Origin of the sequence: Cytobacillus sp. IB215665, assembly GCF_033963835.1 — a bacterium.
GTDB lineage: Bacteria > Bacillota > Bacilli > Bacillales > SM2101 > Nanhaiella.
Map to the genome: position 1 here is coordinate 57,672 of NZ_JAXBME010000013.1, position 57,671 is coordinate 115,342.

General features: G+C 33.4%; 46 protein-coding genes (3 of these 46 running past the window's edge). 36 read left to right on the forward strand and 10 right to left on the reverse strand.

The genetic code is table 11. From position 1 onward, the window contains the following. On the forward strand, window positions 1-3 hold the 3' portion of the coding sequence (locus tag SLH52_RS15580; RefSeq protein WP_320210197.1) for a GntR family transcriptional regulator. 405 nt of this gene lie to the left of the window's left edge; only the last 3 of its 408 coding nucleotides appear in the window; its start codon lies off the left edge, out of view; it ends in the stop codon at window positions 1-3. Further along, window positions 1-920, forward strand: the 3' portion of a protein-coding gene (locus tag SLH52_RS15585; RefSeq protein ID WP_320210198.1) for an ABC transporter ATP-binding protein. 1 nt of this gene lie to the left of the window's left edge; the window shows 920 of its 921 coding nt (coding positions 2-921); only part of the start codon is in view: it crosses the left edge, with 2 bases visible at window positions 1-2; the stop codon is at window positions 918-920. Before SLH52_RS15580 ends, SLH52_RS15585 begins: the two co-directional genes overlap by 4 nt. After that, window positions 883-1,641, forward strand: a complete 759-nt coding sequence (locus tag SLH52_RS15590) for a hypothetical protein (RefSeq protein ID WP_320210199.1) — start codon at window positions 883-885, stop codon at window positions 1,639-1,641. The genes SLH52_RS15585 and SLH52_RS15590 overlap by 38 nt, the downstream gene beginning before the upstream one ends. Continuing rightward, window positions 1,638-2,321 carry a hypothetical protein gene (locus SLH52_RS15595; RefSeq protein WP_320210200.1) on the forward strand — a complete coding sequence of 228 codons (684 nt, stop codon included), beginning with the start codon at window positions 1,638-1,640 and terminating at the stop codon, window positions 2,319-2,321. The genes SLH52_RS15590 and SLH52_RS15595 overlap by 4 nt, the downstream gene beginning before the upstream one ends. An 81-nt stretch (window positions 2,322-2,402) precedes the next feature. Here SLH52_RS15595 and SLH52_RS15600 read toward each other — a convergent pair whose 3' ends face one another. Next, on the reverse strand, window positions 2,403-2,939 hold the full coding sequence (locus tag SLH52_RS15600; RefSeq protein WP_320210201.1) for a CGNR zinc finger domain-containing protein: 537 nt from the start codon (window positions 2,937-2,939) through the stop codon (window positions 2,403-2,405). 106 nt (window positions 2,940-3,045) lie between these two features. Between SLH52_RS15600 and SLH52_RS15605 the strand changes: the two genes are divergently transcribed. Then, on the forward strand, window positions 3,046-4,224 hold the full coding sequence (locus tag SLH52_RS15605; RefSeq protein WP_320210202.1) for an MFS transporter: 1,179 nt from the start codon (window positions 3,046-3,048) through the stop codon (window positions 4,222-4,224). A gap of 226 nt (window positions 4,225-4,450) precedes the next feature. Next, entirely contained in the window at window positions 4,451-4,897 is a 447-nt protein-coding gene (locus SLH52_RS15610; protein ID WP_320210203.1) for a flavodoxin, read from the forward strand. A gap of 165 nt (window positions 4,898-5,062) precedes the next feature. On the opposite strand, the gene SLH52_RS23445 is transcribed toward SLH52_RS15610, so the two are convergent. Continuing rightward, entirely contained in the window at window positions 5,063-6,448 is a 1,386-nt protein-coding gene (locus tag SLH52_RS23445) for a L,D-transpeptidase family protein (protein ID WP_413785547.1), read from the reverse strand. 901 nt (window positions 6,449-7,349) lie between these two features. Here SLH52_RS23445 and SLH52_RS15625 point away from each other — a divergent pair. Further along, a complete protein-coding gene (locus tag SLH52_RS15625) occupies window positions 7,350-7,784 on the forward strand; it encodes a DUF6526 family protein (protein WP_320210204.1) in 435 nt (144 codons plus the stop codon). Window positions 7,785-8,177: 393 nt separating this feature from the next. On the opposite strand, the gene SLH52_RS15630 is transcribed toward SLH52_RS15625, so the two are convergent. The 3 genes from SLH52_RS15630 to SLH52_RS15640 form a co-directional block, all read right to left on the reverse strand. After that, entirely contained in the window at window positions 8,178-9,191 is a 1,014-nt protein-coding gene (locus tag SLH52_RS15630; RefSeq protein WP_320210205.1) for an S-layer homology domain-containing protein, read from the reverse strand. Between the two features lie 441 nt (window positions 9,192-9,632). Next, window positions 9,633-11,012: an MATE family efflux transporter gene (locus SLH52_RS15635; protein ID WP_320210206.1), complete on the reverse strand. Its 1,380-nt coding sequence runs from the start codon at window positions 11,010-11,012 to the stop codon at window positions 9,633-9,635. 584 nt (window positions 11,013-11,596) lie between these two features. Then, on the reverse strand, window positions 11,597-12,592 hold the full coding sequence (locus SLH52_RS15640) for a metal ABC transporter solute-binding protein, Zn/Mn family (RefSeq protein ID WP_320210207.1): 996 nt from the start codon (window positions 12,590-12,592) through the stop codon (window positions 11,597-11,599). A 253-nt stretch (window positions 12,593-12,845) separates the two neighbouring features. Here SLH52_RS15640 and SLH52_RS15645 point away from each other — a divergent pair, with 253 nt between their 5' ends. Then, window positions 12,846-12,998, forward strand: a complete 153-nt coding sequence (locus SLH52_RS15645; protein ID WP_214481847.1) for a YjcZ family sporulation protein — start codon at window positions 12,846-12,848, stop codon at window positions 12,996-12,998. A gap of 883 nt (window positions 12,999-13,881) precedes the next feature. On the opposite strand, the gene SLH52_RS15650 is transcribed toward SLH52_RS15645, so the two are convergent. After that, on the reverse strand, window positions 13,882-15,345 hold the full coding sequence (locus SLH52_RS15650) for a phosphatidylinositol-specific phospholipase C domain-containing protein (RefSeq protein ID WP_320210208.1): 1,464 nt from the start codon (window positions 15,343-15,345) through the stop codon (window positions 13,882-13,884). A 292-nt stretch (window positions 15,346-15,637) separates the two neighbouring features. Here SLH52_RS15650 and SLH52_RS15655 point away from each other — a divergent pair, with 292 nt between their 5' ends. The 12 genes from SLH52_RS15655 (at window position 15,638) to SLH52_RS15710 (ending at window position 29,361) form a co-directional block, all read left to right on the forward strand. Then, window positions 15,638-17,707, forward strand: coding sequence for a sigma 54-interacting transcriptional regulator (locus tag SLH52_RS15655; RefSeq protein WP_320210209.1), 2,070 nt, complete (start codon window positions 15,638-15,640; stop codon window positions 17,705-17,707). 493 nt (window positions 17,708-18,200) lie between these two features. Next, on the forward strand, window positions 18,201-19,730 hold the full coding sequence (locus SLH52_RS15660) for a long-chain fatty acid--CoA ligase (protein WP_320210210.1): 1,530 nt from the start codon (window positions 18,201-18,203) through the stop codon (window positions 19,728-19,730). Between the two features lie 6 nt (window positions 19,731-19,736). Then, complete coding sequence (locus SLH52_RS15665; protein ID WP_320210211.1) at window positions 19,737-20,915, forward strand: CaiB/BaiF CoA-transferase family protein; 1,179 nt, start codon at window positions 19,737-19,739, stop codon at window positions 20,913-20,915. A gap of 39 nt (window positions 20,916-20,954) precedes the next feature. Then, on the forward strand, window positions 20,955-22,133 hold the full coding sequence (locus tag SLH52_RS15670) for a lipid-transfer protein (protein ID WP_320210212.1): 1,179 nt from the start codon (window positions 20,955-20,957) through the stop codon (window positions 22,131-22,133). A 98-nt stretch (window positions 22,134-22,231) separates the two neighbouring features. Further along, entirely contained in the window at window positions 22,232-22,675 is a 444-nt protein-coding gene (locus tag SLH52_RS15675) for a MaoC family dehydratase N-terminal domain-containing protein (RefSeq protein ID WP_320210213.1), read from the forward strand. Between the two features lie 112 nt (window positions 22,676-22,787). After that, window positions 22,788-23,174 carry a MaoC/PaaZ C-terminal domain-containing protein gene (locus SLH52_RS15680; protein WP_320210214.1) on the forward strand — a complete coding sequence of 129 codons (387 nt, stop codon included), beginning with the start codon at window positions 22,788-22,790 and terminating at the stop codon, window positions 23,172-23,174. Window positions 23,175-23,340: 166 nt separating this feature from the next. Beyond that, window positions 23,341-24,153 (forward strand): SDR family NAD(P)-dependent oxidoreductase, encoded by an 813-nt coding sequence (locus SLH52_RS15685; RefSeq protein ID WP_320210215.1) that lies wholly within the window; start codon window positions 23,341-23,343, stop codon window positions 24,151-24,153. A 210-nt stretch (window positions 24,154-24,363) separates the two neighbouring features. Further along, the gene (gene hppD, locus SLH52_RS15690) at window positions 24,364-25,479 is read left to right on the forward strand and encodes a 4-hydroxyphenylpyruvate dioxygenase (RefSeq protein ID WP_320210216.1); all 1,116 of its coding nucleotides are present in this window, start codon (window positions 24,364-24,366) and stop codon (window positions 25,477-25,479) included. 199 nt (window positions 25,480-25,678) lie between these two features. Next, complete coding sequence (locus SLH52_RS15695) at window positions 25,679-26,305, forward strand: flavin reductase family protein (RefSeq protein WP_320210217.1); 627 nt, start codon at window positions 25,679-25,681, stop codon at window positions 26,303-26,305. A gap of 79 nt (window positions 26,306-26,384) precedes the next feature. Continuing rightward, a complete protein-coding gene (locus tag SLH52_RS15700) occupies window positions 26,385-27,293 on the forward strand; it encodes a fumarylacetoacetate hydrolase family protein (RefSeq protein ID WP_413785548.1) in 909 nt (302 codons plus the stop codon). Between the two features lie 12 nt (window positions 27,294-27,305). Continuing rightward, window positions 27,306-28,460 (forward strand): homogentisate 1,2-dioxygenase, encoded by a 1,155-nt coding sequence (locus tag SLH52_RS15705; protein WP_320210218.1) that lies wholly within the window; start codon window positions 27,306-27,308, stop codon window positions 28,458-28,460. A 550-nt stretch (window positions 28,461-29,010) separates the two neighbouring features. After that, the gene (locus SLH52_RS15710; protein WP_320210219.1) at window positions 29,011-29,361 is read left to right on the forward strand and encodes a hypothetical protein; all 351 of its coding nucleotides are present in this window, start codon (window positions 29,011-29,013) and stop codon (window positions 29,359-29,361) included. A 37-nt stretch (window positions 29,362-29,398) separates the two neighbouring features. Here the strand turns inward: SLH52_RS15710 and SLH52_RS15715 are convergent, their stop codons facing one another. Beyond that, entirely contained in the window at window positions 29,399-29,995 is a 597-nt protein-coding gene (locus SLH52_RS15715; RefSeq protein WP_320210220.1) for a TetR/AcrR family transcriptional regulator, read from the reverse strand. Between the two features lie 147 nt (window positions 29,996-30,142). On the opposite strand from SLH52_RS15715, the gene SLH52_RS15720 reads away from it, so the two are divergent. Together SLH52_RS15720 and SLH52_RS15725 are read left to right on the forward strand one after the other, a co-directional pair. Further along, window positions 30,143-31,030, forward strand: a complete 888-nt coding sequence (locus SLH52_RS15720) for an ABC transporter ATP-binding protein (protein WP_320210221.1) — start codon at window positions 30,143-30,145, stop codon at window positions 31,028-31,030. Next, a complete protein-coding gene (locus tag SLH52_RS15725; protein ID WP_320210222.1) occupies window positions 31,027-31,836 on the forward strand; it encodes an ABC transporter permease subunit in 810 nt (269 codons plus the stop codon). The genes SLH52_RS15720 and SLH52_RS15725 overlap by 4 nt, the downstream gene beginning before the upstream one ends. Before the next feature lie 266 nt (window positions 31,837-32,102). Here SLH52_RS15725 and SLH52_RS15730 read toward each other — a convergent pair whose 3' ends face one another. Beyond that, complete coding sequence (locus tag SLH52_RS15730) at window positions 32,103-32,498, reverse strand: hypothetical protein (RefSeq protein WP_320210223.1); 396 nt, start codon at window positions 32,496-32,498, stop codon at window positions 32,103-32,105. A 581-nt stretch (window positions 32,499-33,079) separates the two neighbouring features. Between SLH52_RS15730 and SLH52_RS15735 the strand changes: the two genes are divergently transcribed. The 11 genes from SLH52_RS15735 to SLH52_RS15785 all read left to right on the forward strand — a co-directional run bounded on the left by SLH52_RS15735 (window position 33,080) and on the right by SLH52_RS15785 (window position 48,932). Next, window positions 33,080-33,970 carry a MoxR family ATPase gene (locus SLH52_RS15735; protein ID WP_320210224.1) on the forward strand — a complete coding sequence of 297 codons (891 nt, stop codon included), beginning with the start codon at window positions 33,080-33,082 and terminating at the stop codon, window positions 33,968-33,970. Between the two features lie 10 nt (window positions 33,971-33,980). After that, complete coding sequence (locus tag SLH52_RS15740) at window positions 33,981-35,903, forward strand: hypothetical protein (protein ID WP_320210225.1); 1,923 nt, start codon at window positions 33,981-33,983, stop codon at window positions 35,901-35,903. Window positions 35,904-36,152: 249 nt separating this feature from the next. Continuing rightward, complete coding sequence (locus SLH52_RS15745; RefSeq protein WP_320210226.1) at window positions 36,153-36,383, forward strand: excisionase family DNA-binding protein; 231 nt, start codon at window positions 36,153-36,155, stop codon at window positions 36,381-36,383. Between the two features lie 679 nt (window positions 36,384-37,062). Then, window positions 37,063-37,635, forward strand: coding sequence for a TetR/AcrR family transcriptional regulator (locus SLH52_RS15750; protein WP_320210227.1), 573 nt, complete (start codon window positions 37,063-37,065; stop codon window positions 37,633-37,635). A 299-nt stretch (window positions 37,636-37,934) separates the two neighbouring features. Continuing rightward, window positions 37,935-40,955 carry an efflux RND transporter permease subunit gene (locus SLH52_RS15755; protein ID WP_320210228.1) on the forward strand — a complete coding sequence of 1,007 codons (3,021 nt, stop codon included), beginning with the start codon at window positions 37,935-37,937 and terminating at the stop codon, window positions 40,953-40,955. A 1,227-nt stretch (window positions 40,956-42,182) separates the two neighbouring features. Beyond that, window positions 42,183-42,728: a GNAT family N-acetyltransferase gene (locus SLH52_RS15760; RefSeq protein WP_320210229.1), complete on the forward strand. Its 546-nt coding sequence runs from the start codon at window positions 42,183-42,185 to the stop codon at window positions 42,726-42,728. Between the two features lie 59 nt (window positions 42,729-42,787). Then, window positions 42,788-43,180 (forward strand): RidA family protein, encoded by a 393-nt coding sequence (locus SLH52_RS15765; protein ID WP_320210230.1) that lies wholly within the window; start codon window positions 42,788-42,790, stop codon window positions 43,178-43,180. Window positions 43,181-43,967: 787 nt separating this feature from the next. After that, window positions 43,968-45,479: a right-handed parallel beta-helix repeat-containing protein gene (locus tag SLH52_RS15770; protein ID WP_320210231.1), complete on the forward strand. Its 1,512-nt coding sequence runs from the start codon at window positions 43,968-43,970 to the stop codon at window positions 45,477-45,479. Window positions 45,480-46,211: 732 nt separating this feature from the next. Beyond that, entirely contained in the window at window positions 46,212-46,619 is a 408-nt protein-coding gene (locus SLH52_RS15775) for a VOC family protein (protein ID WP_320210232.1), read from the forward strand. Between the two features lie 94 nt (window positions 46,620-46,713). Further along, window positions 46,714-47,106: a VOC family protein gene (locus tag SLH52_RS15780; protein ID WP_320210233.1), complete on the forward strand. Its 393-nt coding sequence runs from the start codon at window positions 46,714-46,716 to the stop codon at window positions 47,104-47,106. Window positions 47,107-47,285: 179 nt separating this feature from the next. After that, complete coding sequence (locus SLH52_RS15785; RefSeq protein ID WP_320210234.1) at window positions 47,286-48,932, forward strand: glycosyl hydrolase family 18 protein; 1,647 nt, start codon at window positions 47,286-47,288, stop codon at window positions 48,930-48,932. Window positions 48,933-49,401: 469 nt separating this feature from the next. Here the strand turns inward: SLH52_RS15785 and SLH52_RS15790 are convergent, their stop codons facing one another. Continuing rightward, a complete protein-coding gene (locus tag SLH52_RS15790) occupies window positions 49,402-50,205 on the reverse strand; it encodes a S16 family serine protease (protein WP_320210235.1) in 804 nt (267 codons plus the stop codon). Between the two features lie 720 nt (window positions 50,206-50,925). Then, window positions 50,926-51,495, reverse strand: coding sequence for a hypothetical protein (locus SLH52_RS15795; RefSeq protein WP_320210236.1), 570 nt, complete (start codon window positions 51,493-51,495; stop codon window positions 50,926-50,928). A gap of 428 nt (window positions 51,496-51,923) precedes the next feature. Here SLH52_RS15795 and SLH52_RS15800 point away from each other — a divergent pair, with 428 nt between their 5' ends. The 3 genes from SLH52_RS15800 to SLH52_RS15810 all read left to right on the forward strand — a co-directional run. Further along, window positions 51,924-52,361 carry a MarR family transcriptional regulator gene (locus SLH52_RS15800; RefSeq protein WP_320210237.1) on the forward strand — a complete coding sequence of 146 codons (438 nt, stop codon included), beginning with the start codon at window positions 51,924-51,926 and terminating at the stop codon, window positions 52,359-52,361. A 16-nt stretch (window positions 52,362-52,377) separates the two neighbouring features. Further along, complete coding sequence (locus tag SLH52_RS15805; protein ID WP_320210238.1) at window positions 52,378-55,491, forward strand: MMPL family transporter; 3,114 nt, start codon at window positions 52,378-52,380, stop codon at window positions 55,489-55,491. A gap of 530 nt (window positions 55,492-56,021) precedes the next feature. Continuing rightward, window positions 56,022-57,671, forward strand: the 5' portion of a protein-coding gene (locus tag SLH52_RS15810; RefSeq protein WP_320210239.1) for a sigma-54 interaction domain-containing protein. The gene runs 372 nt beyond the window's last position; the window shows 1,650 of its 2,022 coding nt (coding positions 1-1,650); its start codon is at window positions 56,022-56,024; its stop codon lies beyond the right edge, outside the window.

A 57,671-nucleotide genomic window follows, 5' to 3' on the forward strand; every position in this document is an offset into this window, starting at 1 on the left:
TGAGTGTAATTGAATGTTCTGACTTAACGAAAAGATATGTAAGAAAAAATGTCTTAAACAACCTATCTTTTTCCATAGAGGAAAATAAAATTACAGGATTAATTGGACGAAATGGCGCTGGAAAAACGACTTTGTTAAAAATAATAGCAGGGTTCCTAAAAGAAACATCAGGTGAAATCAAAGTTTATTCCAACAAGCCTTTTAATAATTTGCACGTCTCAGCAAATTCCATCTTTGTGGATGATTTAATGAGTTTTCCTCAAGCGGTATCACTAGGTGAACTGTTAGAAGTTGCTGAACGCTTCTATCCTAATTGGAATAAGCAATTAGCAAGTAACCTATTTAACTATTTTTCTTTTGATCCTAAGTATTATCACACTAGACTTTCAAAAGGAAAGAAAAGTACGTTTAACATGATTATCGGTTTAGCGTCGCGTTGTCCGTTAACAATATTTGATGAACCAACTACGGGAATGGATGAAGCAGTGAGAAAAGATTTTTATAAGGTATTGGTTAAGGATTATATTGCTTTTCCCCGTACTATTATTCTATCCAGTCACCATTTGGGTGAAATAGAAGATATATTGGAAGATGTTTTACTTATTAAAAATGGAGAAAAACAATTGCATATGACGATGGATGAACTAAAGGAGTGGGCAGTTGGCATAAAAGGACCGACCGATGAAATAGCAAAAATGACTAATGGAAAAGAAGTTATTTTCAAAAATCGATTAGGTAAGAATACCGATTATGTGGTTGTAAAAAATGATGTTTCTGACACTTCAACCCTTCAAGCTCGTCATCGAGGTATCGAAATCTCTCAAGTGAAAGTCAGTGATCTATGTGTTTATTTGACTAGTGAAACGAAGGGAGGTATTGAAGATGTCTTTGACGACAGTGACATTAGCAAATACTGTTAAAAACCAATATTTTTACAAGCTCAAGGCAAACATAGATTCTTTTAGTTCACTCATAGGAATCCAGGTTTTAGGTATACTCTTTTCACTTGGTGGAATTGGAACATCTTCGATGGGTGGAAATAATGTTCACATTAATATCCAGTACTATGCAGCTGATATCGTCATTGTCTTTACATTAATTTGGGCTTTTTCTACAGCAATTACGATAACGACTAGACCACAAAGAAACCATGATTTTACGTTTATAACCAATCGACTTAGCAGCAGTCTCTCGAATATTCTCTTTTTAATTACGGCTACCATTGTAGGGAGCATTACAGCCATTTTATCTGGGAATGTAATACAATTTCTAGGATTTTTATTTACTGATCAGCAGCTCTATATTCTTAATACTGGAATCCAAGAACTTGTTATCGGTATAAGCGCAATCTTTTTGTATGGGCTAATTGTTAGTGCAATAGGTTACTTTATTGGAACACTGATTCAAGTAAGTAAGTTATTTATCATTGTTATTCCAGTGTCGTTGTTAGGTTTCATTTTTCTTGAAGCTACCTTACTTGAAGGGACAATAAGGGATAATTATTTATCTGTCATCAAAATTTTTGAATTTTATGTGACGGAACCAATATTTGTATTATTTATTGTAAAAGTTTTGATAACTTCTAGCTTGTTTTTTATGGCTGCCATTAGCATCCTGAATCGAATGGAGGTAAGGAAATGATTTCCTTCGAGCTAGCTACATTTCAAATTATTTTATTTATCATATTAGTAGGGCTGTTCTCTTTAATGATTAAAGCCGGGAAAAAGATTAGCTCTTTAAAAATAACTCATTGGCTACTTTTTATATACACAGGATTACTTTTATTAAGTTCTGTATTTATAGCTTTCGTCTCCGATGATTCATTAAAACAGCAGGAAGTAAAACAAGGTGAAACAGATCATGACTTCTTTTCATTATTGAGCAGTATAGAGATAGATAAGCTTGATCCAGACTATATTATAATAGCAAAAAGCTTTGATGATTATAGACATCAAACATTGGAAGTTAACTTTTCAGAAGAGTATAGTCCACACGTGATTGTAGAAAGAAAATTGAGTAGTGATAACAGGATTGAAGCATTTAACTTAAGTAGTGGATTGTTTGTAGATGGTATCAATTTTTCTAGTAAGGTAGCTCCTGTTGGTTTTATATTAAATGATAATAGACTAATTATTAACTCTCCTTCACAGGATATAAATATTAAACTAGTAAAAGCTCCGTTTCCAGTTCGGCAATTTACAGAAGAGTCACTTTTTAATCAATATGATGGGAGAGTATATCAAGTTATTTATTTAAAAGTACCAAATGATGTAGAGTTAATAGAGGGTTCGTTTGTGAATTTTAGTTTTATTGAGAGATGAGACACTTAAAATGTTCTACATGGCTAAAAAGCCGTGTAGAACATTTTAACGTGGCTAAAAATACGTATAATGTATAGATTTCTATTTATTTCTGTTCTTCTCTCTATACCGTTTTACCTTAGATATCGTCCCACATGCTCTTCCAGTGGGACTATTTGCGTTCATATTACACCACTTTTTAGTACCACTTTTTGATTGATCATAAAAGGCCCACTTACAATCTGGACAAATTTTTAGTCGATGAAAGGTTCCTGTGTTGATTAAAGTCAAAATGTCTATCAGTATATAGTCGATTAGACTTTTTCTTTTATATTTGTAAATCAGGTTATAGACTGGTTTGTTGTTTTGTATTTGAACCTCGTACGCAATTTGCCTTCTTTTAATCCATTCATTGATGAGCTCTCCATCATTTTTTTCAATCGTCGTCCGTATGTCTGACCGAAATGAGATAACTTCATCTAAAAAATCATTGGAATTTTCGATTGTTAGATGTTCATGAATATAATTCGAGACATCAGATATAGTTCCAAAATGATCTTTAGGTATTCTGTCTTTGTTAGGAATTTCCCAAGTGTTCAAAAAAGATAATACTTCGTTAATTTCTTTGTTCTTATCCATAATTGTAACCACCAATCAATTTTACAGGTTGCATTATGATTCATTATAACATAACATAAATGTAACCATCTAAATAAAAAGATGGTTACAACTAAAGGGGGTTACTATGAATCAAACAACGAAAGTTATCTTATTTTCAGCATTTTGGATGAATCTTGCAGGTTTTGCCGTAATATCTTTTTTTGCAGTTTATTTGTCAAATACACTTTATTACTCAGTAGTAGAGACTGGAACAGTATTATCTTTAATCGTTTTAACCTCCAGTGGGTTACCTCTTTTAACTGGAGGACTCGGAGATAAATACGGTTATAAAAATTTAATGGGATTAGGATTGTTAATAAGGGGAACAGGCTTCATTATTTTAGCAATGTCAGAGTCCTTTTACTTCGTCTCTTGTGGAGCTGCTCTTATTGGGGTAGGATCTGCATGTTATGAACCTTCATCAAGAGCATTTTTCTCATCAATAAAGCAAGAGGATCTAAAAAAGAGAGTGTTTACTAATTTAAACCTTTCACTAAATGCCGGAGCAATTATTGGACCTCTTATGGGAGGGGTGTTACTATTTGTTAATCCTAGCTATCCATTTGTCATTAGTGGCATTCTATTTTACATATTATTCGTAGTACAACTCATGTTAATAAAGCGTAGCGATTATACAATGAGTTTACGCCCTTCTATCCTTGTAAGCGTAAAGCATATCGCCAAAAATAAAAAATATATCCTCTATTGTGCTGCAATGATATTCTTTTGGTTCATGTTTTCGCAGCTAACAGTATCCATCCCGCTACATATGTATAACTTAACTAGTAGTGAGAGGTATGTTAGTTTAGTCATCACAATAAATGCTATAACAGGACTGATAGTAATGATTATGATCAAACAATTATTTCTTAGAATGCACATCTACAGTCTACTTACAATAGGTGTACTCACCATGTCATTTTCTTTGTTAATGATCAGTTTCATTTCATCGCCATATTGGTTATTAATATGTATAGTCGTATTTACGATAGGTGAAACGTTTGTATTACCTTCATCCGACATTGCAATTTCAGAATTTACCTACGGGCAGTTTCAGGGTTCATATTTTGGTTTTTTTGAAATATCCTTTGCTATTGGAGCAACTTTAGGAAATTTTACAGGTACTTTTTTGTTGAAAACCTTTCCTAATAGTATGTTGCCTTGGATTATTTTTTCTAGTGTAGGAGTCATTAACTTTGTGCTTCTTACTATTTTGAGAAGAACTTCTGCAGCTAGCCCCGTAATGAAGGAAGAAGTCGTATAAATGTAAAATGATTTTCAATTTTTACTTTATTTTATACGTATCTACTAATTATTAAAGGATCCTTTCACAGTTAATATCATAGTAAGATTGGAAGTAGGAGTTAATCAATGAGCAGAGATAGGTATACAGTTGACAATGATTATCAATATCATATATACTAATCATATATTAATGATAACTATTATCAATTAAATATTTCTGCTCTTTACCTGAGGGAGGATTAACAATGTCAACAGTGCTTATCATTTACGCGAGTATGTCTGGTAATACTGAATCGATAGCTGATTTAATAGAAGAAGGGATACAGGGCGAAGGTGTAACAGTTGAAAAGAAAGATGTCTTTGATGTAGATATAAATATAATAGATAAATATAATTCAATCATATTTGGATCATATACTTGGGGGGATGGGGAGCTTCCAGATGAATTTTTAGATTTTTATGATGAGTTAACTGAGGTAGATTTGTCTGGGAAGGATTTTGCAGTGTTTGGTTCAGGAGATAGGTCTTATAAAATATACTGCGGAGCTGTTGATATTTTTGAGTCAGCTATATTACAACAAGGTGGAATGCTCGTCCAAGAGAGCTTAAAGATTGAGGACAGTCCTCAAGGCGAAGAAATAGAAAAATGTAAGCTGTTTGGAAGGGAGTTTGTTCGGAATATTAGAAAATAGGTTTAGTAGAAGTAATGACTTACCTTAGAACAGTTCAACTAAGAAAAGGTAATGGCTTATAATATATATTTTAGTAATTAAAGAGCTTAGCAATTCTACTAGGCTCTTATCTGTCGTAATTAAGTATTATATTATTTTGTATATTTATTGTTAAACTAAGCAAGGTTATACTATCTTTACTTTAGTGCCAATTGGAATTCGATCAAATAACCATTCAATTTTTTCATTTTCCATTCGAACGCAACCTTGTGTTACATATTCTCCAATAGATCCAGGGTTTATCGTCCCATGTATACCATATGTTCTGCCTGTTGTGCCTGGTACACTTAGACCTAACCACCTACTGCCTAAAGGATTTGACGGATCTCCACCTGGAATATTTTTAGCGGTGTATGACGGTTCAACAAATTTAGTAATGATTTCAAACATACCCGAAGGAGTTGATAGATTTTCTCCCGTTGAAACTGTTGTTTTGAAAAATTCATCACCATTTTTATATGCAATAAGAATATTATTAGATCTATTGATTTCTATTAAATAGTTAGCATTTACAGTCGGGCTATTTTCAATTATAGCTGTTTGATGTTGTTTAAAAATATTAGGTATGATTAATGTTTCACCACTTTTTATTGATTCGATATTACCATTTATTTCACTTATTTCTTGAACATAATACGCTAGTTGATAATATGTATTCATAATACTATATAGCGTTTCTGCTTGTTGAACGGTATGTACTACGATCCCGCTACTAGTAGGTATTTCAATATTAATACCGGCTTTTACATCGGTCTCAGGGTTAAGTATAGTATTATATTCCATTATGTAGTTTAATAGATTAGATTTACTATAGAATTTTCTCGCTACCTCATATAATGTGTCACCTTCTTGTACAGTATAAACAGCTAATTTGTCCGGATTTGGAACAACGATTTGCATTCCTTCTCTGACATCTAATTCAGGATGCGTAATATTATTATATGATTGTATAAATTCAGTGCTATTTTCATTGTAAAATAATTTAGAAATTTGAAAAAGTGTTACTCCCTTTGAAATCTCATATTGGATGGAGATCTGTTTACGGCTATTAATTGATGCCTCCGTAGAACTTAAAAGGGTTTCTGAAGACTGTTTACTCTCTATTTTAGTAGATTGTACCTCTTCTGTATTTGTAGATGCAGATTCAGCAACAGGCTCTGTAACCTCTACAACCTCTACAATTTCTTGTACTTCTACTACAGAAGCTTCACTGATACTACTTGACTCTGTGCTGGTAGTATTTTCGGTAGACAAGTCTTGATTTTCTTGTACGGTCTCATTAGTATGTGAATTTAAACCTTCTATCTCGTCATTATTTTTATCAGCTGCTATTTCTTGCTCTAACTTCTTGCTTTCAAGTTGTGCTTCAGCACTTGCTTCTGTTGGATTATTAGCTCTAAATAAATAATTTCCTGTCACTATTGTTATGAAGATAATAAAAAGAATTGCATAAATCGTCATTTTACGTGTTATAAAATTATTTTCTGCACTAGCGTTTGTTTGATCTTGCAAAATATCACCTCATTTGTCGAAAATACACCTCCCTTATTTTACATTTGTATCATAATCTTTCCTATAGGATGATTCACTTATTTTTCTTTGTTCCTTAGGTTGAAGGATACTTTTGACCTACCAATTTTGAGTCTATCTACTTATAAATGGAAAATTATAAATGAAGAAATGAGGAAGAGATTTTATTATTAATCGTTACTTATAGGTCAAAATGAACTACTTTGTTGTACAGAGGGAATAGAGTTAAATGTAACGATTGAAAAAAAAACAGAATGAAGTTGTTATGTTAACTATGAAAATTTATGAATCTGTGAGAAAGATGGAATGTGCAAAAACAATTAAATGAACATATTTTGTATGTACAGGGTAATCATGTAGTGATGCAATTTTTTTATGGATGTAAAGAGCTTATTGAGAAAGAGCTGAATCTTATTTAGCCAACAATTCTACTGTATGGTAAAAAAGTATGATAATTGATAGATTAATTAACATTTCAATACAAAATGAATAAAAGCTTATTGTAATGGTGGCAACAGGTAAATCAAGAAGAAAAAATGAGTAGCCATTACAGTTGATAATAAAGGAACTATGAGTATGGTTTAATAAAGAAAAGAGGTTAATGATGCATTTAATCATTGGTTGATAAAATATAACACGTATTAATCTAGCGTTCGAGGCAGCTTTTCTACATATACAATTTAAATTTTCAAAACTCATCGTACTGTCTATTTTTAAGTAATAATAGCTACAAAGTTTACGCAGAAAATCCCTAAAATTATATAGAAGTAGTAATTAGATAAACTGTTAAGTAAACTTGACTAAATTATCCGAAAATTGGTAAAATTAAGTGATATTTAATGTTTTAGTAGTACTTTCTAAAATAAAAAAAGAGGTGGGGAAAATGAAAAGTCAAAACTTTAAGAACCATGTTCGTATGCATCCAATTTATCATTACATAGGAGCGCCACTTGTAACAGTAGTATTTATTGCAACACTTGTCAATTTAATTATGGCGATTTATAGCGGTGAAGGGGTTTTAACAGCTTTATTGTGGTTAGCTATTACATTAGGCTTATTTATAACATTTTCTTTAGTAAGACTATATTCAACGAAGTTGCAAGATCGAATCATACGTTCAGAAGAGAATTTTCGTCATTATACTCTTACGAATACAATGCTAAATTCAAGGTTAACGATCAAACAAATTATTGCTTTGCGTTTTGCGAGTGATGATGAGTTCCCAGCTTTATGTGAACGTACTATTAAAGAAAATCTACAACCTAAAGATATAAAAAAAGCAGTAAAGCATTGGCGTGGAGACCACTATCGTGTATAGATATAGATGATTTAAAATATTCTAATAAATAAGCTTATAATTGAGGACTAGTTTTAGTCCTTTTTTAAATTGTGAATTTACTCGGTATTGTCGTACAACACAGATTGGTTTGTAATGAAGTAATTGGTATTCAATGAAATACCACTATTAACGAATATATTTTATCAACTTTCACTGGAATGTAAAGGAGCTTACTTCTAAAATAACAACTATATAATTTGTAAATAGTTAGTACTATATTTAAGCAACAAATATAAAATATAGAAGGCATACCACATATGAGTCAAGAAAACCAAGTGGTATGCCTTGTAGAAAGGTCTTCGGTTCAACTGCATTAGTTAGTTAATAAGCACAATCTTCTTCCAACTGTATTTATTAAAGATGAAAAGATCCCTACTTGCCAATAAACATCTGTACCCAATAGTAACCATGTGAACCACCTTCAGTAAATCCAATACCAATTTCAGTATAGTTAGATGAAAGAATGTTTTTACGATGACCGTCACTGTTCATCCATCCAGTTACAACTTCTTCTGGAGTTGATTGCCCAGCTGCGATATTTTCTGCTGCGCTAGTCCACTGTACACCGAATTGCTTCAGCATATCGAATGGACTTCCATATGTGGGAGATGTATGTGAAAAATAGTTCTGATCACGCATATCTTCAGCTTTTATTTGAGCTACTTCGGTTACTTCAGTAGATAGTTCAAGTGGATGTATGTTTTCTTTTGCTCGTTCTACGTTTACTAAATCAAGTACATCATAAATAAATGATTTTTCAACTTTGGTAGTATTTTTCTCTTGAGAATCTAGTGTTCGTATTACAAATACTGCCATTTGCGCTCGTGTTACATACCCATTAGGTGAAAATTCAGTTGGAGATATGCCAGTCGTAATATTAGAAGCTACTAGTTTAGTAACATAAGTGGTTGCCCAATGATGATAAGGAAGATCATCGAACACTTTATTAGAAACGCCTTCAATATTAAAAGCCTCTACTAATATTTTTGCCATTTGAGCTCGAGTCAAAGGGTTGTTCGGATTAAATTCTTCATTTCTACCAAAAACTTCTTCATCTACTAGCGCAGCTATGTATGGGTAGGCAGAATTTGATGTGCTTACATCTACAAAATGTGGATTTGGGCGATTACTTAAATCAATATTTAGTGCTCTTCCTATTATCACTGCGGCATGAGCTCTAGTAATATAGTCATTCGGAAGAAATGAACCATCTGGATAACCATTAATAACTCCTTGTGAAGCTAAACCTTCTATTTCTTCCTTAGCCCAATGATTAGACGGAACATCAGAAAACACTATACTAGCATGGACTTGATTAGAATTGAAGCCAACTGTTAACAGTGCGATTGCTAGGAATATTTGAGCTATCTTTTGAAAACCTGTCATCTTCTCATCTCCTTTTCCATTCGTTATTTTTAAGGTGGTTTAATAGCTATACAGAAATTAGATCTGAAAAATCTATTAGTATAATTATCCTCAAAAGGTATTCTATCTCATTATTAACTTTATAAAAAGGCAAGATAATAGAATTATCAATAAATGAGTAGTACGACATAGTTAACAAGTACTATGGACTAGAACGAGAGAAGAAAGCAAAAAGTAAATCGTTTATGTAAGTTCTTTATAGTTTTTCGTATATTTTGTTGAAATAGTTTCTAAACGGTATAAAAAAGAAAAGATTGAAAACGTAAAATGTTATACAAATCAAATTGACCAAAATCCAGAAAATAAAAGCGGAGTATATATTATGGGGCTGTATATTCATTAAAATTGTATTGGAAAACAATCCCCCATCTTAATGCTTAGAGAAGGGGGACATATAAATAATTAATTTTTTCCTTGTAATAATTCCATTTTATGAGCGACAAACTTATTTCGTTGAATAAATATTAAGCGTGTAAATAAACAAATTGCTCCAACCGTTAATCCTGATATTAAGCCAATCCAATAACCAAATGCATCAAATGATGTATAGTTAGCAAGTATATATCCTAGTGGAAGACCGATAATCCAATAAGACACAAATGCCAACATAAAGGTTACATTTACATCTTTATAGCCCCTGAGTGCTCCTTGAATAGGGCTCCCGATTGCATCTGATAATTGGAAAAAAATAGCAAAAAATAAAAACTGCTTCGTTAATGATAAGACCGTTGGATCAGTTGAATAGAGGCCTGCAACAGTATCTCTAAATATAAATAAACCTACAGCACACCCAATAGCTAATATTACTGCAATGCTAATTCCTAAGTAGCTATATTGTACAGCGTCTTTATATCGATTTGCGCCTACTTCAAATCCTACCGAGATAGTTAATGCCATTGAAATACTTAACGGTAGCATGTATAAAAATGATGAAAAATTTAGTGCAGCTTGATGAGCTGCAATGGTGTCTGTATTAAATTGACTCATTAGCAAAGTGACGGCAGCAAATATACTCGTCTCAAAAAAGATCGCAAATCCAATGGGTACACCGATTTTTATTTGCTCTTTCCAAGCTGTGAATGACAATCTTTCAAACTTAGAAAAGAGTTGAAATTTAGCAAATGGTTGTACTTTTTTAATAATAAAAATTGTAATAATTAATAAACACCAATACGTAATAGCCGAGGCATAGCCAGCTCCTACTCCGCCTAATTTTGGAAAACCAAATTTCCCAAAAATCAGTAAATAGTTCAATAGAACATTGATAGGGAGTGAAATAAGGGTAATGATCATTGTTGTTCGAGTTTGACCAAGACCATCAATAAAGAAACGTAAAACGTTGTAAAAAAATAAAGGAAGTAAACCGAACGACAATGCTTTTAAATAGTCAAAAGCAATATTACTTACATGGTTATCTAGATCCATAGCATTAATAATCGGTTCTAAAAAGAATAATCCGATAATGAATACTACTAAGGCGATGACTAATGATAAATATACTGCTTGAATGACAGAAAAAGAGACTTTTCTTGTCTCATCAGCACCTACATATTGTGAAACTATGGGTGTTAGTGCCATAAGAATTCCTGCTAATCCTGTAAATATTGGTACCCATAAGCTTGAACCTATTGCAACACCAGCCAAGTCATTTTTTCCCGCATGACCAGACATAATTGTGTCAAAAAAATTCATCGAAAACATGCCAAGCTGAGTAATTAGAATAGGAATTAAGATGGAAGTAAACTGTTTTAGCTTTTCAGATTTTGTGTTAGTTTCTTTCATTTGTAGTCTCCTCAAATAGTGGGATGAACATTTATACAGATGTAAATAGAAAAAGTAAGTATTAAAACCAACATACATTTATGAACAAATTGTATCTTTCTTTACTTCGATAAACATAGCGGTTGTTATTTTTTTGTAAAGCATAGGACATATTAGAACAACTAAATTTGATTTTATAAGATCTTTATCGTTGGCTGTTTGCGTGTTGCTTCTACATCTCTCTTCTATAAAATGATGACTGTTGAGTAAAGCGACATTCATCTTTTATTTTAGAACTGTAGGAACATAGATCACGAAAGGGCCTTGTAATAAGAGAAAACCACAATATAACTAACGTTTAAGGCATTTTACTTCTCTAAAGAATATAAAATTCATATTATGCACATCAGTTACTCAAATTTTAGTGAAAACTAGAAAGCTATCGTAAAATGCGTTGTTTATGCCACAGTACGAAAATGGCAAAGCAGTGAGAATAATCTTGATATAGTTGGTTGTTCAAACAGCTTTTATATAAACTATGATTATATCACAACTAACCCGTACCACAATACTATGATACGGGATAAACGGTTGTTATTGTTAATTTAGTTCAAGGCTATTTTAAGAGTTTCAAGATTTTTTTCCATCAGGCTAAAATAGTCTTCACCATTTGTGATGTCGTTATCAGTTAAGACTGACAAGTTATGAATTTGCAGAGGTGTTGCATTAAGCTCATTTTTAATAACATCTGTCACTTTTGGTTTTACATTTTGTTCTAATAAAATATATTTTATTTGATGTTCGTTAGCAGTTTCAATAATTTCAGCTAATTGTTTTTGTGAAGGCTCATTAGTTGATGAGATTCCTGCAACAGCTATTTGATTGATGCCATACCTAGATTCCCAATAACTATATGCAGCGTGAGATACAAGTATTTCTCTACGTTCTGCTTGCTCTATTGTTGTCTGTAACTGATGGTCGAGTTTTGTTAACTTTTCTTTTAATAATAGAAAGTTGTTTTCGAAATCATCCTTTGCTTCAGGTTTTAAGGCAGCTAAGGCATCCTTTATTTCCTCGGCCAGTTCAATCGCGAATGTCGGGTCTAGCCAAACATGTGGATTAAGATCATCGTCATGTTGGTCATGATCGCTATCTTCATGCTCATTTTCTTCCGGCTTCTCTTCTTCAGAATGGTTTTCCTCTTCTTCGGAATGATTTTGCTCCTCATTCATCAATTTGTCAGCGGTTGCCACAAATTTAACATTCTCTTTTTCTAACGCATCTTTCATGCTATCTACATAATTTTCTAGTTGATTACTGCTATAAATAAATAGATTTGCATTGGCAATTTCGATCATTTTTTTAGGGGTAGGTTCAAATGTATGTGCGTCTGCTCCAGCAGGAATGACTGATACTACCTCAACATGTTCTTGGCCTATTTTCTTTGTGAAATCCTCCAATGGATAAAGAGTCGTATAAATTTGTAAGGTTTCATCATTTGTTGGGCTTGTTGTTACTGTATTGCTATTCTGGTTACTACACCCCACTAATACAAGCATAATCATTATTGCTATTACGTATACACGATTGAGTAAAGACATATATAAGTTCTTCCTTTCTTTCAAACTACATATGTATTATATCGTAATCGTTACGATTTGCAAATAGTAATGATTACGCTTTTTAAAAATATTTATATGTGTAACAGCATGAATATAGATGAAGTTTTTCGTATTATTCCATATTTTATATAATGTACCCAAAAAATTGTACGTTTTCATCATGTCCATTCGTACAAACAAAATACACTAATCTTTCATAGAAATATATAGATAAGAATGGGGAGGTGATATTATGTGTGGTTATGGTGGTGTAGCAGGTGCTGGCTACCCTGGGTACGGTTACGGCCCTGGAGTAGGAGGAGCCTTTGGATCAGGGTTTGCGTTGATCGTTGTATTATTTATTCTACTCATTATCGTATTAGTCGGTGTGTGTGCGATTGTGTAAATAAAAAACTTGTCATTTCATATAGGGAGGTCCAAAAACCTCTCTATTTTGATTTGTAGGCTGTTTTCGCATTGACTGATACTTATCGTTCTATGGTATAAGCGCGTATATACCTAGCATTCGTGGCATCTTTTCTTCTGTACAATGATGACTAACATATAAAACGACTCAACAGCAGCTGAGATTACGAAAATAGCCTAATTATAAAAAATTAGCGCATCTTACGATTAAATCAACAATTAATAGCTAAGCTTATATTGTTGTTAAGGCTGTTTATGCATTAATTGTTGCTTTACATAATAAGAGCTAACCCATGAGTATAACTAACGTTTTGGCATTTTTTCTTAACTAAAGACTACTCAGTTACTTACAAGTAAGAGAAGAAAGCAACAAAGTGTACAAAAAGAGCCTTATTAAAAGGCGTAAAGAATAAGAGTTCCCTAGGATATTTTCTCTAATTAAACAATCAGCAGAAGTCAACAATTTTTGTAGGTGTGATTTTGTTGGAACAACAAAGCTAACGAATAAAGCCTTTGTGGAAAGTAGAACGAAATGTTAATGTTCGAATTCCCAACTTTAAGATTACTATATGAAAGGGAGTGAGGTGTAAGAATCTATTTTTAAGGTTACTATCGGTATACATAAAGAAGTTATGCTTAACATTAAATAATAACTATATGCTTCACATTCAATCTTTACTCATGAATACGTATGTAACCTCCCTACTATCACAGGTGAGGTGTTTGAAGTAGGGAGGCCGGATTTACAAGTGGATTAGTTTATCTTATGCAAGCGAAATTGTTCAGCTTGTGTAGTTGTCTTAGGTGAAATGCATATTTTAAGCCTTAAATCTATTCTTCTCTTGAAAACTTTGGGAATTGTTTTATTTAACAGCATATATATTAACGGTAAATGACTGTCCTGATGTACTTAATGGGTCTGCAATATATAAAGAATCATTTTTGATTACCTCAGTATAAGAACCATTTTTTAATGAGTTAAAAATGATAGGGTCAGTCCAGATAGAAACATCCTCTTTTACACTAAAGCTAATTTTAGCAGCATTAGAAGTATCGACGATTTCCCAATACAATTTTTGTGTCCCAGCTGGTAAATTTGCTGTACTGAAATTGTTACTAGAACGATGTTTCTGACCGGATTGTGGTCCACCTTCAGAAGAAATTGTCGCAATGAGTGTTAGCTCTTCTTTATCAGGTCCATCAAAAGTGCTTCCTTCGTTCATGCTTTTAATAATATCTACGATGTCTGTTTCGTGAAACCAATCCAACATGATGATGTTTAATGGCTTACTTGACCATTCATTTTGTACTAAGGTAGGAATTTCATTGTTAGCTAGCCTTACTAGATCATGTAACGAATTAACTCCTGTTGCAGAAAATGGATCAAAACCACCGAGAACCGCATCAACAATAACATCTTCATCTGCCGTTAACACTCCTTGAAGTACAAAAAGCTTGTTTTGGCTTGCTGACTCTATACTTTCATTAAGCTTTTCTTTAAGGACTTCTACATCGGTTGTATTTGCCCAATCCGATTGCATACTAGATTTTCGATCCCACAACCAATTGTTGAATTCATCATCATATAGAGACCTTATATCTAATGTATTCGTATAACGCTGATGATCACTGCCGTATAAAACAATGACACGCTTATTTTCATCCCAAAGTTGTTCTAAAGGTACATGAACCCCATATGATGAAGGAATTAATAATTCTCCGAACGTATTTATGAGTAGGCTATTTAAGTAGTCGTAGCTTTTCTGGGTCATTTCGTAAAAGTGCTGGAAGTCTAAGATTATGATTTCTTTTTCATTATTTTCTATAAACCTTTTAGAGGCAGTTAGTATTTCATCTACAGGTTCACCGTATAAGCCATGAAGAGTTCGTAAGTTAGTTTCTTGTATTTGATAGTCATCAAATACCGGTTGCCATACATTTGGTGCAACACGCAAATCAAAATAACGAATCCCTTCATTTAATTGTTGCTCAATAGTCAGCCCTTGTGTTTGTGACCAGTCAGCAACGATAGACTTTCCTGCTTGTGCAGCTCCGTTTTGTAACAAATTCTTTAGATCCCAAAAGTCTGGACCCGGATCTCTTGGATCATTCGCATCATCCATAGTGGCTGTCCCAGAATCATGTGTACCTGGTAAAATAACCTCACGTAATGTTCGTTCCCCAAACTCAGGGTTTACCATACTAACTTGCTCCATCCAATTTGAATTGTCGTTTGCAGCACTAGCAATATTGCTAGTTTTTACAATGGGGATAACTAGAAGTACAACAATCATTGTAAGAAATAAGGATTTCAAGGCTTTTTTCAATATAAGAACCTCCTTTAGTTTTATAATTAATATATTATATAATTTAGAATTTTCTATAAACTATGAATATCAATGGTAATAGCTGAAAATCTAGCAAAAATCTTCTTTTTTCGCTAAAATTCTTTAATTATTAAATAAAGTGATAAATATACTTATTTAACTATATTGAAAAATTGTAATTACTAGTCACAAGATGTATACAATTGAAGTATGTGATTAGAGGAAAATTGCCAATACTTATCGAAAAATGTAACAACAGGTTTTGCTATTAATTTAGTAAGAAGGTGAATGGATGTTAAGCGTAACAGATATTATGACAAAAGTAGATGAGTTCCTTTATGAGCATAGTTCAATTTATGAAGCAATCGATATAATGAGAAGGCTCAAATGGAATACGATTCCTGTATGTGATAAAAATCAGAAATTAGTTGGTGTTTTTACGAGGAGCATTCTATATAAACAATTAATAAATCATACTAATCTGTCTAGCAAAATAGGAGATTATATTCGCAAAGAAGTATATGTGCTGCCGACTAATACACCGTACGAAAAATTATATCCACTTACTCTTGAAAGCAAAGTAGGTACTGCAGTTGTAATAGATGAGTGTAGTAAAGTAGTCGGTCTCGTAACGAAAACAGATTTAGTAGTGACATTTTTACAATCGTCACAATATTTAACGAATCAATTAGAAAAGATATTAGAAACATCTCAGTTAGGTGCATGCATGACTGATGAGAACGGATATATTTCATATGTAAATGAACAGCTTTGTTCCATTTTTGAAATTAATGAACAAGATGTACTTCATGAAGATGTCACAAATTATTTGCCAAAACATTATTTAAATGACTTGGAAAGAGACGTACCAAGAAGGATGACATTCAATCATCACCACACGATTGTGAGAGTTTCGACATATAACTTACTTAATGGAAAAAAAGGATACATCGCTTTATTTCAAAATGTAACAGAAATAGAACAAATAGCTCAAGAATTAGAGACTGTAAAGAAACTTAAAAGATTAGTAGAAACAGCGATAGATAATGCCTATGACGGAATTTTAATGATAAATGAGGAAGCAAAAATTATTTTCTTTAATTCGATGTTATGCGATTTATTTGAGTTGGACTCACATTTGATAAAAAATCAACATGTTGATCAAATTTTTCCTCATTTCAATTTGCAAGAGGTTATGAAGACAGGTGTTGCTACTGTAAGTAAGGTTATGAAGATCAAGGGTATTAAATACATGCTTCATCGTATTCCTGTTTATCAAGACAACAAGATTATTGGAGCAATTGGTAAAATCAGCTTTCGTCAACTAAATGAAGTCCAAGAACAATTTAGAAAAATCGACCAAGAAACTAAATCAATTAGTATAAGTAATCATGTAACTGAAACATCTAGGTATTCATTTGATCACATCATTACAAGAAGTGCTAATATGGAAAAATTAATAAGAAGTGTAAGGAAGGCTGCTAAGGGGAAATCTACTATTTTAGTTCGAGGAGAAAGTGGGACAGGGAAGGAACTTTTTGCTCATGCTATTCATAGTGTCAGTATGACTAGTAATGGTCCTTTTGTTACAGTGAATTGTGCTGCTATACCTGAGCATTTACTGGAATCTGAATTTTTTGGTTATGAAGCTGGGGCTTTTACTGGTGCTAAACAAAAGGGGAAATACGGAAAATTCGATCATGCAAATGAGGGTACGCTGTTTTTGGATGAAGTCGGTGATATGTCCTTGCAGCTTCAAGCGAAACTATTAAGGGTATTACAAGAAAAGGAGTTTTATAGAGTTGGAGGAAATGACAGGATTCAAGTAAATGTTAGAATTATTGCAGCGACAAACCGACCCTTAGAAAACATGGTAGAAAGTGGTGAATTTAGAGAAGACTTATATTATCGACTTAACGTCATTTCATTTGAAGTACCTCCCTTAAGGAAGCGACAGGAAGATATACTAATTTTAAGTGATGCTTTTATAGACGATCTAAATCAAATAAATGGCACGAGTATAACGGGGATCGATGATTATGCCAAAAAGGTTATGTTGTCATACGAATGGCCTGGAAATATACGTGAACTTCGCAATGTAATAGAAAGAGGTATGGTTTTTGCAGAGCATGGGAAGATTGAAGCTCATGATTTACCTGATTACTTACTAAATAAAGTAAAGATACATTCTATTGGCATAGAAAATTCCATGAACAAACAAGCATTATTGAATGAGGCAGAAATGAGAGTTATTAAAGAAATGATGGAAAAAGTAGAAGGTAATAAAACAAAAGCTGCAAAAATGCTAGGTATAAGTCGCTCTCTACTATATAAAAAACTTGAAAAATATCAACTTATGTAAATGGTGTTTCCTTAATATTGACTTCATTTGTCTTAATGGAAGACAATCAATTAAACCGACTGTATTAATAATATACACTTTAATGATCATTATTCTCAGATTTACAAAGAGTATTAATGTGTATTCGGAATATAATTACTAAATAACTATATATAGTAATGAGGTATATGGATTTTACAATTTTTATAACTATTTGGCACAGAACTTGCTAATATTACGAAAGAGGATTTGTTCATGAAGAGTACAGAAGGATGGAGTTATAAAAACTTAAGGTGTCCTATTTTGTAAGGAATTCTCAATCAGAGGATCGTCTAGCTTATTGTGAACTTTACTAGTTAATGCAATATGTGGAATGGGATGAATTTATAGCGCTGTTTCTAACTACTCACATTGAAAGATTGTAATACTAATAGGACTTACAGTTCGTTTATAGTTGTTCTCAGAGAAATTGTACACAATATTCGTCACGTAAAATAATATAGGGGGGATCAATTTGAATATTGGGAGTTGTCTCGCGATCAATGCAAGAAGGCATCCAGAAAAATGGGCTGTGACATTTGAGGACAAAGAGTATACGTACAATCAGTTAAATCAAGTTGTAAATCAACTTGCGCACGGCCTTCTAAACCTTGGAGTGAAAAAGGGTGAAAAAGTCGCTTTATTACTTAAAAATTCAGATTATTTTGTAATTAGCTATTTTGCTGCGGCTAAAATTGGTGCTGTAGTCGTCCCGCTTAATTTTCGGCTCATGGCACGTGAATTAAATTATATTTTGGAACAATCAGATAGTGTTGTTGTGCTATATGATCAAGAATTTGATGATATTATTTATGAAGCGAAACAAGACGTTAATTCAATAAGGCAAGTAATAGCAGTAGCTAGTCCAAACAGACCTGAGCATCTTTCAATCAAGGAGGTATTATCTGAAAACATTGGAGAACCTGAAGTTGAAGTTCAAGAAGAGGATGATTTGCATATTTTATATACGTCTGGAACGACTGGATACCCAAAAGGCGCTTTATTTGATCATAAACGAGTATTAAACCTTGTCATAGCATCAATTGGGACGACTGGTTTAGCATCATTTGAAAAATTATTGCATGTTGCACCTCTTTTTCATAGTGCTCAATTAGGTTTATTTCTCATTCCTGGGATTTGTGTAGGAGCATCGCATGTCATTCATAAAGAATTTAATCCTGTAGAAGTACTGAAAGCAATTGAGAAATATGAAATTACGCAATATTTTGGTGTACCAACGATGTATAACTTTTTATTGCATGTACCAAATGCAAAGGAGTACAATTTGAGTTCTATTAAAAAGTGCTCATACGGTGCAGCTCCTATGGCACCAGAACTCGTTAAAAAAAGTATGGAATTATTTCAAACTGATCAATTTTATAATTTATGTGGATTGTCTGAAGGGGGGCCGGCTGGAATTTTTCTAACACCGGAAGATCACAAAGAGAATTTGGGTGCTTCGGGGAAGGATCCAACATTGTTAACTGAAGCAAGGGTTGTCAACGAACAAGGTCAGGACGTAGTGCCCGGTGAAGTAGGTGAATTTATCCTTCGTGGTGAAACGATTATGAAAGAATATTACCGGAAGGGAAAGGAAACTCAAGAAGCATTACGTGAAGGCTGGTTATTTACTGGAGATTTAGCAGTAAAGGATGAGCATGGGTTTATTAAACTAGTAGATCGTAAGAAAGATATGATTATATCAGGCGGTGAAAATGTTTATTCAATTGAAGTAGAAAATTGTTTATACCAACACCCTGATGTTATGGAAGCCGCAATTATTGGTATTCCTGATACAACTTGGGGAGAAATTGTAACCGCTGTCGTCGTTTTACACAAACATAAAGCTGATGAAGAAGGATTAATAAGTTTTCTTCGCCAACATCTAGCAGGATATAAAGTACCGAGAAAGATACTATTTGTTGATCAATTACCTCGTAATGCTTCAGGGAAAATAATGAAATATAAACTTAGAGAACAATTTAACGAAGTGAAAGAGCGGTGAATTCATATGCCTCTTTTATCTTCGCTAAATATTCTTGATTTTTCTGGGCTGCTACCAGGACCATATGCGACGATGTTTTTAGCAGATTTAGGTGCAAATATTTTAAGAGTTGAATCTCCATCAAGGCCAGATTTGTTACGCATGACACCACCTATCGATGGCGAAGATTCAGTAGCACATCAATACTTGAATCGTTCAAAGCGAGCTATTGCTCTAGACTTAAAGAGAGAAGAATCAATAGATATAGTAAAAAAGTTAATTCATAAATACGATATAGTGTTAGAACAATTTCGACCAGGTGTCATGGATAGATTGGGCCTTGGTTATAATGAGCTAAAACAAATTAACCCCGAGTTAATATATTGCTCATTAACAGGGTACGGGCAAACAGGGCCGTATCGTAATAGAGCAGGACACGATAATAACTATTTGTCCGTATCAGGAGTTACAAGCTATTCATCTAGAAAGGGGTCCGTTCCAACCCCTTATGGGATTCAAATAGCAGACGTAGCAGGAGGGTCCCATCATACTGTTATTGCTATTTTAGCTGCAGCATATCATAGACAATTAACAGGTCAAGGGCAGTCAATTGATGTAAGCATGACAGATGCAGCATTTGCTTTGAATGGGATTTCTGGTGCAGGGTACCTAGCAAGTGAAGTAGAGCCAGAAAGAGAAGCATTAATGCTAAATGGTGGAACTTTCTATGATTACTATGAGACTAAAGATGGGCGTTACTTTTCTGTTGGAAGCCTTGAACCGAACTTTAGAAAGCAACTTTGTGAAGCTGTCGGAGCTGAGGAATTGTTCTCTCTTAGCTTAAGCATGAGTAAAGATGATATGGAATTGTTTAAAGACAAATTGAAAGATATATTCCGATTGAAGACCTACGAAGAGTGGATACCAATATTTAATAAATACGATGCTTGTATAGAGCCTGTTCTTCATTTTTCTGAAGCCGTTCATCATCCACAAATAAAAGCGCGTAATATGATAGCTGACGTACCTAAGGATGAAGGGGGAAGTCAAAAGCAACTTGCTTGTCCTATTAAGTTTTCTTCATTTCAACCATCATACAGTCATATAGGTAGCCGGTTAGGATATCATACTGAAGAAGTTTTACAGGAATTAGGGTTGAATGAAAGTCAAATAAGCTCTTATAAGAAGGCAGGAATAATCAGATAAAATAAACAATAACAGGAAAACATAGGAGGGTATAGTATTATGAGTAATGCAAGAATAATTGGTGCTGACATGGTGAAGTTTGCTAAACCAGGTAAAAATGATCCTTATGAGGATATGGCTGCAAAAGCGATTAGTGGGGCATTAAAGGATGCTGGAATAGGCATTGACGAAGTTCAGCAAGCTTTTGCAAGTTATGTTTATGGTGAAAGCACTTCTGGTCAAGCTGCAATCTATAAAGTAGGAATGACTGGTATTCCAGTTGTAAATGTGAATAACAATTGTTCAAGCGGATCAACGGCGCTTTTTTTAGCACGTCAAGCTGTTGAGTCAGGATCAGCTGAGTGTGTTCTTGCCTTCGGTTTTGAAGAGATGAAACCTGGTGCATTACAATCTGTATGGAATGACCGGACATCACCCCTTGAACTGTTTCAAGATAAATTAGATGAATTAACTCCACAAACTAAAGGGTTCCCGTTAACTTTGCGCATTTTTGGTGAGGCTGGAAACGAATACTTGCGTAGATACGGTGCTAACCCAGATATATTTGCCAAGGTAGCTGTAAAGACAAGAAGTCATGCTGTAAATAATCCTTATTCTATTTTTGATACCAAACTAACAGTTGATGAAGTATTAAACTCCCCAGTCGTTTATCCAGAACATTTAACAAGATTATGTGCTTGTCCTCCATCTTGTGGTGCAGCCGCTGTCATTGTTTGTACTGAGAATTATGCGAGGAAAAAAGGAATTGGTAATGCTGTTGAAATCGTGTCACAAACGATAGCAACAGATACAATTTCAACCTTTCAAGATCCAATCAATTTAGTTGGAGCAGACATGACAAAGCGTGCAGCTAAACAATTATATGAACAAGCAGGAATTGGACCAGAGGATGTCCATGTAGTTGAATTGCATGATTGCTTTACACCAAATGAAATACTTACTTACGAAGGTTTGGGGCTTTGTCAAGAAGGTGAAGCTGAAAAGTTCATTAATGATGAGGATAACACATATGGTGGGAAATATGTTATTAACCCTTCTGGAGGACTAATGTCAAAGGGGCATCCACTTGGTGCAACTGGTCTTGCGCAATGTACAGAGCTCGTATGGCAACTAAGGGGTCAAGCAGACAAAAGGCAAGTTGAAGGTGCTAATATTGCTCTTCAACATAATCTTGGATTAGGTGGTGCTGTTGTAGTAACGATGTATAAAGCTTCATAAAGGCATACCTTTGTATATACCAAGTTAAATAAGATGTCACAATCTTATAGTTATCAATATTACTAGTTTACGAGTAAATGATAAAGGAGTGATGAGTTTTGCTAAAAGACATATCTACAAAAGTTGGAATGAAGTTTGAACCATACACATTTCCTGTCGAACAAGGAAAAGTGAAAGAATTTGTTTTAGCAATTGGGGATAACAATCCGATTTACTATTCAACTGAAGAAGCAAGAAAGCAGAGTTATGTTAAAATTCCAGTTCCTCCAACATTCTCAACAGTTATTGATATGTGGGGTGGTGCTGACTTTGATTCCTTAGTAAATACACTTGAGTTAGACCCTTTGAAAGTGTTACACGGTGAACAATCATATGAATATGTTGGCATGATTTATGTTGGGGATGTAATAACAGCAAAAAGTCGAGTTGTTCATGCTAATACAAAGAGAAATATGAATTTTATTACGATAGAAACAACTTATTCGAACTCTGATAAAGAAACAGTATTAATTGGAAAATCGGTAATTATAGAGCGGCATTAATATCCCATTTTTTACTCTGATCGACTTGAGTGGATTAATGTAAGCTCACTGTTGGTCTAGTATCTAAAAGGACGTAAAACTAAAATGATTATAGAGGGAGAGGATTGAATTTATGAGTGACCTTCAAGTGATAGAGAAAGACAATATTTCTCACACACAAATCGTGAAATATGCTGGAGCATCTGGTGACTTTAATCCGATTCATACAGTTGTACCAATTGCAAAAAGTGTAGGTTTACCAGATGTTATAGCACACGGTATGCTCGTTATGGGAATGGCTGGTGATGCACTTACACAGTGGTTTCCAAGAAAAGATTTACGGAAATTTAAAGTGAGATTTTCCAAAATGACTTTCCCAGGAGAGAAGCTATCAATCTCTGGAAAAATTGTAGAAGAAAAAAACGAAGATGGAGATACCATATTGTGCGGAAGAATATTGGTACAAAATGAAAATGAGGAATTGAAGCTTAAAGGTGACTTTGAAGTTGTGAAAAATTAGACACGGTAAACATGTAATAAAATCTGAGGAAATATAATGTTGAATAACTACGTTGGCCGGGATGTAAAATGAGTAAAGATGTCACGATAATTTCTTAATGCAAAAAGCAAAAATTAAAGCAGAAACAGCCTAAAAGAAAATAGAGACAAGGAAGGGAGATAAGGAAATGAAAATGCTAGAAAATCAAGTTGCAATTATTACAGGATCTGGACGAGGAGTTGGAAGGCAAGTAGCTGAATTGATGGCTGAACATGGAGCTCGTGTTGTTGTGTCTGATAAAGATCAAGAACCTGCCGAAGAAGTAGTTAGTGCAATAAAAGAAAAAGGTGGAGATGCTATTTCGGTTAATGGTGATGTCACTTCTTCAGAGTTTCCAAAACAGATTATGGATGAAACGATTCAAGCTTATGGCAAGCTGGACATTTTGGTAAACAATGCTGGATACACATGGGATGGGATGATCCATAAAATGACAGATGAACAATTTCAAGCCATGATCGATATTCATTTATTTGCACCATTTCGACTTATCCGTGAAGCAACACCATATTTAAGAAATGCTCATAAAGATGACGTGGCAAAAGGGGTTGATCATTATCGGAAGATAGTTAATGTCACATCAGTAGCTGGAGTGATGGGCAATGTGGGGCAAGCGAATTATTCATCTGCCAAAGCTGGTTTAATCGGCTTAACGAAAACAGTTGCTCGAGAATGGGCGCCTTTTCATGTCAATTGTAATGCAGTAGCATTTGGTATGGTTGAAACGAGGCTAACACAACCAAAAGAAAAGGGTGAATCTGTTAATGGTGTTACAATTGGTATTCCAGAAAATATGAGGCAGATGATTCAAATGTCTATCCCTCAACAAAGAGCAGGAACAGCTTTAGAAGCTGCGCAAAGTATCTTCTATCTAGCATCGCCATTATCGAATTATGTAAATGGTCAAGTGTTAAATGTGAACGGTGGATTTTATTCTTAACAATATTCTCAATTATTAAATTTTATTAGATGAAATAATACATGTATATAAGACTAAAAAGCTAGTTATCTCTTAATTGGGTAACTAGCTTTTCTGTGTTCAACTAAAGCGTTTTGGCTTCACAGTATACTCTTGAGCCATACCCCATTTTTTTACTATTATAATATTGAGAAAATTAATTATTTTATGAAAAATAGGAGGTTTTTGTGAATGAAAGAACAATTGTTAGAAACTGTTGAGAAGCAAGAGGAATTTTTTCCAGTAAGAGATGTAGACTATATTGAGTTTTATGTTGGGAATGCGAAGCAGGCATGCCACTATTTTTGTAGAACATTTGGCTTTAAACCAATTGCTTATTCTGGTTTAGAAACAGGGAATAGAGAAACGATCTCGTACGTTATACAACAGAATAATATTCGATATATCTTAACAGGTACATTAGAAGCGGAAAGTCGAGTATCTTCTTTTGTTAAAAAACATGGTGATGGTGTACGGGATGTTGCATTAGTTGTAGACGATGTAGATAAAGCATACAGTGAAGCAGTAAGCCGTGGAGCCATTGAACTTTTACCGCCAACTACATTATCAGATGAAAACGGATCAGTTAAAAAGGCGGTCATCGGTACATACGGTGACACAATTCATAGTTTAATCGAACGTACAAATTATAACGGAACTTTTTTACCAGGTTTCGAAAAAATTAATATGAATATACCATATGAGGATGCTGGCTTAATTGCAGTTGATCATGTTGTTGGAAACGTTGAAGAGATGGAGCAATGGGTTACTTATTACGAAGAAGTAATGGGCTTTAAGCAATTAATTCATTTTGATGATGATGATATAAGCACAGAATACTCCGCGCTAATGTCAAAAGTGATGACCAATGGCGGTAGAATAAAATTCCCGATAAATGAGCCTGCAGAAGGGAAGCGTAAATCTCAAATTCAAGAATATCTAGAATTTAATAACGGAGCGGGTGTGCAGCATATCGCTTTATTAACGGAAGATATTATAAAAACTGTTTCATCTTTAAAAGCGAATGGAATTGAGTTTCTTGAGACACCAGATTCGTATTATGAGATGTTATCTGAACGTGTTGGAGAAATTGATGAAGAGGTTGAAAAGCTGAAACAGTTAAAAATCTTAGTAGATCGTGATGATGAAGGTTATTTATTACAAATCTTCACCAAACCAATAGTCGATCGTCCAACATTATTTATTGAAATTATTCAGAGAAAAGGTGCCAAGGGCTTTGGTGAAGGCAATTTTAAGGCATTGTTTGAGTCAATTGAACGTGAGCAAGCAAGACGCGGGAATTTGTAACGAACAATTTTCACAAATAATGAATTGTTGTTTTTTGTACGAGGAAATTAGCATATATTACAGCTAGTAAACGTGACCACCTTATTTTATAAAAACGGTGAAATCCCATAAGTCTCACCTAACATATGTATTTAATCTAGAAAACCATAAAAGTATCGAGTCTTATTATACTAATAGTAACTTGAGGAGTTGAGTGCATTTGCAGATCGAGCCAAGAGATATTTCATGGCAGGACGCTTATAAGTTGTTAGTTGGGTCTGTTTTGCCACGTCCAATTGCATTTGTTTCTACAGTAGATGAAGAGGGACGGGCAAATCTTGCCCCCTTCAGTTTTTTCACATGTATTAGTGCAAATCCTATGCTTATATGTTTTGCTCCTATGGTTAGAGGAAGTGACGGTGCGAAAAAGGACACCTTAAGGAATATTGAAAAGACTAAGGAGTTTATCATTAATATTGTAAGCGATGACATTATTTCACAAGTTAATGAATGTGCAACAGAGTATTCACCTGGGGTTGATGAGTTTACGATAGCAGGACTTGGCAAAGAAGCTGGTCAAAAAGTAAAAATACCAAGAGTTCAAGAGTGTAAAATACATTTGGAATGTAAACTACATGAACTACATCATTATGGTTCTCACCCAGGGTCAGGCAGCTTAGTTGTTGGAAGAGTTGTATTAGTTTCTGTTGCAGACAATTTGTATGAGGATGGAAAAATTAATACTAGTAAGTTAAAGCCAGTCGGTAGATTAGCAGGGCATGCCTACACACGTGCAAATAGCGACACATTTATTTTAACAAGAAGCAATATAAGTAAAGAGAAATAGTCTTGATTAATAGTGGAAAATCGTTATTAACAGTAATAATAAAAAACTAGGATAACTAAATGACTAAGGAGGGACAAAAGTGAAATATGTCACCTTCAAGACGGCAGCAGGTATTGAGAGAGCCGGATGGGTACATGAAGAAAAAATAGTCGACATGCATGCTGTTAGTGGTGGGAAGCTTCCACATAGCTTATTACATTTTATTGAAAACTATGATGCATATATTGATGTACAGGATAATGTACAACTGATTAATGATGCTATTTACACACTAGAAGAAGTTAATATTTGTGCTCCACTACCAAAGCCACCAAGTGTTCGAGATTTTTATGCCTTTGAAGATCATGTGAAAACGGCAAGAAGTAGGAGAGGGCTTCAAGTTATTCCTGAATGGTATGAGATGCCAGTTTTTTACTTTTCAAACCATCAAGCGATCACTGGTCCTGATGAGCTTATTAAAAAACCAAAGAATTGTAATTGTCTTGATTATGAACTTGAAATTGCATGTGTTATCGGTAAGCAAGGAACGAATATCTCGCGAATAGAAGCGGAAGATTATATTTTCGGGTACACAATAATGAATGATTGGAGTGCTCGGGATATACAAGCAAAAGAAATGAAGGTAGGTTTAGGTCCTGCAAAAGGAAAGGATTTTGCTACATCAATAGGCCCTTATATTGTTACGAAAGATGAACTTGAAACATATAAAATAGGAGATCGTTATGATTTACAGATGGTGGCTAAGGTCAATGGCAGTACGACATCTGTTGGCAATTTCAATACTATTTATTATTCATTCGCACAAATGATAGAAAGAGCATCGAAAGATGTAACATTATATCCCGGCGATATTATAGGATCAGGCACGGTAGGAACTGGTTGTATTTTAGAGCTTGGACCTGAAAAACAACGATGGTTGGAGCCTGGTGATTTAGTTGAACTAGAGATCACTGGCTTAGGGATCTTAAAAAATACAATTGTAGAGTAAAGGGGGATCTTTGTGTACTACAGGCAAATGGGCTCAATTCCAAATAAACGGCATATACAGTTTAAAAAAGAAGATGGTACATTATATCGTGAACAAGTAATGGGCACGAAAGGATTTTCTGGAACACAATCAATATTATATCATCATAACATGCCTACAAAAGTTCTAGAAACGAAACATTTTTCAAATACTGAAATAAAATTTGAAGAAAATTCCTCATTAATGCATCGACATTTAAAAACTGAAAAGTGTAATGCGTCAAGTGATGCTTTATTCGGTCGCGAATATTTGTTAGGTAATGAGGACTTACTTATCGGAGTTGTAAAGCCAAAAATAGAAATGAAGCATTATTACCGTAATGGAGATGGTGATGAACTATTTTACATTCATTATGGTTCAGGAAAAATTGAAACAATATTCGGTAGTATTGATTATGAAGCAGGAGATTATATAGTTATTCCAATTGGTACCATTTATCGCATTGTGCCAAATACAGACGTGACGCAAACATTTCTCTTCGTAGAAACGAATAGTCAAATTACATCTCCACGTAGATATCGTAACGAATACGGACAACTTCTTGAACATAGCCCATTTTGTGAACGGGATATACATGGACCAGCTAAATTAGAAACGTATAATCAAACAGGTGCTTTTTCAGTATTAACTAAAGCTAGAGGAAGTATGACTGAGCATATTTTCCAACATCATCCGCTAGATGTTATTGGTTGGGATGGGTATTTATATCCGTGGAAGTTCAGCATACATGATTTTGAGCCAATTACGGGTCGTATCCATCAACCGCCACCAGTCCATCAAACGTTTGAAGGACATAACTTTGTCATCTGTTCTTTTGTGCCAAGATTATATGATTATCATCCAGATGCGATTCCTGCACCATACTATCATAGTAATGTTAATAGCGATGAAGTAATATACTATGTTGATGGAAATTTTATGAGTAGAAAAGGGATTGAAGAAGGTTCAATTACGCTTCATCCAAGTGGTATTCCTCACGGTCCACACCCTGGAAAAACAGAAGCAAGTATAGGTCAAAAAGAAACAGCAGAGCTTGCAGTAATGATTGATACATTTAAACCACTAAAGGTTGTCAGCAATGCGCTAGATATAGAAGATCGAGCATATATGTCTAGTTGGAATAAATGATATATGTGAACTCTTCATCCAGCCCACTTTAAGAGAAATTAGCCTGATTTTATAATGTTTGCATAAGTATATTGCTTATGCTTTTTTGCATATAATCGTTTTTATTATTGAGATATATGTTAATTAAGCTGAGCTAGTGTTTTGCCCGTTCATTTGTACATGGTGTTGGTGTAAGTTAGTGTATATTTTTACTAATAACAGAAATGGCATCGTCGTTGCTCTATTCGTAAACGTTGTTACTATAGTTTACGAATAAAATGGTCAGAAGATATGGCTTTAATCAAGCAGAAAAAAATACTACAAGCGCTATTTATACAGCTAAGCATCATCATCCTGTGCTGAAACAACTGAAGTTAGTTGTTATGATGACCATTCAAATCTTTGTGTAAAATGTTAACACAAATATTGTGTCATACAATAAGAAAAAATAATACATGTGTACGATGAGTGTACATGCTCTTCTTCAAATTATTAAGGCTTTTTTTCGTAATGTTGTCGTTTAAACACAATCCGGAAAAAGTTAATTTTGAAGAGAAGGGGGATAATTGTTATGAACAATATGCGTTGGATGTCAACGATGTTTAACGTAGGAAAAAGGTCTGGACGACTGATGAATCGCTTTAGAAAACGAAGAAGAAATAATTGGGTTGCAATGAGTGCATCGGTAGTAGCTTTATCCGTTCCTGCTTTACTAGGAATGGTAAGGATGAGAAATAACAAAACGATGACACAGCTAGGTGATGAAATGAAACGCATGGCTGAAAGAATGACTAATAATGCAAATGTTAAGTCTCCATTGCCAAATTTCGAATTTGCAGAGGAACTTGCACCTAACAACCCTAATAACAAAGTATACAAACAACAACAAAATGCTGCTACACAGCCGGCAAAAACTAAATGACAAAAGTATTGACCACCTTACGTAAGGTGGTCAATGATCATCGTTTTCCTACTATGCCATAGAAAAATAAATTTGTAAGATCTTCTATAAATTGTTCTTCACTTGAATATGAAGTTGACAACTGAAGCATCTCCTCACTCTTTTCACTAAACATGTTCAAATAAAAAATTACTAAAGATGGTGCAATATCATTATCAATTTCACCGTTTTTTTTCGCTTTTTCAATCATTTCTAGGAAAAGGGGAAATACTTTAGTTGAATAAATTTCTTTTACAAACATATTCATTTCAGGGTCTTGCAGCAATAATTCATTTAATTTTGTTGCAGAATACTTTTGTATGGTCTCTCTTTTTTGAAATAGAATGAAACGTATTGTTTCCTTAAATGACCTTGACCCTTCTGAAATTAGTTTTTCGTAATCCTCTAAATGCTGAAAGTAGAACGATTTTAGCGCTTCTCTTATAAGCTCCTCCTTACTGCCAAAATGATTGTAAATTGAAACTTGTGATACGTCCGCTTTATTAGCTATATCAGTAATTCGAATAGCTCTTGGCTCCATACTACTTAATAATTCCAAAGTGGCATTCTTAATCTTGTCTTTGATTCGTTGTGCTCGTTTTTCAAACCCATTCATTGAATTATCACCTTTTTATCTCACATAATATTATGAAATATTTCAATTAATATATTTCATTATACCATTGACATTAACATTTTTAAAATTTAAAATTAATGTAATTAAACATATCATATATTTCATAAATTGAAGGAGGAGTGTAAAGTGATTCAAGTCAACGACCTGACTCAACAATTTTCCAATGACAAAGGGATATTTGATGTATCATTTGAAGTCCATAAAGGAGAAGTTTTCGGTTTTTTAGGCCCGAATGGTGCTGGTAAATCTACTACTATTCGACATTTAATGGGGTTTATGAAACCACAACGAGGCTTTTCCTCAATAAATGGCGTAAATTGCTGGGAAGATCAAGGCAAGGCTCGTAGCTACGTAGGTTATTTACCTGGAGAAATTTCATTTTTAGAAGGTATGAGTGGGATGGAATTTATTAATATGATGGCGGGTATGCAAAACATTAAAGACTATAGAAAGCGTGATGAGTTAATTGAGCGACTACAATTTGATCCTAAAACACCCATTAGAAAAATGTCAAAAGGAATGAAACAAAAGATTGGTATTGTTGTCACATTTATGCATGATCCAGAAATCTTTATTCTAGATGAACCGACGTCAGGTTTAGACCCTTTAATGCAAAAAACATTTATTGATATTGTGCTCGAAGAAAAGGAGAAAGGGAAAACGTTTTTAATGTCTTCACATAGCTTTGCTGAAATCGAAAGAACGTGTGATCGAGCAGCAATCATTAAGGATGGTCGAATCATTACAGTAAAAGATATACATCAACTCCAATCTATGCAAAGAAAGATCTTTGAAATTACTTTTGTACATGAAAATGATATTGAAAGATTAACAGCCTCCGGACTTACGGTAGATGTAATAAGAAATGGTGTAGCTCGGGTTGTCATTCAAGGGAATTATAATGATTTAATTAAAGAATTAGGTAATTACGATATTACTAATATGAGTATAAGCAACCAGAGCCTTGAGGAAATTTTTATGAATTACTATGATTCAAAGGGGGGGATAAAGTGAATGCACCACTATATAAACAAATGATCAAATCGAATGTTAAGGGCTTTTTAAGCTTCGGAGTAGGGTCAGCTCTTTATGTAATTTTAATGACTTCTTTATATCCATTTATTGCTGACAACGCAGAGCAAATAAATGATATGTTAGATATATATCCAGATGCTTTAAAACAAGCATTCGGACTTGAGTCTTTCGGGACTTACAGTGAATTTATTTCTGTAGAGTATTTTGGTTTGTTTTTTCCTATTATTTTAGGAGTATTTAGTGTGATGACAGCTGTGCAACTAATCGCAAAATTAGTAGATAGAGGCTCAATGGCGTATTTGCTTTCAACAAAAGTCACTCGTAGTTCTGTCGTACTTACACAAATAGCAGTATTAGTTAGTGGTTTAACGATCATTGTTTTTTTAACATTCATTGGTGGTGTTATTGGAGGGGAATGGCTAATTGATGACCAATATGCCATTGGAACGAACGTATTTTTTAAGATCAATATAGTTGGTTTATTATTGTTTTTCGCCGTTGGAGGTTATTCTTTCCTCATTTCTGCCCTACTGAACGACGAGAAACTAGCATTTGGTCTTGCTGGTGGATTGACTTTTCTATTTTACGGGTTAGATATGGCAGGAAAAATAAGCACTGACTTAGACTGGTTGAGAAATATCACTTTGTTCTCGCTGTATGAACCGAGTCAGATTGCTATTGGTGAAGGAAATGTATTCTCTTCATCTCTTCTTCTATTGAGTATTGGTGTAATCATGTTTATTTTAGCAGTATTTGTTTTTAAACGTCGTAATTTACCTTTATAATCATTGAATGTTCTATATATGGAGGTCTTTTCTACAATATTTTTTATGGTTAACAAATTAGTTATATAGTTATCATTGATTACAGAAGAATAGATGTCCCCAACTCTAGTTAATTCGAAAAAAAACAATGCGAAAAAACAGCAGTAAGAAAAAATTAAGCTAGCCTTGTGGAAAGGCTAGCTTTTATTAGTACAAAGAAAAAATGATTGTTTGATTTTATTATATATTATGGATAACGTAGTTAACCTTTGAAACTACTGAGGCTTTCATAAATACGTATCATCTATTTCCTTCAAACCAGCATTTAGTAAATAAAATTTAAAATTGTCAATTTGGGCTTTATCTATGACTATACTGACGGGTCTTATTTTCTTGGAAGGATGGATGATATGAAGCTTTACTTCAAAGCCCTCCTTAATTTTGTCATGGATTCCAGCGTATTCATGCCATCTACTCATTCTTGTAACATTGAAGTAGTTAAATTGCTCCCATTTATACACTTTGCCTTTAACTAACATTCCTTCTTGCAATATTGCAAATATACTTCTGTCACCATTCCAAGTAACGAGAATAGTTAATAAAAAGAAGTTCGGGAAAGCCTCAATTATACTTTTATAGTTTATATAACCTAAAACCAAAACAGTTGTTAGTATTAGCGTCATGCTAAAAGTAGTCCATTTGATTATTTTCCATTGCTTTGATGCAAAGGAGTGATTTGTAATGATCATACCGTCGACTAACATGCCATGTTGTTGAAGGACTTTTGGCGTAGGATAACTAATGTTTCTGAGATTTGGATCAGCTTTTTTGTCTTAGTATAATGAAATACGGTTAATCCAATAAGTTATAATAATAAAATAGTATCTAGTACTAACATCATGCATGCAAAGCCCCTTATCTACACAAATATAAGTTACAATAATGTATAATAATTGTAGCTAAGTATGTAAATTCGACAAAATAATGTAAATCCCTCTGTATTCTTCCTTATATACTTGCCGATAATTAACTTATCAATGAGCACACACCTTGCCAACTTACTATAATTCTTTATACAATACATTAAGTTATGTTATATAAAAAGTAGGTTATTTTCGCATATACTTTTTAATTTTATATTAACGCACAAATAGAATTTTGAGGAATCTCTTTTTCTATAAACTTTACCTTGCTATTTTTTTTCCATTAGCAACAAAGTTATCGAAAAGAGCCATAAAAATATAGAAGGGTTTGTAACTACAGCATGACTGCGAACATAAATACGATACAATTGCCTAATCAAATAAGTAATATACTTAAAAGTAGAACCAATAATAAGTATCAACAAGAGGACAGTTCCCTAATTGGAAAAGGTGGTTATACGAGCGACAATACAAATATTTTATTTGATGCTATCGTTGCATTATCTTTAGGAAAAAATGTATTGCTTAAAGGACCAACAGGATCAGGTAAAACGAAATTAGCTGACACGTTATCTAGCTTGTTTCAGCAACCGATGCATAGTGTTAACTGTTCGGTTGATTTAGATGCCGAAGCTTTACTTGGATATAAAACGATTAGTGACGTCAATGATAGACCGACAATCGATTTTATTCCTGGTCCTGTAATAAACGCGATGCAAAAAGGGCACCTCTTATATATAGATGAAATTAACATGGCAAAGCCAGAAACATTACCTATATTAAATGGTGTCTTAGATTATAGAAAGATGATTACAAATCCATTTACAAGTGAAGTAGTTCAAGCTGAAGAAGGATTTGGAGTCATTGCTGCAATTAATGAAGGCTATGTAGGGACAGTTCCTTTAAATGAGGCGTTAAAAAATAGGTTTATTGTTATTGAGGTACCATATATTCAAGGTGATAGTTTAGAGAATGTTCTCAAAGAGCAATCAATGTTATCAGATGAAAAGCTAATTAAATCGTTTGTCACTCTATCTGCTGATTTAATTACACATGTGAAACAAGGGAACATATCTGAAGAGGCTGCATCAATACGTGCACTTATTGATACATGTGACTTAGCAGTACACTTACCTCCTGAAAGGGCTATTCAACGTGGTATTATTGATAAGCTCGAAGATGAAAGAGAAAAGTCTGCGGTAAAAAATATAGTCGAAACTCTATTTGAATGAGGAACTATTAATGAAGCCGATACAATTTAACGATAAAAAAATTGATTCTTTCTTATTTATGGAGCTATCTGACCTTGCTAAAGCACTCACAAAAAACGAAGAAGTCGAGGTAGAGTTTGGCTTTCGTTCCTATTACGATATCATTCAACAGAAAGCATATGTTAGTCATTTTTGGGATCTTCGAGAGCGTCAAGAAATGATCGCTGGGTTAAAGAGTGAAGTATATTTACGTTGCATTGGTAATATAAACTATACTAATATGCTGGCATATAAGGCTTTTGTCAGGAAGATAAAATCTGCAAATCTTACAAGCTTTGCAAAACAATTATTTATGCTTCTTGAGGATATTCGTTTAGAAGGAATTTGTATCCGACAAAGACCAGGTACGAAAAAGGCATTTGTCAAACGAAGAGAAGTTTATAGAAAGTATTTTGAAGATCAACTTAAAGTCAATATAGTAAAAAGCGTATATACAGATGCACTATTTAATGCAATCTATTTACTCATTACATCCGAATCACCGTTAGAAGAAATTCCAACTATTAATCAGAGCGTGGATTTAATAATTCCGTTTCTTCAAAGAGAGCTGCCAAAAATATATGAAGCAACAAAAACTGAAGATACTACAAAAATATGTTGGACAATCATAGAAGTCTTGGATGAAGTATTAACAGCTGATATGTTAAACATTTACTTCTTGTTGCCAGAAACGGTGTTGCAAGAAATTGATAATGGGCAAACATTCCGTGACTTAAAACGTAAAGATAAATTGAAGAATGAAGATATGTTGGCAAAAAATCACGATGATGAAGACAAGCATGAAGATGTACTCCCGACATGGCATCGTGAAACAGAAACGACAACAAAGAGCTTTTTGCAGTTTGATCTAGAGCAAGGAACAAAGACAGACCTTATCGGTCAAGGTGTAAGGAAAGGTGAAAGTGGAGACCAAGCGATGGGTATCGTACAAGGAAGCTCACAGCAAAGCTCTCAAAGTGATTTTTCTCAAATGGAATTAATGGAAGGGGAGCACGAGGAGAAAAACTTTGGAGGGGATTCCACGTATGGTAAAGAAAATAGGTATGCTGTCGCCCATCAAGTGGATATTCTGAGTCCTTCAGCAAATGATATATCTTTATATAAAAACTATAAAATGTTAGTAACTCCCTACCAAAAAAAGCTAACACAAACAATTAAAAAAACTGTTGAAGAAAAAAAGATTTTACCAAAAAATGATTTGCATTTTGGTCGCTTGAATCGAAAGCTCACTAAGCTATTTACTGATGATCGTCCACGAATGTTTTATAAAAAAACGAATCCGTCTACACAATTGGACGCTGTTTTTTCATTATTAGTTGATTGTTCGGCATCAATGTTTGATAAGATGGATCACACAAAGAGTGGGATAACACTGTTTCATGAAACGTTGAAGTCTCTTTTCATTCCACACCAAATTGTAGGTTTTTGGGAAGACACAGCGGACGCTACAGAAACTAATCAGCCGAACTATTTTCAAACAGTCATCGGCTTTCAATCTTCTTTAAGAAAAACGAGTGGTTTTGAAATCATGCAGCTTCAAGCGCAAGAAGACAATCGTGACGGTTTTGCCATACGGTACCTTACTAACCAACTCCTACAAAGAATAGAAAACCAAAAATTTTTGCTTGTTTTTTCAGATGGTGAGCCAGCGGCCTTTGGCTACGATCAAAATGGTATAGTTGACACGCATGAAGCTGTTCTACACGCAAGAAAAAACAATATAGAAGTGATTAACATTTTTCTGGCAAATGGAGAAATTAGTGAAGGTCAAAGGAGTACCTTCGAGAATATATATGGGAAGTTCAGTATAGTTGTAGAAAATCTTGAAGAGTTATCTGATGTACTATTCCCATTATTAAAGAAGCTATTACTGAAAACTATTCATACTGATTAATAATATGGAATCAGGTAAGATTAACTTATCTGGTTCTTTCCATCACAATCATGCATGTGTAGATATACGTAGGTTAGTGGTATATTTAGTCATTGGAAAATGAATGTGAAAAAATAAAGGTATTTCGTAAAATTTGTTAGTATTTGAATAGTATAATAGTGGTGTTGAGCGCAGTCACTGAATTATTGAAAGTAGATCTAGTTACAATAAAACTATGCTATAACAGCCAATTAAAAGGAATTGATAACAATGTATCTCACAATAAAAGAGCTTGCAGATTATTTATCCATATCTGAAGCAGCTATTGAAGATTTAATACTACATAAAAAAATTCGGGCTGTATTTGATGGTGATCAGTATTTAGTTAATAAAGATCAGTTTACGACACATATGGAACAAGTAGAAAAGTATAAGAAACTAATAGATGAGATACTTCAAGAACCTATCCCAGAGGATATAGATGTGAAGGATGAAGATTGATTGACAATGCGGAACTTCTCACTGCTCAGCTAACGCTTGAGATGGAGCCTTTAAGTTCCACGATCGAGCCAACCTTGTATCCCCCTAAGTGGTACGTACCGTCGTACCTCATGTAGATGTCAGGTAAAGGGAATTTGATCTGTATGGTAATTATTTTACAAGTAGAAGGGAATATTGGCTTTCGCATAGGTTTGTCCGCTCAACTCTATATAATAAGTTGCCGGAGAATGAGTCATAAGGATTTTATTACATATTTTTGCTATCGTTAAACCGAATTCACTTATTCCTTACCATTGAGCTACGCCATTCACATGGTTAATTTAGTAATGCTCTATGTATTGTACGGTTTCAATTCTCCACTTAAGTGTGGTGCTGACCTCAACTAAAACCTTTAAATGACATCAAAGCTTTTACATACTCATTTATGTTAATTGCTAAAGAGGAATTGTTTTCTACTCAAAAATAAGATACGATAAATGCAAAAAATAACAGTTAAAATATATATTAGTATAAATAAAGGCGTTTTCGCATTGATAGTTGTTTTTCGTATTAGGAAATAAACACTTTCAAAAATAGCGGTTAGGTAACACAACTGCAACAAAGTTTATGAAAAGAGCCTAAATAAAAGGTATAACAATTTGTACTTAAACTGTAGCTCTACGGAATGAAGGTGAACTTCATGGGAAGAAAGAAAAGAATAGAAAAAAAAGACCTTTTTGAATCAACTCGTAAATTACTTATTGAAAAAGGGTACGAAGGTTTTCATTTTAAAGCACTTGCTGAACAACTTAGTGTAGGTAGAAGTACCATTTATGAATACTATGCTAATAAAGATGAGCTCATCTTTCATTACATAAAGCACGTTTCAGATAAAATTTATGGTGAATGTAAAAAGGTGTTAGAGCATACTGATTCTTTAGTGCAGCTTCAAGAATTGCTTACTATTTTTCTTAAGCACGGGGAAACAATACACGATATGATCCAAGTATATAAACATATGAAGGCGTCATCAAATCATCATGATGAAAAAATGGATGTACTTGAAAAAGAAAATGAGCGTTTCTTTGAAATATTAGTTAATGTGATAAAATGTGGGCAACGAGAGTTTGTTATCCGCAATGATTTGCAAGCGCATAGCATAGCCAGTGTCTTTTTTAGTTCTATTTTGATCCCAAATACTTTAAATATGGATATTGACCAATGGAGTGAAACATTATTTACTTTATTTTTTGATGGCATTAAGGCCAAATAGTTGACACTTCTGTCGGGAATGTGTGATAATAACTCCGATTAAGGAGTTTTTTTTGGACGTATTCGACACATATGTCGAAAAAAGGGGAGTGATCGACCGAAAAGCTATCTTTACTATATAACTAGGATATGATTTAAGAGATTAATAATTTTTTAGTCAAATAGTTTGAAAACTTATAACCGATACAAACCGTGAATATGATTAAACATAAGTTCTGACATTACATTATGCATACTTACTGCTTACGGAAAAAAGAGTGTTAAAAAATATAATATTTAATGAACAGAAAGGAAATGATGATGACTTTTTTAACAAAATTCAGCTTGAAAAATGCCGTTGCCGTTTTTATTATATCTTTTCTTTTATTATTTGCAGGTGCATATTCTTTTACTACGTTAAAGCTTGATTTGTTACCGGATATTGAATTTCCACAAATATCTGTTGAAGTAATATATCCTGGTGCTTCTCCTGAGGATATGGATGAGTTAGTGACAAGTAAACTGGAAGATAAATTTAAAACAATCGAAGGTGTGAAAAGGGTCCAAAGCTCGTCATTTGAAAGTGTAGCCATTTTAAATTTAGAATTTCCATTTAATGCAGAGATGGACGATATTGAAGCACAAGTTAATAACTATATGAAGGAAACTATACTTCCCGAAGAAGCCATTACGAGTGTGAACCGCTTTTCATTTGGTTCATTACCTATTTATAACATTTCACTATTTGCTAAAAACGATAATGACTTACAGGAATTGTTAGAGGCAGAAGTTTTACCAGAACTTAATAAAATTCAAGGCATAAGTAGTGTTAGCGTTGGCGGTATACAAGAAGAACTTGTACAAATTACTGTCGACAGAGAAGAAGCTCAGCGTGCGGGTTTAAGCCTTGCACAAATAAAGGAACAAATAAACGGAAAATACTTGTCGTTTCCGGCTGGTAATATTAAGTCAGATGATATACAGATCCCCATACGTATTCAAGAGGGCTTACAATCAGTTCAAGATTTAGAGAATCTTATTGTTTCATCGCCATTCGCACAAGACGGTAAGCCTCTCTATTTGAAAGATATAGCGACAATTGATTCGGTTATAGAACAACCAGAATTAACAAGGTATAACTTAAATGATTCACTGTCGTTAGCGGTTATTAAAAAACAAGATGCAAATACTGTTGAAGTGGCCGAAAATGTGCTAACCGTGTTGGATAAATATTCAAATAAACTAGATTATGCGATAGGCTTAGACTCTGCTGAAGGAATTGAAAAATCAGTTGAAACGTTAGTAAGAGAAGGTTTATTAGGAGCGCTGTTTGCATCAGTAGCAGTATTGCTGTTTCTGCGAAATGTAAGAGCAACAATTATTGCCATTATTTCCATACCTTTATCTTTACTTGTGTCTTCAATATTTCTAGCTCAAATGGATATTACGTTAAATGTCATGACGCTTGGAGGAATGGCGGTAGCAGTAGGAAGAGTGGTAGATGATAGTATCGTAGTCATAGAAAATATCTTTAGAAGAGTAAGGAAGTCAAAGGCGAGTATAACAAACGACATTATTCAAGATTCAACGAAAGAAATATTAAAAGCTATCACATCTTCTACATTAACAACTGTAGTAGTGTTTTTACCTCTCGGCTTTGTCGGAGGGATAACAGGAGAATTTTTTCTACCGTTTGCTTTAACAATTGTGTTTTCATTATTAACATCGTTGCTTGTAGCTATTACTATTGTACCTATATTAGCAAAATTTTCTTTCAAAAAAATACCCGAAGAAGAAAAAGAGGGTGTTTTACAGAGGTTTTATGGTCAAACAATCTCTTGGTCATTGAATCATAAAGCGCTTGTGTTAGTAGTTTCGCTCCTCTTACTCGTTGGTTCGGGATTCTTAGTTCAATCTTTAGGATTTACATTTATCCCTAATGAAGAAGAAAAGACACTAGTTGCGAGTATTGAGCTCCCATCCTCTACATCATTAGATAAAGCAAATGATGTATCTTTGCAAATTGAAAAAATGTATACAGAGCAATCAGAAATCAATGAGGTTACAGCAGGTGTAGGTAGCCGCGATTTTCGTACCGGATTAAAAAAACAAAATCAGGCTAGTTATTTTCTTACGTTAAATGAAGATGTAAACACTGCTTCATTAGTGAAAAAATTAGAAGGGAAAATGGAACAAATCGTTGACAATAATGCACCTGGAACAAAGATTGGCATTCAAGAGCTTGAAACAGGAGGACCACCTACGAATAATAATGTCAATATCGACTTGTATTCTAACAACTTAGAAAAACTGCAAGAAGCATCTAAATTAGTGGAAGACTATTTGCTAAACCACCCCTCATTGAAATATGTAACGAATAACTTTGAAGATAAGCAAAAGCAAGTTGTTGTGAATATATATTCGGATAAAGCACAACAATACGATGTATCAGGTTTTCAAATTCTAGGGACGGTTGTTGATCAAACAAAGCCAGTTTCCCTCGGTAATCTCGCATTTGACGAGAAAGATCATCGTGTTCAGTTATCATATAACGATGACATCACCTCGCTCGAGCAATTAAAGAATACACAAATCTTTACTGCGCAAGGACCTATTGCTATAAAAGAGCTTGCAGAGGTTAAAGAAATTGAAACGTTTACGTCGATTCAAAAATTAGATGGAAAAGTATTTGCACGTATCTCAGCTCAAATTGATTCAGAAAATATTCAACAGGTTACACAGGAGGTTATCACGGGAGTTGAAAGAGATATAGTTCTTCCCAAAGGTGTGTCTTTTGAAGGCGGCGGAGGTAGTGATGAGACTGTTGAGACATTCCAACAACTAGGGATAGCTATGATTTTTGCGATTGGACTCGTTTACATCACCATGTTGATCACTTTCGGCAAAGCTCGAATTCCATTTATTATCCTATCTTCACTCATATTTGTACCGATAGGATCATTTGTTGGATTGTCAATTGCACGTGAACCACTATCAGTAAGTGTAATGATTGGATTTTTAATGTTAATCGGTATCGTCACGACAAATGCGATTGTACTTGTTGACAGAATTGGCCAAAACCGTGAAGAAAAAGGGTTTACTATACGACAGTCGATTGTTGAAGCAGGTAAAACAAGGCTACGCCCGATATTAATGACCGCATTCGCGACGATCGCTGCCCTGTTGCCTTTAGCATTTACAACATCATCTGGGACACTAATTTCTAAGGGCTTGGCAATTACAGTAATTGGGGGACTTACTTCGTCTACGCTGTTAACATTAATCATTATTCCTGTAGTTTATGAACTCTTTTTTATCAGCCAAGTGAAAAAGGAAAGATAAAAAATATATATTTTTTGCATGACAAAGGCACATGTATTTTAACATGTGCCTTGTAGATTATTTTTGATTAAAATAATCTACTATAGCATGATAAATTTCGAAGCCCTGATAAGAAAATAGAGTGATTGCAGTAGCAGAGAAAAATCCCATCATAATTAATTTAATCCATGTCATCTTCATGCTCCCCCTTATTATCGAAATATTATTTTAAAGGAGGACTTTATCCACATAATTTGACTGAAAAAAGACGGCAAACAGTGAGGATTGGCGTTTTATTAAGTTAATATAATGAGAATGTAGTATTAATATGTTTAATATGATGAAGCAAACTACTATTAACGGCCGTACCCACATATCCAATTGATTATTATTATCTAATGGCATGAACGATTGTAAGTGGGAGGCCTCGATATTTGACGTCTCTTCAATTGCAATAATATGATTATAATCTTGTATATTTATACCAAAAAGAAGACTATTAAGTAATAGAATTAAAATTAGCATATATTTTTTCATTTCTTTCACTTCTCTTCGCAAGTGTGTAATGTAATAACTATAAACTATTAACAATGTTTTTTAAAGACTGTTTTTCCATTGACGGAAAATGAGACTAGTCTTTTACACAAGCTAAGGAAAATAAAGATTGGAAAAATGTAAGATGGAGAAAGAAAATTCAATTTAGAAATAATAAAAAAAGAACACTATCGAAGAGAGCCTTTAACGAAAAAGTGAACAAAATGAGCAACAAGCAAAATCAAGCTATTAAAAAGTAATAAGTATAATAAAGCTGCAACGACATAACCAAGTCCTTCACTATGTAGAAACATAGCCAGTTGCAAACCAATAAAGAAGTATAGAAAAGGAACAACTAGCATTATCAAACATAATTTTAAGTTGGAATTATTATTTTTAATATTTTTTACAAAGAAATACCAACTTCCAATAATAATCATTATAGCTGTGGCGTATATAATCAACCTATTTCACTCCAATAATAGTGCAACTGCACTAATTTTTTTATTTTCATTTATTAGACGAAATTTTTGTTAAAATGTTACTTTAACTATATATTTATTTTCTAATTTTTAGTAGATCAATGGATAGGTAACAAAATATGTAGAAAACTAGATGCTAAATATTCATAATTAATTTTTATGTAATCATTTATTTATTATTCTAGTTTCAGCATAGTAGAAGGAAGATTTAATACATACAAGGGAGTAAATTATGATTATTAGTAAACAAGAATTTTGTGAAAAGGGTTTACACTATACGATTAGATCAGCAGACGTTCAAGATGCACAAGAGTTGTCCGAATTAAGACTACAGATTGATGGAGAAACAGAGAACTTGGATAGGGAAAAAGGTGAGGCATTTATTGATTCATCAGGATTTGAAGAGATCATAAAGACTGATAGTGAAAAAGAAAGAAATTTATTTTTAGTTGCTGAAACTCGTAATCAGATTGTAGGATTTGCAAGATGTGAAGGTGTTGATTTAAGAAGGTTCGCTCATAAAGTAGAGTTCGGTGTAGGTGTATTAAAAGGTTTCTGGGGACATAGTATAGGAAAAAATCTATTAAATGTATCAATTAAGTGGGCTGATGCAAATAGCATTAAAAAAATGACATTGAATGTCTTAGAATATAACGAGAAAGCAGTTAAGCTATATAAAAAACTCGGTTTTGTAGTTGAGGGAGTATTAATAAATGATAAAATGCTATCAGATGGTAAGTACTACAATACTATTGTTATGGGAAGGTTTAAAATTTGATTTAGCACAATAGTGAGATACCATATGATACTATTGTAAAATTTGGAGGTAGAGCGTGAATGAGTGAGAGAAAAAAGGTCTTGACTGGGTCACCCTGGGAATCAACTGTGGGTTATTCAAGAGGCATTCGTGTAGGCGATCGAATAGAAATAGCAGGAACGACTTCTATGAAAAATGGTCTAGTTGTTGGTGAGGATGACGCATATCAACAAACTGTCTGTATTTTGAAAATAATAGAAGAGACACTCCAAAACCTTGGTTCAACAATAAACGATGTTGTTAGAACTAGAATGTTTGTAACTGATATATCAAAATGGGAAGAAATAGGAAAAGCTCATGGCGAGATTTTCAAAGATATACAACCTGTTGCTACGATGGTAGAGGTCAACGCACTTATAGATCCAAGATTATTAGTTGAGATAGAAGCTGAAGCGATCGTACGTAATGAATAATGTAGCGGATTGATTAACAAAACGTTGGTATTTACTCAACTGCTGCATTTAACGATATGAGTCTTCATTGGTGGTATTTTTCAATCAGGTGGAATAGAGCCTCCACCTGATTTCCCCATATTGAATTTTACTTGATGGAGTCAGTTATGTTATTAATTTAATACGTATACTTCTAGATTCATAGTATCTATTTTTGTTACCCCTGAATAATATTCTAAAAAGGTCCCACTTTATCCTATTATTAAAATGATGTTGTATAGTAGAACCTTCCTCATCCTCTCAAAGTGCTCTTGACCATTCATTATTACAATGACTTATCACTGTTTTAAGTTATTACGATATATGTTAAATACTTAGCAACAACAGTTTAAATCTTTTTAAAAAGGTACGATCAAAAATCTTTCTATCTTTCTCCCAAAAAAATCCCCCTCCTAGTAGAAAACCTAATTAGTATAATTTTTTTGGATACATTATAAAAGATTTTAGGATGGATTGTATGAATATTTTTTTATAAAAATGATGCAAGATATTTTATGATGATCCATTCAATTGTTTGTTTTGCCTAGTGGCTACCGTTAAAACAAGTCTATCGACTTGGATTCTATCTATAGTAACAGATACTCCCTATCTGTTACACGCCTTTTTACCAAAACTAAAACAGTTGTCTATACGTTTTTTCTGTCCACGCATAAAATGGTTAAAGTGATAGCATGTCAAAAATAAATTGATAATCTGAATAATCCTACTTTCTCGCTTAAAGCAGAAAAAAATGAAAGGAGATGAAAATATGAACACACTTATCGTTCCAACAGATTTTAGTACTATTCAAGAAGCGGTTAACGCAGCAAATCAAGGCGATGTCATCGAGGTACTTGCAGCTGGTGGCCCCTACGTTGGCGCGACAATCTCAACGAATAATCTTTCCCTCAAAGGTAAAGGTAATCCAGTAATAGAAGGTTCCGTTAATGGGTTTCTTCTTAACACCGTTTCGGATGTCTTAATTGAGGGTTTTACTGTCCAAAATAGTGTTCATGGTATAAATTTAATGTCAAGCAACACTAATACTATTATAAAAAATACTATTCAATATAATAGTGTTAGTGGTGTAAGTTTATTGGCTAGTGACTTCAATACTATTGGAAAAAATATTATTGAAAATAATAATGTAGATGGAATAAATTTAGCGTTTAGTAACAACAACATTATTGAAAAGAATACCGTTCAAAATAATAGTGTTCAAGGTATATGGTTATCTTCTAGTAACAATAACATCCTTGAAAAAAATATTGCTCAAAAAAATAGTATTCACGGTATAACTTTAGCATCCAGTAATAATAACACGCTTGAAAAAAATACCTCACAAAGTAATAGTGTTAGTGGTGTAACTATAGCTTCTAGTACCAACAACGTGCTTGAAAAAAATATTATTGAAAATAATAGTCTTAATGGCATAACTTTAATGACTAGTAACAACAATACGCTTGAGAAAAATACCGTTCAGAATAATTTTCTTAATGGCATAAATGTATTGGTAGGTAACAACAATACACTTGAAAAGAATACCGTTCAAAATAATGGTTCTGACGGGGTTGGGTTAGAACGTTCTGACTACAATATGCTTGAAAAGAATACCGTTCAAAACAATGTTTTTGACGGTATAGAATTAGAAGGTTCTGACTACAATACGCTTGAAAAAAACACCGTTCAAAATAATATTTTTGACGGAATACAATTAGCAGGCTCTAGTAACAATGTGCTTGAGAAAAATACGGTTCAAAATAATGTTTTTGATGGTATAGAATTAGAAGGTTCTGACTACAATGCACTTGAAAAAAATACGGTTCAAAATAATGGCTTTGATGGGATAGAACTAGTAGGTTCTGACAACAATATGCTTGAAAAAAATACCGCTCAAAATAATGGCTTTGACGGGATTGAAATAGAAGTTTCTCATGACAATACGCTAATAAATAATACAATTCAAAATAATGAGTTTGATGGGATAGAGTTAGAAGTTTCTCACGACAATGCGCTTGAAAAAAATACCGTTCAAAATAATGGCTCTGATGGTATAGAATTAGAAGTTTCGGACAATAACACACTTGAATCAAATACGATTTTAAAAAATAAGGTTAACGGAATTGAAGTAGCGTCATCTAGTGAACAAAATATCGTGATCAAGAATACTACCCTCGATAATGAAAATATAGACCTTGTCGTTGATCCAAATACGAACACTATCGCGAACAATGTTTGTAATACGAGTGATCCCGCTGGACAATGTATGGGTGACTGTTAACTAGTTGTCAATTAATGATAAAGCTACTCATGACAAAAATGTTTAGTGTTAAAAATAATCTTGTATTTCTAGCACAATTCTTAATGGTCGTAATAATGATGAAACAGACCAATTGGAATTAATAAACAAAGAGATGAAAAACTATTGTCATTAAATTTAACTAATTAGGTTGTTATCAACATACTATATTGATCTTTAACAACAAAATGACGAATACAAAAAGAAGGATAAATTCAAATGATTAGAAATTATCCTTTTTTATTTTTTAATAATCCTTAAGCAACGTCTATTGAAACTTTGCAAATTTGCTAAACTATTAAATAAATGTGAAGCCTTTACGTAAGAGATCAAATTGTATGACTTTTACCGTTATACTTAAAACGATTTTTTTAATTCGTTATTATAAACACACTGAGAATGCAAATAATGTTACAACTTAAGCCTTCAACATTATTCTGATGAAGTAAATAAACATCTGTTTAACATAAAAATATTATGTTAATAAAGATACAACAAACGTGGTATTTATACATTAAATGCACCTACACAATCTAGTTGGTAATGGCTTTAGAAAGGAACCTATTCACCTTTTTTTCAGAAGTTTTGATTCACGGGGTAGTTACGAATTAATTAAAGGAGCTATTCATACAAAAGTTTCATTTATTAAAGAGGTTTTTCATTCTCCAGGTAGAAAATAATATTCGTAAGAGTATTAAGAAGGAGGATGGTAGAATGAAGATAATACCATATTTATATTTTGCAGGGAATTGTGAACAAGCTTTAAATTATTATAAAGATGTATTTGAAGGTGAAATTATATCTTTGCAACGATTTCATGAAGCACCTGATATGCCAGTTAACGAAGAAAACAAAAATAAGGTGTTGCATGCACGTTTCCAGATGGGAGAGCAAACAGTTTATTTTTCAGATGGTCTAGATACCCAATCTATCGAGAAAGGTAACCAAGTGACATTAACGATCGAGTTTTCAAAAGTTGATCAAATTGAAACTGTATATAGTAAATTAGCAGAACGAGGAGAAATAATTATGCCTCTGCAAGACACTTTTTGGGGAGCAAAGTATGGTAAAGTGGTAGATACGTTTGGTGTTTGTTGGGATTTAAATTGTCAATTATCATAAATCACAAGATAATAGACGTAAGGACTACTGTTGTATGTTAAAGCAGTAAGCTCTAGTCTATCACAACGGTTAAAAAGAAGGAGAATTACAAAGAATGCACGTGCAAGGCTTTAATCATGTAACAATAAACATTAGTAATCTCACTGACTCTCTTAAGTTTTATGTTGAAGTTTTAAGAATGGAACTAGTTCACAAAGGGAAGAAAGATGCCTACTTAGAATGGGGAAGTGCTTGGATATGCTTACAGGAACGAGAGCAATACCCTAACAAACTAGTTGAACAACTGAGTGTAGATCATGTTGCATTTTCTATTTCAGAGGATCATTTTGATGCTGCCGTTAACATATTGAATGATAACGAAGTAATAATAGTGAGAGGCCCAATAAAAAGAGGAACTGGGTGGGCGATTAACTTTCTTGACCCTGATGGAACACAGCTAGAACTACATACTTCGACATTAGCTGATAGAATGAAAGTGTGGAAATAACATTTAAAGACTGAAAGTTTCATTTAAGTTACATTTCTGCAACAATACACTTAAAATGTCCTTTTTTGTAGTATAGTAGAATGTAAAGAAAACTGTCCTTCATTCCTAGATAATAGATTAAAAAATGAAGGCTTTTTTATTTTACGGGCAGAATACTTCTAAGAGAAAGGTGTGCGGAAATGAAGAAAATAGGCTTAATGCTGCTTGTATCTGTTTTTTTACTTACTGGTGTTGTACAAGCTGAAGGGCGATTTAATATGTCATATTTGTATGGTGGTTCAAACGATAGTTATCTAGAATCAATAGAGAATACAAATGAGCTGTTAGATGTCGTCAGCCCTAACTACTTTAACTTAACAGAAGATGGTGATCTAGCACTAGAAAACATTGATCCAAACTTTGTTAACGAGATTCATGATCAGAATTTAAAAATTGTTCCTTTTTTAAGTAATCATTGGGATTTTACTCAAGGTGAAAATGCTTTAAAGAATCGGGAAAAATTATCTACTGACATTGCTAAAGCAATTGAAACTTATAATCTGGATGGAATTAATATTGATATTGAAGGTCTAAATGAGACTGTTAGAGATATGATGACAGATTTTGTAAGACTCTTACGTTCAAAGCTTCCATCAGATAAGGAAATTGCAGTAGCTGTAGCATCTAACCCAAATGGATCAACTGTTGGTTGGGCAGGACAATATGATTATGAAAAACTAGCAAACTATGCAGATTATTTAATGATCATGACCTACGATCAATCATATCGGGGAAGTAATCCGGGTCCTGTTGCAAGCATTTCGTTTGTGGAAAAGTCAATCGAATCTGCATTTAATTTCAACGTTCCAGCAAATAAAATCGTGTTAGGTCTACCATTTTACGGACGTATTTGGAAATTAGAAGATTTGGATGATGAAGAAAAGGCTAAAAGTGATAAAATCATCGGAGATGGGGTATCACTCACTAAAGCGAACAAATTATTTGAAACATATGATGTAACGCTAAGTTATTCAGATGAATATGAAACTCCTAAAGCTACCTTTGAAATAAAAGAAGGAGACCCTGAATTTCAATTAGCCTCTTGGAAAGACCCTCTTGAGCGAGGCAAATATGAATTATGGTTCGAAAACGAACAATCATATAATGAGAAACTAAAGCTTGTAGATAAGTATAACTTGAAGGGGACAGGGAGCTGGAGTCTTGGACAGGAAGATCCGTCATTTTGGACTTATTATGCCGATTGGCATCAAGGCAATGAGACAAACGACAATCCGCAAAAAGAAACCGTCTATTTTTCAGATGTACAAGCCGACTTTTGGGCGCTAGCTGATATCATCTTTGTGAAAGAAAAAGGTTGGATGAATGGGAAATCATCATCAATATTCGCACCTAATGACCATCTAACTAGGGCACAAGCTGCTGCTATTTTAGTAAGAGCATTGTATTTACAGCCAACAAAAGAAGTTAGTCAAACATTCAATGATGTTTCTACTGAGCACTGGGCTTATACTGACATTGGAATTATTGCCCAACATAATATATTTAAAGGCAGTAATGGCAATTTCAATCCAAATGACGACATAACTAGGGAGCAATTTGCTACAGTACTGTATCGAATACTTGGTAACGGGGATGTCTCAGAAGTACCACAAAATCCTTTTTCAGACGTTGATTCATCAAGGTGGTCGCATGATGCAATAGCGATTATGAAAGAAAGAGACATTTTTCAAGGTCGTGAAGACGGCTCGTTCGATCCGTTAGGCAAAACGACTAGAGCACACACTGCTGCTTTGTTACATCGAATTGCAAATTTAATTGAAAAATAACTCTTAAACAACAACTCAAAGCCGCGTTGCTTCTATATGCAACCGGCTTTTTCATTTTAATCTAATTAATTATTGCTTTATCGTAAATTAGAATTAAATACGATAATAACTAACGCTAGTGACATCCTAATCTGATAATAGTCAAATTAATCAACAACGCTTTCTCAAAATATATGTGAATGAAAACAACAAAGCATAATTATGTAACAGGATTGTTGGTCCTGTTTACTAACTCAATGTTTTTCAGCAATTTGGCTTTTTATATTTACTTATAGTGCAAAATAGCGTTTAATAAGAGTGCATTTTTATCTCTTAAATTCACATCTATTTATCTACTAACAGTTTTTAGAATTCTATGAACTTCACGCACTTTTTAAAAACTAAAAGTCCCTACCCATTAAAAGCAGAGACTTTTTGATGTATTGGTTGACCGAACCGAACTAGTAGGAAATAATGATTTTTTAATTAATTATTTACTCGTTAAATAATTATATGCCTCTTCAATCGTTTCAACTGGGATTAATTGGATGTTGTAATAATTTTCTTCAACTATATTCTTTCCTTTATTCTCCAATGATTTTGGAATTATACAAAAATCATAACCAGATTTTTCTGCTGCCTCTATTTTAATTTCTAACCCATCAATACTACCTACTTCACCTTTGCTATTTACAGTTCCGGTCCCTGCGATTTTTCGCCCTTTGATTAAGTCTTTATCTCCAAGTTGATGAATCAATTCAAGAGTCATAATCATGCCGTCAGAACCACCAGTTTCACCATCTGTAATTATTATCATATCTTCAGGGATTTCACGTTTTAAGAAAGAGCTTGCGAAGATCATTCCCTCTTTATATCCATTTAATTTGCTTTCTTTACTTTTGTCAATTGAAGATGAAACAATGGACTTTGTAAGAGGTAATATTATGTTAATATCTGTATTAGTTTCCTTTGTAATTTGTTTAATTATTGTCAAATCTTTCTGCTTTACTCCTGGATATGTAAAAATAGTTAGTTTACTAAAATGAGAGTCTTTCATTCTATATTCTTCGCTTATTTTACTTTCTAGGCTAGTTGCATGCCCTTCAGTATATATGTAATAGTAAAAAGGTGAAGAAAACGACCAATATAGCACTAGATACCCTAACAAAATCCTCGTTATTATGTTAAATTTCTTGTATGTTCTCTCTTCAAAAATGCTTTTAATTCCACTTAAAAGCAAATAAGCTCCAAACAAATATAAAAATAAAGGTAATGCTTCAAAAAACTCTATCAAAATAACCATCTCCTGAAACGTATGTTCTTAAATAATAATATATACAATTATAGAATTTTACACATGATAAATCAATGAAACTTTATTAAGAGACAAGAGTGTTGAAGAGAATCAAAAGTAAATAAAAATTCTAAAAAAAGGTAAAGAAGTAATCATCTAAATAGCTATTCCCTTTTTTATGATGAAAAATGTATTAGAAAATATAATAATGTGTAAACAAATTATTAAAATAAAATCTTGTGAACATTGTTTTAATATTCCGAGGAATGGGAATTAGGTAAATAATACTGGAACGTTGAAATTAATTTATCCTATGAGTTTACACCAATAAACTGTAGCTATAATGCTATGGTTTTTTTTTATTACTGTTGGAAAATGCTCTTTTGTGTTGAATTGATAACGCATAACAACTTTGTATAAGTAGCTGATATGATGAGATACAATATTATCGATGACGAGCTATTACCAACTGGCTAAAGAGGGTATTCTGACGATAACGTATGCTAAATTAGAACAGATTTAAAACCAGGTTGTTTTATATCTATTGACTTTATAAATGAATGAATGTATTTCTATAGTTGAATAGCTGAACGAACTATTAATGTATATCCAGCATTGAATTAATGAATATAAAAAGTACCTAATTTGTTCCTTGTCAATAAGACTGAAAAATAAACCCTTGTAATATCTGTTTTTTGCAGGTTCACAAGGGTTTGTTTTTTAATATTTCTTATTTGAGATTTGAGCATATCCAGCCTCTATTAAACGTTGATTTCTTTTATCTAATTCTTCTAGAATTTCTTTTGAGGACATTGTAGAAAGACTAATGTTTTCTTTATCGTCCGTGTATATTTTGAATAAATCACCTGTTTCTCTAATCAATGTCAAATCTTCTTCCGTAAACGCATCTCCTTTTATACTTTTATCATATAAGTCATTTACAAGCCCTAACGTATTAGCTATTAACCAATCTGTTTCGATTGGGGCATGTGGGACTTTAGTTAAAGTAAGTTTTGAAAGGTACTGCAACAATTGTAAATAATTAAAGTCTTCTAAATCTGCTAATTCTGAAGTCGAATAATCAGGAAAAATAAAATTAACCCAATAAATATCTGTAATATATTCCAGGTATGTTGTTTTCAATCTGTCTTCAATTATATTATTTTGCTTGTGTTGAACATAATTGAAGACAATAGAAATCACCAAAAGACATGCTAAAATTTCTTTTGCACGGCTTTTAAGTACACTTATTAAAAATTCTTTTGCTCTGTTTTTTAGTTTACTTATCATCTTAATCTCCTTGTATATATACTTCTTTGTATTAGACATACATTATTATCGTAAATAATTAAAGAGCTTTCATTGGTAAATTTATCTATCATCCCCTAAAACCAACCATGATCTAGCTCTGTTCAGTAAGTTCTAACCAAATCAATATAAAATTCAAAGACGTAAAGAACCTAGATTATATAAAACCATTTATTAGAGAAGTTTTTACTTGGTCATTCTATAATAAATTGGAAAATAAGTGACTGTTGAATTTAGCTCGAAATGATTAGTCAGCTTAATAAAAATAAACTCACCTCCATTTAGCTCACCTTATTAGACTAATCTTATAAATGATTTACGAAAAACTAAATTGACAAAACTGAGTTCACGAATTATAGTTTAAGTGTTAAATAGTTAAACAGTTGAACTATAAAGGGATGTGGCAATAGATGAACCAAGAAAAGTTAAAGAAAACGATAGAACGATTTGAAATCGCATCATTTACCGTGTCGAAAAAGATTGGTGCTGAAATCAAGGAGCAAATTCAACATGTTATTACGAGTGATCAACATTTAATTCTTCGTTACATTCATAAGTTTGGACCTTGTATCTCTACAGAATTATCTGAAATTTTCAACGTTCAAAAAAGTGCTATAACAGCTATAATCAATCGACTAGTTGAAAAGGGGTATATTAAAAGGTCACGGGATGATCATGACCGTCGTGTCATATATTTGTCTACGACTGAGGAAGGAGAGAAGATTTATCAATGGACAGAAGGGCAAGTGAATAATATAGTTGGTGCTTATTTAAGTAATTTTGATGATGAAGAAATTCATTCCTTTTTAAATACTTATGAAAAATTAATGTATTTAGTAAATAAATAAACTAGGGGGGAGAAACATGAAGTATGTTATAAAAGGGAAGTGGATAGTTTTACTAGCCTGGGTAGTGCTTGTAACGTCACTTATGCTATTGGCACCCAGCTTCGTTGATCTAGTTCGAGAAAAAGGGGAACTAACTATGCCTGAACAATACTCTTCAGGCTTTGCGAATAAAATTCTCGAAGAGCAAGGTGTCTCTGGTGAACAAATCGCCCTCGTATTTTATAACGAAAACACTCTTTCAACGGCTGATATAACTGAAGCGGAAGAAGCAGTAAAAATATTGGATACAAAGAAGGAACAACTCGGTATCACTGAGGTGCTCTCCCATTTTCAAGAGCAAGAATTAAAAGATCAATTTGTATCAGAAGATGGTAAAACAATATTAGTAACATTAACTGTTGACAGTATGAATCGTCAGCCTATAGAAATTAAAAATGATTTATATGATGTCATCAACAATATTAAGGTAGATTACTTTTATACAGGCTCCATGATCATAAACGAGGATGTGATTGTGAACTCTGAAGAAGGTCTGAAAAAAACAGAGTTCATTACAGTCGGATTTATTTTGTTGGTGCTAATCTTCGTTTTTAGATCACTCATTGCTCCATTTATTCCACTCATCACAGTAGGGCTTACATATTTAGCATCTCAGTCAATCGTCGCATTTTTAATTGATGGATTCAACTTCCCAGTTTCAACGTTTACGCAAATTTTCCTCGTTGCAATTTTGTTCGGGATCGGAACGGATTACTGTATTTTATTGTTAAGTAGATTTAAAGAAGAAATATCAAAGCATGAAGATGTTTCAGATGCAATAGTTGAAACATATCGCACTGCTGGTAAGACTGTTATTTTCAGTGGAATAGCTGTAATGATTGGTTTTGCATCAATTGGATTTTCAACATTTAAGCTATATCAATCTGCTTCTGCGGTTGCAGTTGGCATCGCGGTATTGCTTGTAGCATTATTTACTGTCGTTCCATTCTTTATGAGCCTATTAGGTGGAAAACTATTTTGGCCAGTGAAAAAATCACTTGAACATCGTGAAAGTAAACTGTGGGATAGAGCAGGACAGTTTACCTTTAAACGACCAGTTATCGCTTTAGTTACAGTACTGGTCATTGTCACTCCATTTCTCATTTTTTATGAAAACAAACTTTCCTTTAACAACTTAGATGAATTAGGTGACGATTTCAATTCAGTGAAAGCCTTTCAAATTATTTCAGATAGCTTTGGACCTGGAGAATCTTTACCGACGACTATCGTTATTCAAAATGATGATCCGATGGGCGATTTAGAATCAATTTCTATTATTGAAAAAATTAGTAGAGAAGTAGCTTCAGTAAATGGAGTAGCTTCAGTTAGAAGTATTACTAGACCAATTGGAGAACCACTTGAAGAGTTATTCGTTCAAAATCAACTAGCCGAACTAAATGGTGGTTTGGCGGATGGCAATGATGGAATTCAGCTAATTAGTGAAGGTTTACAAGAAGCTAGCACCTTAATGTCACAAAATACCCCTAAGTTGAATGAAGCTACTGACGGTATAAGTGATTTGATTAATGGCACAAATGAACTGAAAAGTGGTGTAGCGGGACTTGCGGATGGTTTGAAATCAATTGAACAAGGAATGTGGGATAGTTCATACGGCGCTAATCAATTAAAGGATGGGCTTATCGAGTTACAGCATAATGCTCAAATATTAGCAAACTCACAATCTGATTTGCTCAATGGTTACAATGAGATTGGAAATGGACTAACTAGTTTTTCAGCGGGATATGAAGAAATTGAAGTTAATCTAGAAAACCTTCAGTTAGCTTTAGCAAATGTGAACAGCCAATTCTCACATATAACCGAAAAATATCCCGATCTAGCCGAAGACCCACAATTTATAGCAATCACTACAACAATTAATGAAGTTTATGGTGGTTTAACAGAGCTTGGCACAGGTTTACAACAATTAAATATCGAATTTTTAAATGTTGTTGAAAGTGTTGAACTAGCAAATTTAGGATTTGATGAAGCGATTAAAGGTCAAGTAGCATTGGCTGAAGGGTTTGCAGGCTTCATTGACAATATTGGACAATTAGCTTCAGGTATATCTGGTTTAGCAGCAGGGCAAGAAAGCATAATCGTTTCCCTTCCAGGTGTTAGTAGTGGAATCGAACAAATTGTTGTTGGTCAGCAGGAATTAAGGGAAGGTTTTCAGGATTTAGGTGGTCAAATCACTGAGTTGACAGATGGTTTAGACCAAAGTGTTACAGGCTTAAATGAAGTTTATACGGGATTGGAAACGGCAACGGACTACCTAGCTGAATTATCTTCTGCTCCTGATGAAGCTTTAACAGGTTGGTATTTGCCTAATGAAGTCTTGGAAGATAATGATTTTAGTCGTGTATTTGAAACATATATGTCGGCTGATCAAAAGATCGTTACTATTGATGTAATCTTTGATGAACACCCATACTCTGAGGCAGCGCTAAGCCAAATTGAATATATTGAAGAGGCAATATATCGAGGTATAAATGGTAGCAAATTAGAAAATGCAAAGTTTGGGATAGGTGGAGAAACAGGTATTAATGCAGATTTGAAGAAGATGTCATCAGAAGACTTTTTGCGTACTGTCTTCATTATGATTATAGGCATCTTTATCATGCTAACGATTTTATTAAGATCATTAATTATGCCAATCTATATCATTTTATCATTAATTTTAACATATTTTACTTCGGTAGCTTTTGCAGAAATTTTATTTGTAGATATATTAGGCTATGCAGGAGTAAGTTGGGCTGTACCATTTTTTGCCTTTGTTATGTTAGTTGCATTAGGTGTAGATTATAGCATTTTCTTAATGGATAGATTTAATGAAAATCAATCTTTATCCGTACAAGAAGCTATGCAGTATGCGATGAAAAATATGGGGACAGTAATTATTTCAGCTGCACTAATATTAGGAGGGACTTTTGCGGCTATGATACCTTCAGGGGTTCTTTCACTCATACAAATTGCCACAATATTGTTAGTCGGCTTATTATTATACGCATGTGTCGTATTGCCACTTTTCATACCAGTGATGGTAAACACCTTTGGGACTGCAAACTGGTGGCCATTTAAAAAGGATAAATGACTTCGGTTATACTGATAATCAACGAGATCGTTGTAAATATTCCAGATAGATTATTTAACATCTCAAACAATAAATTAACAAACTTATTAATAAACAGAAGTTTTAGAAATATTAAGCCTGAGTTCAATTTTAGTTGAACTCAGGTTATATTTTTTTAGTTCATTAATTTATGTAAAATCAGTATCAGCTAGCAGCGTGTACAAGCGTAGCCCTTCATCTATTATTTTGGTTTTTTACAACTATTTTCATTTTTTACAAAGCTTTTTCTCATAAACTTTGTTGTAATTATTACTAATAATGGACAGCATGATGAGTTTTAGGAATGTATGTAGAAAAGGTGTCCCGACAGTTAGAGATATACGTGTGTATCTTAGAACGAAATGCAACAAGAATTGCCTGTAAAGATATAAAATTTTATATTTTCTTATTCAAAATAAATAAACTTTTGGAAGCTTCATCCAACACAACTGATGGTATAATAATTATTAGAATAATACAAAAACAATGGATTTATGATAGGATGTGCAAAAGTGGAGAGAGTAATAGTCATGAGCCTAGGTAGAGAAACAAATAAATATATTTGTAGACAAGTACGAGAAATTACTGGCCATCGTATTGAGGTAAAAGGATATTGTATAGGCGATACGATAGATGAAGATTTCTCAAGTTGTATAGTTGTAAATTCGGTAGATTTACAAATAGATAATTTAAGATTGATCAAAATTCCACAGCATGTAAAGCATATTTATGCGAAGCGCGTTATCAATCATCAATTTTTAAAAGAATTAATCGATATCCCAGCTGGTACTGATGTATTACTAGTGAATGATCATAAGGATTCGAGTTTACACGTTATTAAACAATTAAAAAATTACGGTATTGATCACATCAATTACCATCCATATTATCCAGGAATAAAACAATATAAACAATTAACACTAGCTATTACCCCAGGTGAAACAAAATGGATCCCTGATTGCGTTAATAAAGTGATTGATATTGGAATAAGAAAATTAGATATAACAACAATTATAGAAATACTACAAGAGTTAAATTTACTGTCAGAAAGTAGTGAAGTGCTATCATCTGAATATGTGAGTGAAATAATAAAGTTGTCAAAAAAATTAACAAAAATTTCTGAAGAGTCAGAGCAAATTAAAAATATGTTTCAAACGATAATAGATAATACGAACGATGGAATTATTTACTTAAATTCAAAGGGAGAAATATCTGTAGTAAATGAGTTGATGCTATCAATTTTAGGAGAAGAAAAGGATGTCATTTTAGGAAAAAGAATTAAGGATGTATTACCGAGTCTACATATATGGCAAGTTGAAGAGGTTGATAGAGAAATCATGAAAATCAGTGAAAGAGAGGTTGTAATAAAAAAAATTCCAGTCAAAAAGAATGCTTATATAGTGGGCTATTTAATCACATTTGAAGATGTAATGGAGATTAAAAACATAGAATATGAGCTTAGACGACGAATGAGAAAAACAGATCATAATGCAACATATATATTTGAAGATATTATAGGAAATAGTGACATGATCGTAAAAAATATTAATTTAGCAAAAAGATTGTCATTAAGTAGCTCAACTGTGTTAATACAAGGAGAAAGTGGAACTGGAAAAGAATTTTTTGCCCAATCGATACATAATTTTTCAAAGCGTAAAAAAGGTCCTTTTGTCGCAGTAAATTTTGCAGCATTACCTGTAAACTTGTTAGAAAGTGAGTTGTTTGGATATGAAGAAGGGGCTTTTACTGGTGCTGTTAAAGGTGGAAAGGTTGGACTTTTTGAGCTTGCTCACGGCGGAACGATCTTTCTTGATGAGATTGGAGATACCCCATTAGAGTTACAGGCTAGATTGTTAAGAGTGTTACAGGAGAAAGATGTTCGAAGAGTAGGTGGTTCAAAGCGGATACCTATTGATGTTAGAGTAATCGCAGCCACAAACAAAGATCTAAAAGAAGAAGTAGCAAAGGGAAAGTTCCGACAAGATTTGTTTTACCGAATCAATGTATTACCGCTCTACTCTCCAAGTTTAAGAGAGCGTAGAGAAGATATTCCACTCTTATTAGCACATTATTTAAAACGTTTTTCAAATGGGAAGAATATACCGCTAGATAGTTTCTTTGACGATGAAACTATTCGCTATTTAGTAGGTTATCACTGGCCA

Coding starts and splice junctions, on each gene's coding strand:
- SLH52_RS15600 (WP_320210201.1), bottom strand. CDS start 2,939: ATGGATAAGAACAAAGAAATTAACGAAGTATTATCTTTTTTGAACACT.
- SLH52_RS15630 (WP_320210205.1), bottom strand. CDS start 9,191: ATGACAGGTTTTCAAAAGATAGCTCAAATATTCCTAGCAATCGCACTG.
- SLH52_RS15640 (WP_320210207.1), bottom strand. CDS start 12,592: ATGTCTTTACTCAATCGTGTATACGTAATAGCAATAATGATTATGCTT.
- SLH52_RS15745 (WP_320210226.1), top strand. CDS start 36,153: ATGTATCTCACAATAAAAGAGCTTGCAGATTATTTATCCATATCTGAA.
- hppD (WP_320210216.1), top strand. CDS start 24,364: ATGAAAGAACAATTGTTAGAAACTGTTGAGAAGCAAGAGGAATTTTTT.
- SLH52_RS15625 (WP_320210204.1), top strand. CDS start 7,350: ATGAAAAGTCAAAACTTTAAGAACCATGTTCGTATGCATCCAATTTAT.
- SLH52_RS15605 (WP_320210202.1), top strand. CDS start 3,046: ATGAATCAAACAACGAAAGTTATCTTATTTTCAGCATTTTGGATGAAT.
- SLH52_RS15730 (WP_320210223.1), bottom strand. CDS start 32,498: ATGACGCTAATACTAACAACTGTTTTGGTTTTAGGTTATATAAACTAT.
- SLH52_RS15655 (WP_320210209.1), top strand. CDS start 15,638: ATGTTAAGCGTAACAGATATTATGACAAAAGTAGATGAGTTCCTTTAT.
- SLH52_RS15760 (WP_320210229.1), top strand. CDS start 42,183: ATGATTATTAGTAAACAAGAATTTTGTGAAAAGGGTTTACACTATACG.
- SLH52_RS15665 (WP_320210211.1), top strand. CDS start 19,737: ATGCCTCTTTTATCTTCGCTAAATATTCTTGATTTTTCTGGGCTGCTA.
- SLH52_RS15710 (WP_320210219.1), top strand. CDS start 29,011: ATGAACAATATGCGTTGGATGTCAACGATGTTTAACGTAGGAAAAAGG.
- SLH52_RS15645 (WP_214481847.1), top strand. CDS start 12,846: ATGTGTGGTTATGGTGGTGTAGCAGGTGCTGGCTACCCTGGGTACGGT.
- SLH52_RS15590 (WP_320210199.1), top strand. CDS start 883: ATGTCTTTGACGACAGTGACATTAGCAAATACTGTTAAAAACCAATAT.
- SLH52_RS15800 (WP_320210237.1), top strand. CDS start 51,924: ATGAACCAAGAAAAGTTAAAGAAAACGATAGAACGATTTGAAATCGCA.
- SLH52_RS15775 (WP_320210232.1), top strand. CDS start 46,212: ATGAAGATAATACCATATTTATATTTTGCAGGGAATTGTGAACAAGCT.
- SLH52_RS15735 (WP_320210224.1), top strand. CDS start 33,080: ATGACTGCGAACATAAATACGATACAATTGCCTAATCAAATAAGTAAT.
- SLH52_RS15795 (WP_320210236.1), bottom strand. CDS start 51,495: ATGATAAGTAAACTAAAAAACAGAGCAAAAGAATTTTTAATAAGTGTA.
- SLH52_RS15750 (WP_320210227.1), top strand. CDS start 37,063: ATGGGAAGAAAGAAAAGAATAGAAAAAAAAGACCTTTTTGAATCAACT.
- SLH52_RS15765 (WP_320210230.1), top strand. CDS start 42,788: ATGAGTGAGAGAAAAAAGGTCTTGACTGGGTCACCCTGGGAATCAACT.
- SLH52_RS15805 (WP_320210238.1), top strand. CDS start 52,378: ATGAAGTATGTTATAAAAGGGAAGTGGATAGTTTTACTAGCCTGGGTA.
- SLH52_RS15715 (WP_320210220.1), bottom strand. CDS start 29,995: ATGAATGGGTTTGAAAAACGAGCACAACGAATCAAAGACAAGATTAAG.
- SLH52_RS15680 (WP_320210214.1), top strand. CDS start 22,788: ATGAGTGACCTTCAAGTGATAGAGAAAGACAATATTTCTCACACACAA.
- SLH52_RS15685 (WP_320210215.1), top strand. CDS start 23,341: ATGAAAATGCTAGAAAATCAAGTTGCAATTATTACAGGATCTGGACGA.
- SLH52_RS15785 (WP_320210234.1), top strand. CDS start 47,286: ATGAAGAAAATAGGCTTAATGCTGCTTGTATCTGTTTTTTTACTTACT.
- SLH52_RS15635 (WP_320210206.1), bottom strand. CDS start 11,012: ATGAAAGAAACTAACACAAAATCTGAAAAGCTAAAACAGTTTACTTCC.
- SLH52_RS15595 (WP_320210200.1), top strand. CDS start 1,638: ATGATTTCCTTCGAGCTAGCTACATTTCAAATTATTTTATTTATCATA.
- SLH52_RS15755 (WP_320210228.1), top strand. CDS start 37,935: ATGACTTTTTTAACAAAATTCAGCTTGAAAAATGCCGTTGCCGTTTTT.
- SLH52_RS15670 (WP_320210212.1), top strand. CDS start 20,955: ATGAGTAATGCAAGAATAATTGGTGCTGACATGGTGAAGTTTGCTAAA.
- SLH52_RS15770 (WP_320210231.1), top strand. CDS start 43,968: ATGAACACACTTATCGTTCCAACAGATTTTAGTACTATTCAAGAAGCG.
- SLH52_RS15610 (WP_320210203.1), top strand. CDS start 4,451: ATGTCAACAGTGCTTATCATTTACGCGAGTATGTCTGGTAATACTGAA.
- SLH52_RS15780 (WP_320210233.1), top strand. CDS start 46,714: ATGCACGTGCAAGGCTTTAATCATGTAACAATAAACATTAGTAATCTC.
- SLH52_RS15740 (WP_320210225.1), top strand. CDS start 33,981: ATGAAGCCGATACAATTTAACGATAAAAAAATTGATTCTTTCTTATTT.